This is a genomic window from Serratia inhibens, assembly GCF_003591175.1.
GTDB lineage: Bacteria > Pseudomonadota > Gammaproteobacteria > Enterobacterales > Enterobacteriaceae > Serratia > Serratia inhibens.
The window spans coordinates 1-57,671 of record NZ_QYYG01000007.1; the positions used below are offsets into that span (position 1 = coordinate 1).

Sequence of the window (57,671 nt, forward strand, 5' to 3'; positions counted from 1 at the left end):
CGGTGTACTTAACCCGGTAGGTGCTGCCTTCCTGCTCCGGCTGGCTCAGGGTGCCGAGCGCCGGGTAACACGCCCAGTCATTCGGGTCAAAGTCCAGCGTCGCGTCGGCTGACAGCGTCTGCACCGCACCGGGGGCCAGCTCCGTCACAAAAGGCGGGGTGAGCTTAAACTCGGGCTGGGTCTGAGCACTGATCAGTAAAATGTAGGCCTGGCTGGTCTGGCCCTCCGGGGAAGTGGCGGTCACGGTCACATAGGTGTAGCCGAGCGGGTAAGCCTCAAAAGGTGGCATATAAAGGCCGTCACTCGAGATAATGCCGGTCACCCCCGGTGTGCTGGACGTCAGGCTCCAGCTCAGGGTCGTATTCTCTTCGCCCAGCACCATGGCATTGAGTTGCACCGCGAGAGGATTGTCCTCATGCAGGGCAAAGAAGGCGGGTGAGATCTGCACCGGGGACGATACGACGGTAATATGGGCAGCGGCGGTGGCGGTGGCGGTCTTCGCGGTGATCGTCACGCCCAATACCCCGCCATTGATGGTCTCGGGCGCACGGTACAGGCCCGACGCCGAGATAGTCCCGCCATTGGCCGGCGACAGGCTGTAGGTCACACCGCTGCTGGCATTGGTGGTGAACTGTTGGGACTTTCCGGCGGGCAGAACGGCCTGCAGGGGATCGAGTACCAGGCTGGTCAGGGAAGCGTCAATTTCACCGAAAATGGCCATATCGCCCGGCATATGGGCCGATTTCAGCCGGTTAATGTTGTGCTCCGGGAACAGTACATGGTTGAGCGCAAAGACTTCAATGTCTTTGAATTTTACGTCTTCCATGAGATTGCGAATGACGGGCACAATGGCTGACCGGAGAGCTGAGTGAATCTCCCTGGCTATATCTCTCGATGCCGCGAGATTTTTCCATTCGTCGATAAAATTACTGTCTATCGTCACCTTATTATCAGTGAGGGCGATGCCGATGGTTTCAGCTTTATGATCGAGGACAAATTGATAAACAGTGCCGCCTGCTAACCAAAAATTCAGCCTGGCCCGATGATAAATATGGGCAATAGTGCCTTCGCTACCTATACTCCAAAAACATGCCCCCATTTTCTGCTGGAACGTATTGCCCCCATCGAAGTTAATCGCCAGCTTTTCATTATCGAGTGACAGGGTGGCCCCCCTGAGGGAATAAATAAAATCTTCCGGCGCGGGTCTGTACGGAGGCACATCGTAATCACCCGACCAGGCGTAATTGACCTCGTCCAACAGAGGAACGGACTGGACAAACCCACCGTTAAGGGTCGCGTTAGCGGAGGCGCGCAGCGAGAAGGCATCGTCGTCATTGGTGCCGCGGATCAGTTCCCACTGACCGCTGGTCAGCATTTTATCCAGTTCCGGCTTGAGGTAGCATTCGAGCACCAGACGGTTGTTCACCAGTACCGTCGAGGAAGACTCCTGGGGGATCAGCCACGGATATGCATCCGTCGGCAGCGAGCCGCCCGCCGGGTTAACGTTGGTGGCGACAAATAACAGCACCGCGCCATACCCGTCGTCTTCCGCCACCCGGCGGGCGGTTAGCGGGGCCTGCTGCGTGCGGATGATGAATTTTTTCGGGGTGAGGCCGCTCCCGAGGTCTTGTAACGACAGCTGGCCCAACTCGTAGGTCACCGCGTTATTGGCCAGCCACTGCTGGAAGAAGGCGAGCACCTCAGCCGGCGGGTTGTTGATAACATTGATGATGGCGACAGTGCCCTTGCTGAAGTCGATCTGCACCTTGCCCTGTTCATCCACCGAGCCCTGTCCGGCGATTAAATCGACGTTCAACGTGAGGCCATACCCCATGCCGGGGCGAATGCGGATATAGCTGTTGACCTGGCCGTCGGGATTGCGTTCTATCACGTTACCGTCAAGGAATTCGAGGATCGCGACGGCGCGGGAACTTTCCGTGGAGGCATTCACAAATGAAATACGGGGTGCGGACAGGGTGATGTTTTCAAACTGAATGGTGTTGCGTTCATTGCTCCAGCTGATGGGAGAAAAATGGACACCTGCGGCGAGTTTACTGATGTATTGCTGTTGAAACAGATGGTTGATTTTGTCGCGGTCATAGGCGACAACCGCATCCCAGCCGAGCGTTTTGGTTTTTCCGCTCAGGGAAGCAATGATATCAGCGGTTGTGGGCATAGAGTCGTCCTTATTTTAAAGTGGGTAGCTGTTTTTTAATTAGCGGGCTGAGTACTGAAATTGGCAGATATGATCGTCCTCAATAAGTACGCAAGTGAAGGGATGCTGAATGGCATGTTCAGCACCCGTCATATCACTGTGAAGTAACCGCGTTATTTAAGCTTGTTCGCCACATCGATAACGGCATATCCGGCACGGTGCGCTTTACCCTGCTGGATAGCGCGGACAATCACCAGTTCATCCCCTTTGACCGTTGCCGGTGCGGTGTACTTAACCCGGTAGGTGCTGCCTTCCTGCTCCGGCTGGCTCAGGGTGCCGAGCGCCGGGTAACACGCCCAGTCATTCGGGTCAAAGTCCAGCGTCGCGTCGGCTGACAGCGTCTGCACCGCGCCGGGGGCCAGGCCCGCCACAAAAGGCGGGGCGATGTTGAACTCGGGCTGGGTCTGAGCACTGATCAGTAAAATGTAGGCCTGGCTGGTCTGGCCCTCCGGGGAGGTGGCAGTCACGGTCACATAGGTGTAGCCGAGCGGGTAAGCCTCAAAAGGTGGCATATAAAGGCCGTCACTCGAGATAATGCCGGTCACCCCCGGCGTGCTGGACGTCAGGCTCCAGTTTAGGGTCGTATTCTCGTCGCCCAGCACCATGGTATTGAGCTGCACCGCGTGGGGATCGCCCTCATGCAGGGCAAAGAAGGCGGGTGAAAGCTGCACCGGGGACGATACGACGGTAATATGGGCAGTGGCGGTGGCGTTTGCGGTCCTCGCGTTGATCGTCACGCTCAGTACTCCGCCGTTGATGGTCTCGGGCGCACGGTACAGGCCCGACGCCGAGATAGTCCCGCCATTGGCCGGCGACAGGCTGTAGGTCACACGGCTGCTGACATTGGTGGTGAACTGCTGGGACTTTCCGACGGGCAGGACGGTTTGCTGGGGAGCAAGCACCAGACTGATCAGGGAGGGGTCAATTTCACCGAAAATGACCATATCGCCCGGCATATGGGCCGATTTCAGCCGGTTAATGTTGTGTTCCGGGAACAGCACATGGTTGAGCGCAAAGACTTCAATGTCTTTGAACTTCACGTTTTCCATCAGATTGCGAACGATGAGGACAATGGCTGACCGGAGCTCTGAGTGAACCTCATTGGCCACTGCTTTCGTTTCTATGAAGTTCTTCCATACCTCGATAAAATTACTGCCTATCGTCACCTTATTATCAGTGAGGGCGATGCCGACGGTTTCAGCTTTATGATCGAGGACAAGTTGATAAACAGTGCTGCCTGTTGACCAAAACGTCAGCTTGGCCCGATGCCAGGTACGGACCGAGGTGCCTGTTTGGCCACCTATTGTCCAAAAACATGAAGCCATGTTCTGCTGGAACGTCTTGCCTCCATCGAAGTTAATCGCCAGCCTTTCATTATCGAGTGACAGGGTGGCCCCCCTGAGGGAATAAATAAAATCCTCCGGCACGGGTCTGTTCGGGCGTGTAGCATAATTACCCGACCAGGCGTAATTTGCGCCACTATCCAGAGGGACGGACTGGATAAACCCACCGTTGAGGGTTGCGTTAGCGGAGGCGCGCAGCGAGAAGGCGTCGTCGTCATTGGTGCCGCGGATCAGTTCCCACTGACCGCTGGTCAGCATTTTATCCAGTTCCAGCTTGAGGTAGCGTTCGAGCACCAGACGGTTGTTCACCAGTATCGTCGAGGAAGACTCCAGGGGGATCAGCCACGGATATGCATCCGTCGGCAGCGAGCCGCCCGCCGGGTTAACGTTGGTGGCGACAAATAACAGCACCGCGCCGTACCCGTCGTCTTCCGCCACCCGGCGGGCAGTTAGCGGGGCCTGCTGCGTGCGGATGACGAATTTTTTCGGGGTGAGGCCGCTCCCGAGTTCTTGCAATGACAGTTGGCCCAGCTCGTAGGTTACCGCGTTATTGGCCAGCCACTGCTGGAAGAAGGCGAGCACCTCAGCCGGCGGGTTGTTGATAACATTGATGATGGCGACAGTGCCCTCGCTGAAGTCGATCTGTACCCTGCCCTGCTCATTCACCGAACCCTGTCCGGCGATTAAATCGACGTTCAACGTGAGGCCGTACCCCATGCCGGGACGAATGCGGATATAGCTGTTGACCTGGCCGTCGGGATTGCGTTCTATCACGTTACCGTCAAGGAATTCGAGGGTCGCGACGGCGCGGGAACTTTCCGTGGAGGCATTCACAAATGAAATACGGGGTGCGGACAGGGTGATGTTTTCAAACTGAATGGTGTTGCGTTCATTGCTCCAACTGATGGGAGCAAAATGGACACCTGCAGCGAGTTTACTGATGTATTGCTGTTGAAACAGATGGTTGATTTTGTCGCGGTCATAGGCGACAACCGCATCCCAGCCGAGCGTTTTGGTTTTCCCGCTCAGGGAAGTAATGATATCAGCGGCTGTGAGCATGGGGAGTCGTCCTTACTTTAAAGTGGGTAGCTGTTTTTTACAAACGCGGATTGTGAATTCCCTGCCAGGTAAATCTTAAAAATCACAATTAAAATCATTTCACATGCATATAATTGAAATGGGTTGACCGCTTTTAAATCAGTGAATTGTCACCGTAGATTTTCATAAGAATAATCATATTTATATTCCACTGACCATGGCGATGCAAGGTATTATCTCTCACGCTCATATCAAAAATTAAATCTTAATGCACAAAATATGATTAAAGCCTTGAATATCACCAATAGCTTGCTTCCCATACTCGACCGACAGCAGCTCCGCTGGTTGGAAATTTATAGCCAATATGTTACTGCGGATGGAAATATAATTAAGTTTTATTGCAAACAAATTCAGGAGTTTGCAGAGATTTTATTAGGTAAAGATCCCCAGGCAATTGATTTAGTGATATATATAAGTTACGGCTAACATCTAATATATTAGCCCACAAATCTTCGGTAGTTGTATCGCTATGGCCTTTTACTATCTTCGTGTATTTTAATGTATGCAAGCCATCATTATCTAAATCAGTATAAGAGAACCTTACCTCTCTATTTATAAGGTAGCGCTGCCCTGAAAAATCAGCCACTCCTGAAAATAAGGCAAACCCCTTATTGTTATCATAAAAAAACAGGTTAACATTCATATTGTAATTTAGTTTATTTTTTAACTCATTAACACCAATATTTTTCATCATTGTAAATTCAGCGGTGCAGCCAATTATAATGGATGGATTTTTTTTATTAAACCCCAACAAAATGACAAATACCAAGGACACCATGAAAAACAAAATTTTTTTCATCATTAATTCCTGTTGATTTTTTTTATATTTTGACAATGACTGTGTGTACCGCTAAAAGAAACATTACACACAGCAATAAATGTTGAAGGATATAATTTATCTTGACTTATCGTCTTCATGTAAAATATATCTTTTTTTGTTATGGAACAATCAATATTCGCATTAGCTAAATCATGCTTTGCCAGGGAAATTAAATCGTTATTAGAATATATGCGCCTGTCATCCAACGAGAGAACATTACAATTCTCGAATGTATACAAATGAAGTGGCATTACACTTTGTAGTGATGATGCTTTCGAATTCATTCCTGACAGGTAAGCCGTAACGCCAAGCAATAACACTATTACTAAAATGATAAATGCATAGTGTTTTTTTTTGTCATTTTTTTTCGATTTTAACTCCGCATTTACTTCATTCCCCTCGGTCTCGGTCTCGGTCTCGGTCTCGGTCTCGGTCTCGGTCTCGGCCTCTAACTTTTGTGACGTATCACCAGAAATAGTCGGCATGATTTCAGCAGTCATTACAAAACCTACTTTAGGTATTGTCTTTATTATGCCGGGATCGAGTGACAGAGCTTCCAAACACTTTCTAAGCTCACTGACAGCACCATTTAAATTGTGGTTAGAGCCCTTAAACCCATAGTCCTCCCATACATTCTTCAGCAAGTCTTGTCTGGCTATCACGGTCGTATTGTTTTTAATTAACTCCATCAATAATCGGCTTGCAGGCTTGGATATCACTATTGACTTTCGATCATCATTAAGAAGAGATAGCGTTCGTATCGCAAGCGTGAAAATAATAACATTGTTAATAATATACTTCATATTGAATCTCTTGGATCTGCACTGCTTCTGGCAGAAAGAAGGGGTTATGCTAACCACGGCTCTAAGCTACATATTGTAACCATGTACCCTAAATCTTTGGTTGGTATTTTTTAGTGACTGTGAATCAATTATTATTCGCTAAGTATAACAATCTGTAAATATCTTTGTATTTATCCAATGTCAGAATATAAACCTGTTTTTATCGATAAATTAAGTTTATAAAACTATCTTAGTGTTACAAATAAACACAATTTAATCATGTGGTTCAATGGCTGTATCATTTGTCTCGTGGCTAGCGTAATACCTTTTGTGTGTTTATTGCTTACTGATGAGATTATTGAATCTGACTCATACTGATTCATAAGTAGAAGCTACTTAATGTCTGATCTAAGTTATTTTTTCACCAAAGGGAACTCCCGGCCACACCATTTTCAACACAGACAGCAATTCAACCACAGCGAATAAATTTTTATTTTTTTGCATTTATATTTAAGAGGCTATTTTGAATAAATTTAAGACATACTCATTGTTGTTACTTCCAGTGCTTGCAGTTAGTGCTTTTTCATCTGTTGCAGCAGTGCCAGAGACAATCACCGTCGACGGTGGGAATATTAACTTTACAGGGTCTGTCGTAAATGCACCTTGTGCGGTGGACGTCGATCATAACGGGAAAAGCGTAATGCTCGGTCAGGTAGCGACTAATAAATTGGTAAGCAAAGGCGATACCAGTTCAGTTGTTCCCTTTACCATCAAGCTGACTGGTTGTGACCTGACAGCAGAAGTTGCTGAAGGAGAGGAAGTAGTAAATTACACGAAAGCTTCCATTACTTTTAATGGTTCAACTATCGGGGATGATTCAACCTTAGCGTTGAACACTTCAGGTTCAGGTGAAAATTTGGCCAAAAATGTCGGCATTCAAATTTTACAGAATAGCAAACCTATTAAAATAGATGGTTCAACTGCAACTGGAGCGGCAAGCCTTATTTCAGGAAATAATGAAATTCCATTTGGTGCTACCTATGTAGCAACTGCAGATGGTGCGGTAGCCGGTACGGCAAATTCAACAGTTAGCTTCCGTGTAACCTACGAATAATACTTTTATTAAAAATGGTATGTGCAGTGCAGGATTGGTTTTGCTGTACGTACCATTTATTACTAAAATAACCTTCTAAGGATTTCCCTTGCGACATTACGCGATTTTAAAATATATATTTTTCATTTTCTTATCGACTACATACCTGGCCTCATCTACAGCAATGGCTGGCGGGATAACACTTGGCGGCACCCGCATTATTTATCCTGCTGACGCTAAGCAGATTAACATGGCCGTAAGAAACACATCTGACCAGTCAAGCTTCTTGGTTCAGTCTTGGGTTGAGAGTGTTGATGGAAAAAAAACGGAAGACTTTATAGTTACTCCTCCTCTATATGTCAGCGGGCCTGGTCATGACAACACTCTGCGCTTGATGTATGTCGGACAACCGGTCATGAAAGATCGAGAGTCACTCTATTATTTTAACAGTAAGGCTATTCCCTCTTTAGATAAAAAAGAAACGGAAGGAAAGAATGTACTGATGCTTGCTGCGGTAACTCGAGTCAAGCTGTTTGTCCGTCCTGATGGACTTACTCCATCTGTGGAGAAAGCACCGGCTGAACTTTCTTTCCATTACGGTAGTGGCCAGGTGAAAATTGTCAATCCAACTCCATACTATATTACCCTTGCCCAGATCAAAGTTGGTGGTCATAAGTTGCCTGATACGATGGTTTCACCTAAGGGCAGTGTTTCATTATCTCAATTGGCGGCAGTAGGCGATGTGATTACTTTTAGAACCATTAATGATTTTGGCGCCGTAACACCAGAACAAATGAAAAAACTGAAATAACCTGCTCTCCGAATTGAGAATTTATTTAATAAATAAGCAAAATTATGTGGACATTAAAAAAACAAGGAAATCATCAATTTAGAATAATAAAGATCTCTCCAGGGTCGTTTTTTTCTGTTACAGCAGCATTGACATGTTTGGTTTTTACGCAGGCACATGCTGAATTGTATTTCGCACCAGCCTTGATTTCCGCTGATCCACAAATGGTTGCCGATCTCTCCCGTTTCGAGAAGTCAGGGACCCAGTTACCTGGAAACTATCAGGTAGATATTTATGTAAACGAAGAATATATAACCAGCCGCAGCCTAAATTTCTCTATTGCGGAGAATAAGGTGTCAAAAAATGTTGATGATATTAGGGATGACACCGGCCTTATCGCCTGTTTGATGCCCAGTGATTTAGAAAGTTTGGGGGTCAATATCAACAAATTTCTGTTGCCAACTACCGAAAATAATGAAAAGTGCATTTCCCCTGGAGAGTATATTCCTGATGCATTTACGTTTTTTGATTTCGAGCGAATGCGCCTTAATATCAGTATACCTCAGGCAGCCATGTTGAGCAGCGCCCGTGGCTCAATTTCATCCGAGCGTTGGGATAGTGGCATTAATGCAGCAATATTGAACTATAGCTTTAGTGGTAATTCAAGTAATGGGATCTATGGCAACAGCCGTAGTAATTACATTAATTTAAATAGCGGATTGAACATTGGGGCGTGGCGTATACGCGACTTTCGAAATTTCAATGAATATGACAGTAAATACTATAGCTATCGCAAATGGCAACATACTCAATCTTACGCCGAACGCATTATCACTCCATTGCGTAGTGAGCTTATGGTTGGAGATGGCAGCACTAATAGCGATGTATTTGATTCTCTGGGATTCAGAGGCGTACAGATCGCAACTGATGAGAATATGTATCCTGACAGCATGAGAGGATTTGCTCCCGTAGTCCGTGGAACAGCCCGCACGAATGCCCGTGTAACCATCAAACAAAATGGCTATACGGTCTATCAAACTTTCGTGTCTCCAGGTGCATTCATTATCAATGATCTTTATCCAGTCGGCAGTAGTGGCGATCTGGAAGTCTTGGTTGTTGAGGCTGATGGCAGTACACAGGCGTACACAGTACCTTTTTCGTCCCTGCCCGTTCTTCAACGCGAAGGGCAGCTTAAATATTCCCTCACGGCTGGGCGCTATCAGGCTGGAAGTGATCGGTACAATCATCCTAAATTTATGCAAGGGACACTGGTGCTGGGCCTTCCTAATAACATTACAGTTTATGGAGGCATGCAGCTCGCGGAGAACTATCTCTCTGGTCTGCTTGGGGGAGGTTTTAATCTCGGGGTTCTTGGAGCACTTTCAGCAGATGTGACCAAGGCAAGCAGTACTCTTGCTGACGGAAGCCAGCATCAAGGGCTATCCTTGCGTTTTTTATATGCGCGTACATTGAACTCGTTAGGTACAACATTTCAAGTTTCTGGATACCGATATTCCACACAAGGCTTTCACTCCCTGGACGAAACCGCACTTAAGAAAATGAACGGTTGGCGCTATGATGCGGATACCGTTGACGCGGAAGGTATGCCGATTAAATTACCCAATTCTGATTACTACAATTTGAATAATAGTCGACGTGCAAAGCTGCAAGCCAGCATTTCACAGCAAATAGGGAATATGGGATCAGTTTACTTTTCTGGTGTTCGTCAAACATACTGGAATACTACTGGCATCAATAATTCATTACAGGCTGGGGTAACTGGCTCAGTAGGTCGTGTAAATTATAGTCTTTCCTACAGTTATAATAAAACAAGTGAACAACCCGTAGCTGACCGTTCAGTTTTTCTTTCCATGTCGGTTCCACTTGATTCATTGTTCTCAGATAAGAACCGCCGCACCATATATGCCACTTATAATGCAAGTAAAGACAGTGATGGGACGATATCGCATCAGACAGGATTTAATGGCACAGCACTAGAAGCCAACAACATGGATTGGAATATTTCCCAGGGATATACAAAGAAAGGTGGCAATAACGGTGCCCTGGGACTGAATTATAAGGGGGGCAATGGCAACGCCAGTTTGGGATACAGTTACAGCAGCACTTATCGGCAGACAAACTACGGTTTTGCCGGTGGCGCCATTCTTCACAGTGATGGACTGACACTGGGTCAACCACTCGGGGACACCAGTGTGCTCGTTGCTGCCCCCGGTCTTGCCGCCGTGTCGGTAGAGAATGAAGCAGGCGTCAGTACGGATTCACGAGGCTATGCTATCAAACCTTATGCGTCAGCCTATCATGAAAATCGGGTAGCACTGGATCCTACCTCTTTGGACGACTTTACCGACATAGAAACGTCAGTAAGCCGAGTGGTTCCAACGCGCGGTGCCATTGTTCGCGCATCTTTCAAAGGACACTCCGGTTATCGCGTAATTTTTTCTCTGAATTATAAAGGTAGCCCACTACCTTTTGGCACATTAGTTACTGCCGGAGAGCGCGGTGGAATTGTGGGGGATAATGGGCAAGTATACTTATCCGGTATGCAAGATGAGGGAATAATTCGGGCCGAATGGGGGGGCGGGAAAAGCAGACAGTGTTCGCTTAATTATCGTTTCACAGCGCAGATGAAGAATCAAACAGTTGTAAAAATCAATGGCGACTGCCAGTAAAGTTTCGCATGTGTATTTTTAATAAATATTAAGAGGTTACTATGTCAAATAGAAAAATTTTTCGTGCTAAATATACATTTTTTTTGGCGACGTTAGGCTTGTTACCTGGTGTCGGGGTTGCCGCCACGGATTCCGCATCCATTACTGTAACGGGGAAAGTATTGGCTAATACTTGCACTCTCGATAAGGCCGCCTCGACACTAAGCCCAATATTACCTGATATATCCGACAGAGATATTAAAGGGGTAGGTACAGTCGGTGGCGAGAAAGATATTGATATCGTTTTAAAAGATTGTGGCGCTGCTGTAAAAGAAGTTCTCATCACGGTGACGGGAACAAAGGATGGCGGTAGCGATGACTTTGCTTTTAAAAACACCAGCCAGAATGATCCCTCATCAGGGGTTGGTCTTTATTTTTATCAGACTCAAACAGGAACAGATAAATTTAAACCCGATGGTTCAACACCTAAAACCTACGCCATTAACCCCAGCGAAGATAATACGCTAAAAATGCGAGCTTCGTATGTAGGTCTCGGCGACACAGTAACTGCGGGTAATTTTCAATCCACGGTGACTATGACGATCGATTATAAATAATTTTTCAGTAAAAGGGTAAAATGAAAATATTGATGCTTTTGGCTCTGCTACCATTCTCTGTACTTGCAGATGTAACCTGGATACAGAGCAGTGTATCTTTAACTGCTATCACGCCGGGTGGAGTCCCCTTCGAATCTAGCGAGTCTATGACTTTAGAAGCCCAGGGAACGATTAATGCATATCAGACTTTTTGTTCCAAGAACCGAGCGGAAGCTGAGTCAGATGCATCGACGGGAACTATTAATACGACAATAGGGGACTATGCGTGGTTTGCCTACAAAACTCTTGTTCCTGGAACGATACAGGTGGCCACTACCCGGTCGTTAGGGGTCTTGAGAGGAGAAGGCATAAATTTAGCAAAGCATACTATTTATTGTGTGATTCACCCCTCTGGAGTTGCGGTTTCAGATAAAAATATTAAGGCCACAGGATTAATTATTAATGCAGACCTGGCTACCGTGCCTATGCCCATGATTGAGTTTCCGCAAAACAAAATTGATCTTGGCCAGTGCATGCCGACACAAACCTTAAAAAAGGATGTAGTCTCCTCGATCTCGTATCGAGGTTATGGTGTGAATCAAACAAGTTCGGTAGCCTGGGCGATTACGTCAGCAACGACTAATCCTGATGACTCTTTACCGACGGTAAGCATTAATGGCTCCAGCGTATCTCCTGTCAATGTTCCCTTACTGGAAGGCCCTGTTGATCCGGGGATCAGCCTTTCATATTCTTGTAATACACCAGGAGAATACACATGGAATATGATATTCACCTATACTATTCTATAAATTAAAAATAATATTATCACTTATCACTTATCACTTATCACTTATCACTTATCACTTATCACTTATCACTTATCACTTATCACTTATCACTTATCACTTTGGGGCCTCGAAATTCGCGGCCCTTTAAAATCAATTTATTTACCACACTTTTTCTTCGTCAACATTGCTGACACAAGGCATCTCTAATAGACGAGATTACCGTTTCTTTAACATCACAGAGTTTTGCATTATTAATGTAAACAAAAATTTTCAGATTGTATGAAAAAGGAAGTATTTGCTCGTTACTTTCTAAAGAGTTTGGAAATTTAAAACACAGTCCCTCCCCTTTTCTATAGGCACTATTCAAAAGTGCGACATTATCTATTTTCCTGATTGTTCCGGTAAAGCCTTGCTCACGCAGTTTTATCATGGATTCTTTAAAACTGGTATTCTCTGCCAATGGCTGTTCGGTTAACAACATACTTTCATGCCAATCTTTTACCAGAGATGAGGTGAAGCTTAAAGGTAAAGTCAAGTTATATTCTTCACTTGAGAAATTTGGAGGGGCTGCGATCGATTGAAAATCAATGAATACATCATCATCATCACGGATATATTCAGCCTGCCTGGTCGAATAAGTCACCGGCGCGTGTTCAAAACATCTTTGTAAGATATCAGTTACGAGAATCGTATTCATTTGGGGGGAAGAGAAGCGAAACAATGTGTCATTCGTTTTCTTCGTTATGGTTGTTAATGCATTGTAAATTGGATGTAAGTTATTATAAAGGTTCTCTCCTGCCTCAGTTGGAGTAATACGATTTCTTTCAATAGTAAATAGTTGCTCACCAATAGTGTCCTCGGCAATCTTTAACATTCTTGAGACTGGGGGGACCGTAAGGCAAAGTTTATTAGCAGCCGCTTTTAGACTTCGTTCCTGATACAGCGTAATAAATACCTTCATTGCTTTTGATGTGAACATAATCACTCCATGTTGAAGAAAATCACTGTCATTTAATATTGTTTATTATAAACCATTAATGACAATGTTTTTATTTTTTCTGTTTATTTTAATAATTAAAATTAAATTACCCCCCCTATTCCCGATATGCTAGACATGTCAAAACACCTTATACCATCTCGATACTGCCTTATATTTTCATGGTCGTCCACCCTCTATTGTTACTATATGTTCATAATTAAATTATTGTTTATATTCAATATCTTATGAAATTAATCATGGTACGGAAGGATACGCCAACTTATTTTAAGTCTATACCGCCCAGTATTTACTTTTAAATAAAATAAAAATAAAGCTTATAATTAACATTTTAATTATATCAATTTCACTTTATTTTACTGGCAGGGAGTATTACTTACGCCAGTTGCGTGGGGCATGACTTAATCCTTCCTCACATTGAATTGCATATTATTCCGCTGAGTTATTGATGCGTATGGATATTATTTCATAAGAAACAATATGAATGCTACCTATATATCTTGATTTTATTACCCACCTTGCCTATATACACTTAAATAAAACCCAATAGCTTACCTCCTCACGTTATTAACCTGCACTTTATGGCTCGCATCGCCAAATTTCATATCCATTTAATAAAAAACCCTTAAAAAACATGATGCACCACGAAAGAAACATCCATTATCAACTTGAATAACACAGAAAAATCTGACTCAGAAATATATCAATCAAGCATCAGAAAGAACTAACATTAAAATAAAAACCCGTGGCATTGATAGTTACTTCTTATTATTAAACACACGAACAGCCTGACTTAAATTGAGGTTAACCGCAGAAGATACGATGTATCATCAATACCAAAACCTTCCATTCATTACTTTTATCGCCAATTAAAAAACAATAAACCACGGCATACAAACAATATTTTAAATAGGAGATGGCCCACCACTTTTATTTATTTTTAATAAAAAACACAAGCTCCCATTGTTAATAAATTAACATTCAATCATTATTTTTTGCAGTATTGATTTTTTCTCTGCTGATGACGATCAGACGAATAAACATATTTTGTGCGCTAAGATTTAATTTTTGATATGAGCGAGAGAGATAATACCTTGCATCACTATAACCAGTGGCATATAAATATAATTATTCTTATGAAAAACTACGCCCCCCATACTGATTGCCAAGCGTTCAACATTTTTCAATTCTATGCATATGAAATAATTTTAATCTTTAAGATTTTCCATGACGGAAAATTCCCAATCCGCGTTTTTTTTAAAAAAAACGTCTACCTACTTTAAAATAAGGACGACTCCCCATGCCCACAACCGCTGATATCATTACCTCCCTGAGCGGAAAAACCAAAACGCTCGGCTGGGATGCGGTTGTCGCCTATGACCGCGACAAAATCAACCATCTGTTTCAACAGCAATACATCAGTAAACTCACCGCAGGTGTCCATTTTTCTCCCATCAGCTGGAGCAATGAACGCGATACCATTCAGTTTGAAAATATCACCCTGTCCGCACCCCGCATTTCATTTGTGAATGCCTCCACAGAGAATTCCCGCGCCGTCGCGACCCTCGAATTCCTTGACGGTAACGTGATAGAACGCAACACCAATGGCCAGGTCAACAGCTATATCCGCATTCGCCCCGGCATGGGGTATGGCCTCACGTTGAACGTCGATTTAATCGCCGGACAGGGTTCGGTGGATGAACAGGGCAAGGTGCAGATCGACTTCAGCAAGGGCACTGTCGCCATCATCAATGTTATCAACAACCCGCCGGCTGAGGTGCTCGCCTTCTTCCAGCAGTGGCTGGCCAATAACGCGGTGACCTACGAGTTGGGCCAGCTGTCGTTACAAGACCTCGGGAGCGGCCTCACCCCGAAAAAATTCATCATCCGCACGCAGCAGGCCCCGCTAACCGCCCGCCGGGTGGCGGAAGACGACGGGTATGGCGCGGTGCTGTTATTTGTCGCCACCAACGTTAACCCGGCGGGCGGCTCGCTGCCGACGGATGCATATCCGTGGCTGATCCCCCAGGAGTCTTCCTCGACGGTACTGGTGAACAACCGTCTGGTGCTCGAATGCTACTTCAAGCCGGAACTGGATAAAATGCTGACCAGCGGTCAGTGGGAACTGATCCGCGGCACCAATGACGACGATGCCTTCTCGCTGCGCGCCTCCGATAACGCAACCCTCAACGGCGGGCATGTACGCAGCCGTCCTCTTGACGATGATGCAGATTACGCCTGGTCGGGTGATTATGCTACACGCCCGGACAGACCGGTGCCGGAAGATTTTATTTATTCCCTCAGGGGGGCCACCCTGTCACTCGATAATGAAAAGCTGGCGATTAACTTTGATGGGGGCAATACGTTCCAGCAGAAAATGGGTTCATGTTTTTGGAATATAGGTGGCCAAACAGGCACCATTATCCGTGCTTGGCATAGCGCCAGGCTGAATTTTTGGTTAGCAGGCGGCACTGTTTATCAATTTGTCCTCGATCATAAAGCTGAAACCGTCGGCATCGCCCTCACTGATAATAAGGTGACGATAGACAGTAATTTTATCGACGAATGGAAAAACCTCACAGCATCGAAAGCAGTGGCCAATGAGATTCACTCAGATCTCCGGTCAGCCATTGTGCCCGTCATTCGCAATCTCATGGAAGACGTGAAATTCAAAGACATTCAAGTCTTTGCGCTCAACCATGTGCTGTTCCTGGAGCACAACATTAACCGGCTGAAATCGGCCCATATGCCGGGCGATATGGCCATTTTCGGTGAAATTGACGCTTCCCTGACCAGCCTGGTACTCGATCCCCTGCAGGCCGTTCTGCCCGCCGGAAAGTCCCAACAGTTCACCACCAACGCCAGCAGCGGTGTGACCTACAGCCTGTCGCCGGCCAATGGCGGGACTATCTCGGCGTCGGGCCTGTACCGTGCGCCCGAGACCATCAATGGCGGGGTATTGGGCGTCACGGTCACCGCGAAGACCGCCACCGCCACCGTCGCTGCCCATATTACCGTCGTATCGTCCCCGGTGCAGCTTTCACCTGCCTTCTTTGCCCTGCATGAGGACAATCCTCTCGCGGTGCAACTCAATGCCATGGTGCTGGGCGAAGAGAATACGACCCTGAGCTGGAGCCTGACGTCCAGCACGCCGGGGGTGACCGGCAGTATCTCGAGTGACGGCCTTTATATGCCACCTTTTGAGGCTTACCCGCTCGGCTACACCTATGTGACCGTGACTGCCACTTCCCCGGAGGGCCAGACCAGCCAGGCCTACATTTTACTGATCAGTGCTCAGACCCTGCCCGAGTTTAAGCTCACCCCGCCTTTTGTGACGGAGCTGGCCCCCGGTGCGGTGCAGACGCTGTCAGCCGACGCGACGCTGGACTTTGACCCGAATGACTGGGCGTGTTACCCGGCGCTCGGCACCCTGAGCCAGCCGGAGCAGGAAGGCAGCACTTACCGGGTTAAGTACACCGCACCGGCAACGGTAAACGGGGATGAACTGGTGATTGTCCGCGCTATCCAGCAGGGTAAAGCGCACCGTGCCGGATATGCCGTTATTGATGTGGCGCATAAGAAACAGGCCCCATGGTCGCTAATTGAAGGCGTCAGCATTCTTAAAGTGGTTACCGAATCCGGGGGCGGTAATACGCAGGTTTATAAAAATGGTGCCCAGCAGGCGGTGATTGTTGTCCAGTTTTCCGGTTTCCGGATGATTAATGGTGCCCCAGAGAGAGTCAGCATTACCCTGGATGATATTCTTCCTCATCTTCAACTTGTCGATCATACCACCGGCAAGGCCCTGGGCCGCGACGCAGGCGATGACTGGTATTACTCGATTAAAGAAAATGAGTTTGAACGACTGCCTACCGGCGATAGCGTGGGCCTCAATGGCAGGGATAGTGAAAATTCAGATAACCTGACCTTTTATATCAGCTGTAATACTGCCTCAAAATCAACGGGTACGCGGGTTGCGGTTCAGGTTACCCTGGCTGACGGGCGTATCATCAGTACGGCATCAAATGGTTCATCCGGGTTTAACAGCTATGTCTACAGTGCCGTGTTGCCTGCCATTGACTATTCTTTAGTGACCAATATACAAACGTTGCAAGATTCACCAACGGTTATACTCAGTGAATTAACCTGGGAATCTCGCCGAGTTAATTATAGATCTCCTGAAAAACGAGACGATTTCTGTAAGCTTTCAGTTCTCAATATTATCATTCTGCCTGCCGACCCAGCTATCAATAGATTCCATTCGTTTGAATATGACAAGCACAGCGTCACTAACAGTGATGTCTCCACTAATTATATAAACTGGACTGGAGAGGTCGAACAAGTATTTTCCTGTTTAGATAATATACATGGTCAGCAGTGTACGGTGCTGGGTCACTCTGAAGAAAACTTCCTGGATGGAACGGCAAACATTTGGTTTGCGGGCCCTCTGGTTAGACTAAAAAAAGGGGGGATTTACTTCTCATCAAAAACAGAGGAGACCAGAGATGAAAATAGCGAAGATTATATCTACCGCATTGATATCCCTGAATTCAATCATGGGGATGAAAAAAAAACCAACCCTCATTTTACATTAATTAAAATATCAACGCCGGAATCAGAATTACCTACACGCGCGACGATAAAGCCTTATCAATGGAAATCGGCTCCTGAAAAGGTTGTTCTGACACTGACGGATATTTACGGGAACACCGGAAGATTAAATATCATGTGGGATGAGAATGAGAATTACGACAAACCCTCAATCTCTTAAATAACACGGCGACTTCTCAGTGCCATGACGGGGCTGAACATGCCATTCAGCCCCCGTTCACTCACCTGTTTCATGAGGACAACCATGTCTGCCAATTTCAGTACCCAGGCCGGTAATTTCAGCGGCGGCCTCAGCGCGGCCGTCGACCCGCGTACCGGCCTCTTTACCCTCAACCTCAGCCTCCTGTCCCTGGCCGCCAACCGCCAGTTAGGGCCGGCCGTTGATATTGCCCTGGTCTATAGCCCGCTGAGCACCGACAACTTCGGATTTGGCAACGGCGTTTCCCTTGGCCTGACCCACTACAATACCCTGACCGGTACCCTGACGCTCTCCTCCGGTGAGCGCTACCAGGTGACCGAAACCGCCGGACAGCCGTTCATCCTGCAAAAAAAACTCAACAACTTCATCTTCCGTAAAACGGCGACGGCGTATGAAGTCGTCTGGAAAAACGGCACCGTCGAGGTCTTGCCGGGGCCTGATGCGTCTGTCGCACATAAGTTCCCCGTCCGCATCGTCTCCCCGTCCGGGCGGACGGTCAGCTACACCTGGAACTATACCGGCCCCGTCCCCCGGCTCACCCAGGTGCAAGACGAGTTCCATACCTTGCTGACCCTTCAGTATTACGACACGATTTCCACCGTCATCACCACCTTCCCCGACAGTGATGAGGGGGGGCGCCTGTCCCTGCAGTTCGCCAACCTCCATCTCGCCGGCCTGACCCATTACGCCCATGACGACAGCCCCCTGACCTGGGCATTCAGTTATCAGGCGGTGGACGGGCTGAACCTGCTCAGCGGGCTCACCTACCCGACCGGGCTGCGGGAGCAGGTACGTTATCAGAGCCAGGTCATGCGCTTTCCCGACAAGGCCGGCCTGCCGGCGCTCCCTGCCGTCGTCAGCTATCAACGGCACCCCGGCGGCGGCCAGCCCGCCCTGCAAATGGCCTATACCTGGTCTGACACCAACTACCTCGGCTTTGGTGCCGTCGCCGACTGGGACCCGGACAATGACTTCAACTACGGCCTGGCCGGCGATTACCATTATTCCTCCACCGAGACCCTGGCCGGGGCGGATATCGCACTGGCCACCGTCCGCACGTACAATAAATTTCATCTCCTGACCGGGGAAACAACCCGCCGTGACGGGGCCGTGACCACCCGGACCACCCGCTATCACGCCGATGAGTTTCAGCCGTTTGACCGGCAACCGCCCCAGTTCCTGCTGCCCCGGGAAATCACTGAAACGCTGATCGACACCGCCGGGAAATCCCGCGCCCGCGTGACGCTGACCACCTTCGATGAACAGGGGAACCTGTTGCAGCAGACCGACGCGGACGGCACGGTCACCACGATGAGCTGGTATTCCCCCGAAGGTGACGACGGTTGCCCGGCCGAGCCGAACGGCTTTGCCCGTTTTCTGAAACAAAAGACGGCCAGCTACCCGGAAAACGCAGGCCTGGCGGTGCCGGACACGGTGGAAACCTACACCTATGCCCCGCTCGGGCACACCGACTGTGCGGTGCAGACCTCCCTGTCCACGTTCAGCGGCGACACGCTGCTGCACAAGCAGGTCACCGACTATGATGACGAGGCGGGCAGCCCGGAGCGGGGGCGCATCCGCGCCATTGAAGACACCTATTACCCGCAAGAGGGGGGCGACGGCTTCACGTCCCGCCAGGCATTCATCACCCGGGTCAGCGGAACGCGCCTGCAACAAAGCGTCACCTTCACCGGTCATGACGGGCTGACCGCCGTCACGCAACGCACGTCTTCCGCGTTATCCGGTCTCCTGTTTGACGAAACCGATGCCCTGGGCGTGAGCACGGCCTATGCGTACGACGGCCTGGGCCGCCTGCGCCGCCGGACCCAGGCCGTGGGAACACCGTATGAACAGGCGACCCTCTGGTCCTACAGTGAAGGTGACGTCCCGGTCACCACCGAGACCGGCCCGACCGGAGCGCAGCAGGAGACCCATTTTGACAGTACCGGGCGGGTGATCCGACGCCGGCTGCGGGATATCGACGCCACGCAGGCGATGCATGAGGTGTATGCCGCCCGTTACAACGCCATCGGCGACACCGTCTCGGAAACGACCCGCGACTGGCTGACCACCGGCACCGGCACCCCCACCGCCATCACGCTCGATTGCGACACCGGGTACGATGTGTGGGGGGCTGCCAGCTCACAGACCCTGTCCGACGGGCTGACCAGGGTGATGACGCTGGATCCGGTGGGGCTGACGCAGACACAACAGCGCCGGGGAAATACCCGCGCTCAGGGGGCCGCCGACAGCGGCCTGACCCAGAGCCACTTTGACCCGGTCAGCCTGCAACTGACCCGCACCGAACGACGGGACGCGGCCGGCCAGGTCCAGGGGACGGTGCGCTATGCCCACGACGGCCGGGGATTGTTGCGCCGCATGGAAGATGAACGGGGGCACATCACCACCTTTACCTATGACGCGCTGGGCCGGGAACTGTCCCGCACCCTGCCGGACGGCAGCACCGTCAACCGCCGTTACGCGCCGCATCTGGCACAGGCGCAGGTTACGGCCATCAGCGTCACCGGCCCGGACGCGGACGGCAACGTGCAGACCTGGCTGCTGGGGACCCAGACCTTTGACTCGCTCGGCCGGCTGACGACCTCGGTCAGTGGCGGGCGCACCACGCACTATGCGTATGACGGCGCGTCGCCATCCCCGGCTACCGTCAGGTTAGCGTCCGGCAACGTCCTGCAATACACCTATATTCCGGCGCTGGGCAATGCCATCAGCAGCCTGACGGCGGAGGGGGTGACACAGACCTTTACCTACGACAGCACCACCGGCGACCTGCTGCAGGCGGATGAAGGCGATAGCCGCAACGGCAACACCTGGACGCCGGCCGGCCATCTGCAGGCCGAGCGCTTTACCCGGGGGGACGGAACCCGGCAGACCGGATACGGCAGTACCTTGTCCGGTGCGCCGACGGCGTATACCGATATCACGGGCAAAACCACCGTCTATGAACGGGATGAACACGGGCGGCTGGTCACCCTGACCGATGACGCGCTGACCGTCAGCCTGACCTACGATGCGCTGGGGCGTCTCCATACCCGGACGGTAACGGACGCGGCAACGGCCGCCACCCTGGTGATGACCCTGGGCTACGACGACTTCGGCCGGGAAGTGGCCCGGACACTGGACGACGGTCAGGGCGACAGAGTGACGCTGGCGCAGACCTGGCTGGAAAACAGCCTGCTGGACCGCCGTATCACCCGCCAGAATGACGAAGTGGTGAAAAACGAGCAGTACGCGTACGACGCCCGCAATCGGCTGGTCGACTACCGGGTGAGCGGCAATACCCCCCCGATGGACGCTTACGGCCATCCCCTGGCCGGGCAGACGTACCGCCATGACGCACTGAATAACCTGACCACGATCATCACCCTGCTGGCTGACGGCAGTGAAGACCGGGCAACCTGCCATTACGAGAACCCGGCGGACCCGACCCAGTTAACCCGGGTGACGCACACCCACAACGGCTACCCGCCGGTGATTGTGCTGGAATACGATGCGGAAGGCCGCATGACGCGGGACGAGGCGGGCAGAACCCTGGGTTACGACCCCCTGGGAAGGCTGATCAGCGTCAGCGGCACCGGGCTGCCGGGCGGGGAATACGGTTACGATGCACTGAACCGGCTGGCCAGCCAGTCGGTCAATGACGGGGAGCGTCTGGCGCTGTACTACCGGGGGGATGAACTGGTCAATGAGGCGCTGGACGTCCCGCAACAGGATACCCGCCTGATAAAGCTCGGGCATGCCTGCCTGGGCGTCAGCGCGGGGACGCGCCTGACGGTAACCGCCGGCGACGGCCATGACAGCCTGCTGTGGTCGCGGGAAAGCGGGCAGGAGACGGGCACGCTGCATGGATGGTCGCCGTACGGCAGCGGCGAGGTGGCGCGCGGATTACCGGGGTTCAACGGCGAGCGGTGCGATCCGGTGAGCGGCACGTATCACCTGGGCAACGGATACCGGGCGTTCAACCCGGCGCTGATGCGGTTCAATTGCCCGGACAGCCTGAGCCCGTTCGGTGCCGGCGGCATCAACCCCTACGTGTATTGCGGCGGCGACCCGATCAACTTCACTGACCCCACCGGCCACATGAGCGGGCAAGGGATTGGGGGGATTGTGCTGGGGATCATCGGTCTGGGATTGAGTCTTTTCACCGCGGGTGCGTCCATCGCGGCAGCCGGCGGTGTGGCGGCGGCGCTGGGGTCGGCGTCTGCGCTGTCGCTGACGGTAGGAGCGCTGGGTGTGGTGGCAGACCTAACCGCGATAATCGGTGGTGCGGTGGCGACTGCGAACCCGGAGGCCTCGGCGGTACTGGGTTGGGTGTCGCTGGCAACCGGGGTAGTGGGTATGGGCATTGGGGGAGTTCAGGCGTTTTTCCGGAGCACTCAGGGCATGAGGCAGCGCCTGGGGAATATCCAGACGACAGGACTGTCCGGGAGGGGGGCAGCTAAAGCAGACCTTAGCTATTCCCCTATTGAACAATTACCTAATGAAATGCTCTATAAAATTGCTGAATATTTACCCGCTGGTAGTTTGAACTCTTTAGCACAAACAAGTAAGAGAATTAATCCGATTGCAGTAGACATGCTAAATAAACGGGTTGGAAAAATTATAAATCATCCATTAAGTAAGAATGATCAGGAGGTCTTGACGATGTTTTCTGGAGAGAGGCAGAAACTAGCTAAAGCAAGATTTAAAATAAGTAACTATATCGACAATAACGGTGCAGATGCGAATAGCGATTATGTTTTAACTGATATTGGTGGCGGATATATCGAACTATTTAACAAGGGTGGTGTAGATGAGGCAAATGTTGGCTCCATGATGCTATTCGAAGACACAAGAAGAAATGCTGTTATTCCTGGAACTCTGCGCCCAACGTTTGAAGATCGTTTTTCCGATAAAAATAATCCTTTTGGTAAATATATGTTTAACAGACTTAGCCCAGCTTTGTTAGCTTCCCTTAAACGTAAAAAGGGTTTCTAATGAAAAGAAAATTGATGGCACTTTTTATAGCATCATCACTGTGCCCGCTGAAATTATTGGCAACAGAACTCAATGTCGATAATCCGGTGAATGATGAAGTTATTGCTCAGGCTGATGCAGATAACGGAATAACCGCTGGGAGGGGTGAGTTGCCTGTGCGCCCGGTTATCGGGACCAAAAGGGTCTTGCTGGTGATTGGGAAGTGGGCCGATGGCTCGACGACAGACCCGGATGTGCAGTGGCAACAGGTATTTTCGGATTCACCGAGTTCATTGCGGTCGTTCGTCAAAGACAGCTCTCGGGGGCAGTTGTTGCTGGAGCCGGTAAAAACGCCAAATGGACGGGGGATGCTGGTACCTGATTTTGGTGAAAAACCGTCGTCCTGCACCATGGGCGACATGCTGAATAGAGCCAAGAGCGCCGCAAGCGCCGAAGGTATCACCCCCTCAGAGTATGACTACCTGTTTGTGGCGGTCAAATGTCAGGGCGGCGCGATAGCGCATATGCCGGGACAAAATATCGTCCTGTTTGGCCAAGGGAGCAGTTCGCATGTCTGGCTGCATGAATTTGGTCACAACCTTGGTATCGACCATCCCAATATGTATATCAATTGCCCGACGACAGGGGACAGGGTTGAAACACCCGAAAAATGTGACGTCAGGGCAACCAAAGATCCTGGCGATCCTGTCGGGGGAGGACGTTTACCCTACCCTGCGGTCACGCGCGCGTTTGCAGGATGGCTGACAGATTCGACCCAGGGTGAAATCACAACATCAGGACGTTATGGATTGAGTTCTCTTGGGAAAGATGGCCCGCAACTCTATTTCATTAAACTCCCGCAGCAAAACCAATATATGACTTTGGAATACCGGGAACAGGAGGACGATAATACAATTGGTGGCATCTGGGTGCGTTACTCAAATATTGGTGGGAGTGTTAAATCCACGCTGGTCAATGCGACACCAGAGGATACCTCATTAAACCATCCCCAATTGCGCCCCGGGAAAACACTGCAGGATAGCAGCGGTATCAGGCTATACGTTTGCAGTGCCAATTCTCAGGGTGCCGTCATCTCCGTGGCGATGAAGGGTGACGCATTGGCTGACTGTGCATCAGGCCTGGAAGCACCGAAGATTGTCAGCCCTGAAAAAAATGCCCCGGTAGCCTATAAGCCGCTATTTTCTGGAACAGCAGCCCCCGGCGCTGATATCACCATTGTCAAAAGTCATTCTTCAAGCACCGTGCTGGCAACAACAAAGGCAGGCAGCAATGGGGCGTGGGCCGTGTTATCCGATATCTCGCTGCCGGAGGGGAATTACTCCGTGTCGGCAAGGCAAACCCTGGGAGCCGGTCATTCAGGGTGGTCAACGAATCAGCCTTTCATTGTCGTACCTTTGGAATTACATGCGCCGACGATAGATATTCCGGAAAAAAATACCAAAACGACGCCGCTTCCCATTTTTGCAGGAAAGGAGGCCATCCCGGGTGCGGAAGTGGTGATTGCCAATAGCCTCAGCCCAGACGATATCGTTGGCAGAACGGTGGCGGATGCGAAAGGTTTTTGGCAGGTGAAGTCATCACGGTTGCCCCTGGGGAGTTTCTCGGTTGCGGTGCGGCAAACCTTTGATGGTAAAACGTCATCATGGTCAGAAAACACCCCATTCTCTGTTGCGTCACTACCTGTTGACCCGGTTCAGATCGTTTCGCCCGAGGCAAATGCAACCACAGGAAGAACACCGGAAATCCGTGGCACGGCGTTGCCGGGGGCCTCGATCGTTATTGTGAAGAGCGGGAACCCGGGAACGATATTGGGGAATACGACTGCTGATGCCAGAGGCCTGTGGTCGTCAACGCTGATTACATTGCCTGTGGGGGCATATTCAATCTCGTCAAGACAGACCTTCGATGGTAAGACATCCTCCTGGTCGGCGAACCGACGGTTCACGGTGGGTGAAGACAAGGAGGATACTGATACGTCAACACCTGCGCATTAATACGTGACCTCATCTCCCCTGGCTGACCGGTCAGGGGAGACTCGATGTCACACAAGGTTCAGCGCCGCTATCTGTAATCTATATGAGTGAAATTTAGGATTTTGTTATGGCGGTAAACCGGAACTGAGTTCGTATTGAAGTGAAACGGACTGCCTGAAACTATTTGAGGCAGTCTGCCAGCGTGCAAACAGCCTGACGAATGGCAGCATCGCGCAATGGGCGCCTTCGTGTTGCACGGACACCCGATGGCGGCTATGTTGATAGACATTCCAAGCGAAAGATCGTACCGACCGAGAATGGAGCCCGCGCGCGATGTATACCCCTAAAAAGATGATCATGGCTGATAGCGAAAACATCGCGACATTTATCGCCGGCAACAGCTTTGGCCTGATGGTCTCCCCTTCGCTGACGGCAACCCACCTGCCCTTTGTGTTTCATCCTGATGAGGGCACGAAGGGCATGCTGTATGGCCACGTTGCCCGTGCCAACCCTCACTGGAAAGAACTCGAAGGTCAGCAGGTCCTGGTGGCCTTTACTGGCCCGCACGCCTATATATCCCCGACGTGGTATCAGGCGCAGGAAGCCGTTCCCACCTGGAATTACGCTGCTGTGCATTGTTATGGTACGGTGGAAATGTTGGATGCCGAAGAGACTGAACGCGCCATGCAGGTATTGGTAAATACCTTCGAGCCGGGTCTGATGGAGAAACGGCAGTTGATGCCTGCAGAATTTGTCAGCAAAAAGCGCCAGGCGATTGTCGCCTTTAAAATTCGACTTGATGACATTCAGGCCAAGGAGAAGCTCGGCCAGCACCGAAGCGAGGATGACCAGCGTGGCGTATTGGCCGCCCTGGAAAGCAGCCCGCGTGCCGACAACCAGCAACTGGCCGATTATATGAAAACTCGCCGTGTCGGCACCGGCGAGTAAGCGCCGCGATTTGTTGCCGGCTAAACCACCTTCGCCATAGGGCTCAACAGGCATAACGCCCCCATCGCGATTTGAATGACGGCGCAAGCGATGAATAATGCGCCGATGCCTGCTCCGGAGACAATATATCCTGATGCAGCGAGGCCAAACGGCAGGCCAATTTTGAACAGCGTCCCCGTGATCCCCATGACTTTACCCAGGTTCTCCGTTTTGACACTTTCCTGCCGATAGGTATAAACGAGAATTGCCGTAATCACCTCGAAAAAACTGACCCAGAAAAAGGCAAAAACCAATGCCAATGCCTGATGAGAAAACAAGATAAACAGATAGCCTAATGCCTGGATAATCATCGTGACGATCATCACTTTCCCTAAACCAAACCGATTACGCAAACGCACCGTCAGCAATGATCCCAGTATCCCGCCAATTCCGCCCGCAGAAGCCATGTAACCAATATCAACGGCGCTCATCGTCAACACGTTTTTGGCGTAATAGATCGACTGCAATGAGAAAACGGCCGAGCTTGTATTCAATATCGCAATAGCAAGTGCCATGTGATAAAGGGGGGTATTAGCTCGCAGGATCCGGTATCCTTCAACTATCGCTTGTCCTATTGAACCGTTAACGCGGAAGACCTCTTTTTCATACGGCATCCTTATCAGGTAACACCAGGCGATAAAAAGGAATAAGGCAATCCACAGGAAAATAATATGCACGGAAGAAAACAGAATGATCACGCCTGACAGTAACGGCCCTAAAGCCTGGAACAAACTGTTTAAGGACCCCATGCTTGACGTAGCGGCGCTTTGCAATGGCGTGGGGAGGATATGCTTCAACATGCCCATTCTGGCATTCAGGTAACCGAAATTGAACGCCATCATGAAAAAGGCGCAGGGAAACAGCACCCACAGCGGGTTAGGCAACCACTGGATGGCCAGCCAGCCTGATAACAGACACGCCACCTGCCCAATAATCATCCATTGCGACCACACTCTTCGATCAACCCGATCGATCCAGGCACCGATAACTGCCGCCAGCACGATATAAGGCAAAAACTCGACGGCTCTCACCCAACCCATCATTTCGGATGAACGCGTAATATCGTAGATTAATAGCGGCAAAGCCAACTCATATACCTTGCCGCCCAGATTGCAAAACAGTGCCCCGGAAAACAGCATTCGAAATTGGCTGTTTTTCCATATTGAATACTCCGCCGCTTTTTCCAAATGAACCTCCTTTGCGCATCTGTATTTATGGCTTCGTCAAGATACGACCGCCATTGTCCCCGAATAGCTTGCTTTCGCGGATCAATTCGCCGTCTTTTTCACTGACTTTGGCATGAAAATCGGAAGAAGGAGGGTGACCAAAGTAGGTCATTGGAAAATCCAACCCGCGGGCTCGCGTTTCATCATAGCGGCTATCAATGTCGACAAAACGCATGACGAAGGCAGTACGCGTTGCAATCTCACCTTCTAATAACGGCTCACTCACATGGATGACATTTTTATTGAAAAGTAAAACATCCCCCAGGTTAAATGAGTCGGTATGCTTGTAATACTCGAGCAACGCGCTCAGCGCCGGTGAATTAAGGATGCTGTGGCGCAATTCGATGTAGTCCTCTAAATCCAGCGAATCCCTGTCCATTTCTGCAAGTTCACGCATCATTTGGTCGATAGCCGGATCAATATCCGTATACATAAACTTGCCTGAAATAATATGTTCCGGCACATAGCTCATACCGCCGCCCTGACGCTCGGTGTCGATTTTCGCCAGCGGCACCCACATTGAACAACCAAAATCTTCACCACGCTGATAGCCGAAGCTTTGCGTGCCAATGTGCCAAGGGAATCCGGTGTGCTTTTCTTTTTCGATCTGAAAACCCAGCCCCTGAGTGTAGAACAAACTGCGGTTGGCCAACGTGGTTAAGGTTCCCGAAAAACGATCGTCAGCGAGCAGCGATTTGATAGCCTGATCTTGCTCAAAAATATCGTAACCAACGCGCTTGAAGCCTGTCTGGTTTTCATCCAACAACCGCAGATGCTCGGTAATCGAGTCCTTGATATGAGAAATCAGTGCGGTAGACAGAAATGACCGCAAAACAACGAAGCCATTCTTATTGAACTGCGCCACGTCATAATCGGTTAATTTGAAATTATTATTGATTGTTTCGTTCATATTCACGCTCACGCTAGTCATTGAATCGAATGAGGGTCAAGCACGGCAGGCGACTATTGCCGGACGCCGTATTTAGGTAACGCGTAACCGTTAAGGGGCACGCACAGGGTTTGCGTTTGAGTATATTGCTCCAGACTCCATCGCCCCCCGACGGCTCCGATCCCGCTTTGTTTAAAACCGCCAAACGGGCAGCGAATATCCCGAATGAAAGGCGTATTGATACCGACATTTCCCGCCTGTATTTTTTTGGCAAACGACAATGCGCGAGAGTGATCCCGGCTCCACACCGATCCTGCCAAACCAAACGGCGTGTCATTCGCCAATGCCAGTGCAGAAGCTTCATCGTCAGCCGTAAAAATTCCGATGACGGGACCGAATATTTCATTTCTCGCCAGATCGCTCTGGGGATGAACCTCCGTGAAAACGGCAGGCTCAAGGTAAAATCCCCGTGAAGGTTGCGCAGGGATCGCGCCGCCGGCGCGCAAATTGGCACCTTGTCGCTGCGCTTGTTCAATTGCGGCCAACATTTGTGCACGGTGAGCGGCAGTGATCATCGGGCCGATTTCACTTGCGTCATCGAAAGGGTTACCGATGCGGATATTTCGGGTTCTTTCAATAAACTTACGGCTAAACGCCTCTGCGATGGGACGCTCGACGATAATGCGCGAACCGGCGGTACACACTTGCCCGTTGCTGCTGAATGCAGAAACCAAGGCACCGTCCAGTGCCGCGTCGATATCGGCATCGGCCAATACTATCGTCGGCGATTTTCCTCCCAGCTCCAGTATCGATCGCCGTACCGTATTGGCCGAATGCCTTAAAACCTCTTTGCCAACCTGCGTTCCACCGATAAAACAAACCAGATCAATATCAGAATGCTGTATCAATGCCTGCCCTGTCGGCAATCCGGCGCCCTGGATGATATTGACAACGCCTGCCGGCAGGTCAATTTCCTCAAAGATTTGCCCCAACAGAGAAACCGTAATCGGCGCCAGTTCCGAAGGCTTCAAAACGACGGTATTCCCCGAGATCAAGGCCGCCGCCAAATTGATCGATGAAACGGCGAGCGGGCCGTTCCACGGTGTCATAATTGCGACAACACCAAGCGGTACCGGGTGAGTAATGTTGAAATAGGCATCTCCGACGGGAATGGCATTGCCAAAAAAGCGCTTTCCTTCTTCAGCAAAAAAACGGAAATGTTCAACGGCGCGTGGAAGATGGCCATACAGGCACATTTTCGAGAGGAAGCCGGTATCTTCACACTCATATTGGGCAAACAAGGCCAGGTTTTCTTCCAGCGCATCGGCAATCATATGCAGATAAGAAGCGCGTTCCTCTACCGACATATGCGGCCATGGGCCTTGTTCGTAGGCAGTCCGAGCCGCCAGCACGGCAGCATCCACATCCATTGGTGAGGAAATATTGATGTGGGCAATACGTTTTTCCGTGGCCGGATTGACTGAAAACAGGCTGCCGTCCTCCGTTGATCTGACATGTTTGCCGTCGATAAAGTTAACGATCTCGATCATGACGTCTCCCCCCGCTCAACTCGCCAGGCCTGTCGCTCGGTTTTGGTTGAGTAACTGATTGAACGCACATTGGAATTTTTCCGCTGCGGCTTCCAGCACCGCATGCGTGTGGCTGGTGCTCAACCAACCATGGGACTTGTGCATATCAATGCCTTGTTGAGCCAGGAATACCTTTAGCTCGCTATATATGGCACCGTTTTTTTGCGCTATCCAGACGGCGTCCTCAGAGGGGGCGATATCAATACCTGCCTTTTTCGCACCAATCAAAATATGAAAGATCGAAGACTGATGAAATAAATGCACGTCGATACCCACCTGATTGGCTTTGTCGTTAACAGCATCAACAAAGAGCGCAGTATTGCGATCCAGCGTTTTTTGAATTGTCCCATCAGAGACCAATGCTAACGTGGCCAGTCCGGCAGCTGCGGACAGCGGATTACCGTTAAACGTCCCGGTGTGCAGCACCTTGTCGGTATGGCCGGCCTCAAAACAGGCCATAATCGCCTGGCCGCCGGCAACCGCAGCCCCCGATAAACCGCCGCATAATACTTTGGACAAGGTCGTGATATCCGGGATGACGCCGGATAATTGCTGCACGCCGCCCGGCGCATAGCGGAATCCGCTCATCACCTCGTCAAAGATCAGCAAGGTGCCGTATTGCCGAGTAATATCGCGTAACCTTCGCAGATAACCGGGATCGTAGGGCAACGTGCCGCTGCTCCCACCCCCGGGTTCCACGATCACCGCCGCCGTCTCCCTCGAGGCCAATGCCGTTTCCATCGCCTCAAGATCGTACGGCGGCACCACATGTAAATGGCTGGCCGCTTCGGGATGAGCGCCTGTGGGCCATCCTTCAAAAACGCCGGAAAGCGCCTCGTCATGCCAACCATGAAAATGCCCGTCTACACGCACGATATTGGCGCGATGGGTGTAAGCGCGCGCCAACCTCATCGCTAACAGCGTCGCTTCGGTGCCCGAGGCGCAGAATCGAACCTGCTCAGCGCTGAGTATCAATTGGGTGATCTTTTCAGCCCACTGAACCAACAGGGTATGATTGCCCGACAGGTGCGTACCTTTATGAAGCTGCGCCGTCACCGCCCGGGTCACGGCGGGATGGTTATGGCCAACAATTAGTGCACCGTGCCCCATCCAAAAGTCGGTATATTTCCGGCCTTCGGCGTCCCACTTATAGGCGCCATCCGCACGTTCAAATACCAGCGGATTCGCCGTAGCCCAACTGTCATGAGTAGCGCCCCCCGCAATAAATCTTTTCGCACGTTGTTCCCAGGCTTCCATGATTGGCATTACCTCTGGTTCGCAGATGATATAAAGTCGGTGATCCGTGGTGCACGTCTTGGCAGTTGCGAACTTTCATCGCCGTAATATTCGAAAATATATTCATAGTAGAGAATAAAATAGTTCACCAATTGGCGAATGGTCGCAAATGTGCGTTTCACCTCATGCGATGAAACCATTTCGTCATTAGAATAAAGATTTTCGAAAATTGACGACTGGTGACCCAATTGTGCATCAATAGAGGCATGTTTCAGGAAAGCGCCAAACATTCCTTTGGCAAAGGGATACAGTGAAATAAGCCGAGAATAATACTCAGTTAATCCCGCCTTATTGAAACCATCACCATCTGACTGCATCAATGAAAATATCGCGGTATAGACTAGCGAGCTTTCCATTGCCACTTCATTGAGATAATTAATTAAGGCTCGCGTACTGGGTAATGGGTTGGCATTTTCAACCAGCTTTGCCGGTAGCCCATCCGCCATCAACCCCTGGAGAAATATCTCTCCGTGATCGGCCTCCTCTGCATAATGCGCGGCAATTTTCTGCCGGATATCTATTGATTCGCGGCAATATGCAACCCCGTTGGCCATATATTCATTGGCAGCATCTACATAGTGATAGAATTCAATACCCCATCCATGAATTTGCCGCTCGCTGCACTTTCCGTCATGAACGCTTTGCCAAAAAGGTTGATGATTAATATGCTTACGCCAGAAAACCACTTCACTTTTCACTAGCTCGACCAGTTGAACGCCACTGAGTGGGCCCGTATTGTCCCTGTTCATATCAATCAGTATGGACTCATCGCGCAGATAGCAAAGCAAGTTGATGACGTCTTCAAGTTCGAAACCGCTTTTACGCGACAGGCTTTCAACCGTATTCATTCCATTAATATCATTGAAAATAGCCAGAATCAGCTCGGCACTTGCACCGCTGAAGGCATAGTCGTTGCCCGGCACATGAAGCGTGGCATCTTGCCGATTTATCGTCAGCGTGGCATGAGGGAGGCATTTCGGTAATGAATCGGCGGTCAATTCACAAGATACATGACATTTCATAGCAATTCCTGCCTCAGCGATAACGTGAAGGGTTAAGGATCTCTTCGAAAGGGATATGGCTATAATGGTTTTTCATATCGTGCGTCCAAAGCGTTAGCGTCTCGACCAATGTTGCCGCAGAGTTAATCGCCTCATCGGCGCGTTCTTTCTCTAACGTTGATACGCAGGCGCAAACTTTTTCCAACCAATCATTGTGACCATACTCTTCATCCAGATAGGCATGCTCAATGAGCGGTTGAACGATGCCGATATTTTCAGGATCGTAATATTGGATAAGCGCGTTATAAAACACCATGCCGTCTTTGCGATCGCCACCGGTAGACTCAAGAAATGCAGAGCACGCGGCATAAGAAATCGCATCTCTACGACCACATTCGCGCATGTGATTGATAATCGCCATGGTACTCGGCAAGGGTTGATGATTTAAAACCTGTTTCTTGGTAAAGCCCAACCGCTTCAAGGCTTTCATGAAAAACAGGTGATGATTGTACTCTTCGATAAAATGCTGAGAGAAAAGCGCGCGAATCTTTTTATTTTCGTTAGCGGCTGCAGTGACTAAAGAGAGCCGCTTAGTCGCCCCTTCAATAAAGTAGAAGTTTTCCAGCAACCAGCCGGCAAAGGCAGACTTCGATAATTTCCCTGAGGTTAAGTCATGCCAGAAATCAAGCGTGAACACATCCTTTTTCCATTTCGGGAATACTTCCCGGCATACTTTAGCGAAATCCTGCGGATCAAGCGTATTGTCTAAAGGTGCTTTTCCTATTTTTGCAACGCCGGCGTCGGATAATTGCAGTGACAAATCACAAATATCGTTCTCATCATAGCAATGTTTTTCCGATAACAGACTTATGGCATTTTCACCATCCATATCCAGTAATAAATTTTTCAGTGCCCGTGGATTTTCGGTTTCAATGGTAATATCAGCGCCAGTCGCTACAATTTTAACTGCCGCAGGTTGTTCATGAAGTGCAGAGAAATAATTAAGATAGGGATAGCTCATAGACACAGCCCCAAAAATCTACTAAGAAAATAAAAAAGGCTGCGATATCAAACAGCCTTTACCTTATTAAAGGTTACTTAACCAGAGCACCCAGAGCGCGGCGCTCTTCTTGGTTAGCTTTCTTTTTAACATTAAGTGAGAACGTAGACTTTTGTTTCTTGGAAGAAACCACTTCGGCTTTCTGGTCGTTCTGAATGTTTTGCATAGTATTTTCCTTTAATGTTAATCAACGAAATTACATTAGCGTTACTTTAGTGTAACGGAATAAAATCTAGGCTACCCCTCCAACCATGTCAATAATCCTACCAGGAAGCATAAATGATATTATCTTTGCAACTTTACACCGATAAATAAATAACCATATAAAAACAAAAGGTTAAAAAATCCTTTTTTTCTTGAGCAAGCCACAGTAACGCATCATGGCCACCCAGAAATGATTAATCTGTAACTGATCAGATACATTTTAAAAGATAAAAAACCCTTAAAGTTCAACTGAGATATATCATGCAGCAGCGCAACACCCACAGAAATATTCATTCTGTTACATTTACAGGAAATACCCGATAAATTGAGTGCTTTTAGGTATTATTGCGCCAAACCCCCTTCACCTCATACAGAGGTCATGGGATAACATTTATTTTCACCCTAAATCATTCAAAATTCTTTAATAATGTAGGAAATTCCAATCCGTTATTATTTCATAAAACAGAAATAAATAATTGAGATTAAAAGAATGATAATAATTCAAAAAGCAGCGCATCCCATCTGAATACCGCCACTGCTTTACATGGAGTGTTTCCCACACTGCCGATCATCATATTCTCTCACCAAGAGAAAGATGCGGCCTATGCCCGGTGGACATAATCAGTGTGTCGAAGATATCTAAAAGTGGATGACGCATTTTGTCGGGCGACTTGCACCACGGTGACTTAACAAGAAACCTTCCTGGCCTGGCCTCTTGGGGTAAAGCATATTGTCACCTGGAGCCACCGTAGCGCCAAGCGCAGGCTGGGCTGGAGAGGTGCTCATCCGTTCGGAGGCGATTCTCGTCGCGACGATCGCTCCAGCGCCCTCATCTTGCACGTTCCCCACCGGTTAAAGGTACCGGGAAAACCGGGTTGCCCACTCGCCATCGTAATAAAGCCGTATAACACCCCGACTCTATTTCCAAGGGATACCTGCATAGCACGCAGGCCTTACTGTCTTCGACCAATAAAAAAGGCAAGGTACCGCCGCTTTCATATTGCGCATAGTTAAGGGTGTTTAATTTCGTCACCGTCACTTCGCTTTCCAAAAAAGCGAGGTTATACCGGCTTGTCACTTCCTCAACACCCCATCTGAATCCCTTTTTATAAGCCCAAAAACTGCCTGACCGATAAAGATTACGCAATACTCCCTGTCGCTGGAATGCCGGCAAAACCGCAACCATCCAGCAATGCAGCAACGGGTTATATTCATTGTCTTCGCCATGAGGCTGAGCCTGATAAAGCGAATCAAGAAAAGTGAAAATGGTATTTAGTTTTTGGCTTGTGTAATCACCGGGGATAAAGTCGTTATGAAAATCCGTCAATATCCTTACCCCTGCCAAACGGGACGACGCTTTTTCTATTGCGACCCACGACAAGTTGATTTTTATCGCATGATGCACCAAATCAGCGACGAAAGGTGCCAACTCGTCAGGGGATATACCTAGCGCCTTCCCCAGCGGCTCTTGAGCGCTAAATACCCTACACAGACACGCAATAGCTTGTGCTGCATAAGTCTCATCCAACAGGCTATAAACGAAACGCTCCTGATGATCTGTTTTCACACCCTGCCCCTATAAGGTTTTTAACACGTGGTTTCCGCCCGCACCTTGACAGCTTCATGCATTGCAGCCCGAAGATGCGTCTGAATCTGCGGCAACCAGGTTTTATGGGCCGGCTTCATCAAACAAACGCGCAAACACAACACCGTGTCGGCGTCCCAAAACGCGCTGTTCGGCGCAATTTTATCCCGCAGCAATTTTTTAGGGACTCGCGCCAATGCCAGATGGAGGTTCATTTCAGCAGCCTTTTCAAACACCCTTTGCGATAAGGCTGAACTGGCCTGGGCAGTGGCGCCGGGTACAAACCACAGGACAATATCCAGTGCAGGTTCCATAACCGTCACGCAGTCGGTCTCTTCCTCTAACCACTGGAACAGTGACATGGCGGCATCCCTGGAACACTGAAGCCCAGCGGCAAATGCCCCACCCGCCACTAAAGGCAGCAGTTTTTGGGTGGCCCAAAGCGCACCGGCCGATGCGCCGGCCCGGGAGCATTCCAGACTGATCTCCCCTAAATGCAGTTCATCCGAACTGAAATAGGTGTACGGCGAATCATGTTTGTAATGTATTCCTACCCCTGGGTCATTAAACAAGACACAGCCACACCCGTACGGTTGCATGCCATGTTTATGCGGATCGACAACAATAGAGTCCGCTTGCGCCATCGCCTCAAACGCGCCCCGGCTTGCAGCAGACAGCCCCTCGCACAGGGAAAAATAGCCGCCATAGGCAGCATCGACGTGAACTCTGAAGCGGTACTTTCTTTTCAGCGCGAGAATAGCGTCCAATGGATCAAGCGTTCCTGCGGCGGTAGTGCCTAACGTCACAACCACAGTCCCTATATTGCCTTGCCGTAATCTCGCTTCCAGCTCAAGAATATCCATCCGCCCGGAGGCGTCGCAGGGGATCTTTTCAAACTCCATGTCCAGCACCCGGCTAATTCGCTCATGGGTGTAATGCGCCAGTTCCGAGGCGACAACCGATGTCCCCGGACGTATCATTTTGGCTATCCACAGCGCTTCCAGATTGGCAAAAGTCCCGCCGCTGGTCAGATGGCCAAGATGCTCGCGCCAGCCAAACATGTTGGCAATTTCGGCAACCGCCTCCTTTTCCATCGCCGAGGTGGCCCTGCCACCGTCCAGCGCATGATTATTCGGGTTGATATACAGGCATAAGGAATAGGCAAGACGCGCCATGGGATGAGGGGGTTTCAGCATTTGCCCCAAATAAAAGGGATGAAAATAAGGATAATTATCAGCCATCCTTGAAGACAGCTCACTCAATACCGACTCCATCGGTGCCAGCGCTTCACTCTCCTCATACTCAGGCAACAGGGAGAAACTCGCATCCAGGGCAGAAAGCTGCCTGGCCAATATGGCCAATTCCTCTTGATTAAACATGGTTCCCGTCCATTACTCTTTAGGTTGAATGAAAGATAAACGTTTAATTTTGAATTCCGTGAGCACTTCAGAGGCCGGGTGTAGCTGTGTACTTCTCAGGCTGTTTTGATTTTCCACAAAACGTTCGCAAACAAAAATATGGGCATCATAGGCTTGCTGTACCGACACGACAAAATCATCATATGCTTCGCCAAAAAATTCCCGCATTTGTTCTTTATTCTTTTTTATCCGCGCCATGACTTTAATCAAATAGGCATGATCCATACTTCCCAATCCGCTGAATCTATCAGGCATCGATGGTCTGATAATACTTTCATACTTTCCTTTCTGAAAGTCAGCACTATATTTCATTGCCAGAGCCGACATTCTCATCATGCTGGCCGCATTTTTCAATGAGATCACACCGTCAAATCTATTATTCTGTAGAAAATACTCTTCAACGCTGTGCAATGCGCATAATGCCGCCTGAATAAACAGGGTAAAAAGCTTATGCCCGACTTTCCAACGGGTTAACTCTGGAGTGTTCATGCATTCACCCTGTCGTTCCGTGCAGGAATACAGAGGTAATCAATACCAATCAATACCGCTTCGCGTATCCCTCGCAATAGACTTTCCTGTTCCTCAATGCACAATGCTGTCGCAGAGGAACTTATTTCTTCATTAAATATCAATGCACAGTGGATGCCGGAATAAATATATACGTCCAATGGTTTTTCCGACGAACGTATGATACCGAAGTAATCATCAAAAATCCTGAACACCTCGTTACTGACCGTCTCCGAACGCGCCATGTCATGTTCTAAATAGGTCAATGCCTGCCGGCAAGCCGGTACCATATTATCCAAAAAGTCATGTTCGACGTTTTTAATCACTGCCAGTGCCGCTTCGGTCTCATCCTTTAAAGAAATACTGTGTCTATTAGATATTAATACACCTGGAATTGATAGCATGCTCACAACCCTATAAGTTAAACACCCGGATAGTTATAGGTGATGAATTATGAACTTGCCAGCCAACAAAAATAATCAACGCCAATTCGATCGTTGCTTACGTATAAAAATATCCATAAAATAATTTTCGTATTAATTATAATTTTCACAATCAAACATTCAGTCTGAAAATAATTACCCCCCTCATCTTCATATGAATACGCAACAACATTCGGAAATTCTTTTCTGCCTCAAATGCCCATTTTCTTCATCCGAGAAAGCAGGGTCGTACGTTTCAATCCCAGCCGCTGCGCAGCGCCACGCGGCCCACCGACCACGCCGTTGGTTTCTTTGAGTATCCGCACAATCCTTTGATATTCATCTTCGCCCGCTATCACCTGCGCTGGCGCTGCGACTGGTGCCATTGAAGGCTGCGCATATTGCAGCTCCGGCAGTTGCAGATTAAGCACCGTGCCGCGCGTCAGCAGTATTGCCCGTTCAATGACGTTTTCCAGTTCGCGCACATTGCCCGGCCAGGGCATTTGGCTCAGCAGGCGCAGCGTTTCGGCCGGAATGCTGTCGATGGTGCGTTTCATGCGCCGTGCAATCTTGTAAGTGAGAAATTTCACCAGGTGCGGAATGTCCTCCGGCCGTTCGCGCAACGGCGGAATGAGTATCGGGAAGACATTGAGCCGGTAATAGAGGTCGCTGCGGAATTCGCGGTCGGCGACCATCTGCTGAAGGTCGCGGTTGGTGGCGGCGATCAAGCGCACATCGACGGAAAGCAGCTTGTTGCCGCCAACCCGCTCAAACTCGCGCTCCTGAAGCACGCGCAGCAATTTAGGCTGCGACTCGATCGGGATTTCGCCCACCTCGTCCAAAAACAGCGTGCCTTTGTCCGCCAGCTCGAAACGCCCCATACGCTGGGAGCTGGCACCGGTAAATGCCCCTTTTTCATGGCCGAACAGATCGCTTTCCAGCAGCCCGGCCGGCATCACCGCACAGTTCATCTTCACCATCCGTTGATCGCGGCGCTCGCTCAAATTGTGAATGGCGCGGGCAATCAACTCTTTGCCGGTGCCGGTTTCACCGAGGATCAATACCGAACAGTCACTTTTCGCCACCATTTCTACCTGTTGCAGCACCCTGGACATCACTGCGCTACGGCCGACGATCTCGCTGAAATCCGGGTTGTTGTCATTAATCTGTTCGGTGAGATACAGGTTTTCATGCACCAAACTCTCTTTCAACCGACTGATTTCCTGGTAGGCCAAGGCGTTATCGACCGCAATGGCGATACGCTCGGCAATCTGCTGCAACACCCGCAGGTTGGCGGCATTGAAATTATCCGGCTGGCATTGCGCCAGCTTCAGCACGCCGAGGGTTTTCTGGCCGAAAATCAGCGGCAGCACGCACAACGTCTGAATTTGCTCATGCCATAAATCAAACAGTTGCCGTTCATACTCGGCCAACGGATCCGAGTGTTTCAGGTTCAGCAGCAGCATTTCGCCGCTCTGCATCACTTTTTCCGACAGCGTGCCGGCCAGCGGTACGCTGTATTGCTGACGTTTGGCCAGATTATCTTGCAGATAATGGGTGGCGTAGATCGTCACGCGATCGTCGCGATCGCCCGGCAGCACAATGCTGATGGCATCGGTTTTGAAGAAGCGGTGGATCTCGCTGGAGATCTCGCCAATCAGATCGTCCAGATCCAGCTTGGAGAGCACGGCGTTGGTGACATCCACCAGCACGCGAAAATCATCGCGCTCATGGCGTAACTGGCGCTGCTGCCGCTCGGCGGTTTCACGCAACTGTACCTGCTCCACCGCCAGCGCCGTCAACTCCATCAGGGTGGCCAGCGAGCCAAGCGCCGCATCGCTGAACGCTTTGCCGTCGTTACGCGACAGTTCGCAACCGCCAAGCAGTTGCCCGCCGGCACGCAGCGGCATCAGGCAGTAATGGCTGAGCGGCGGGTACAATGCCAGCATGGCCAACTGCGGGTAGCGCCGGTGCAGATCGGTGCCACACAAGCGCAACGGCTGCATATTTTCGCGTAATAACGCGATCGGCCCATTGGCCAGCAACGTTTCATCCTGATAGTTCAGCGGCTGGCCATTCCCGTCCTGGCCGTGGAAACTGACTCGCGCGCCGTTCGGGTGCAGCAGCACCAGCGCCACATCGTCCGCCAGCTGCCGGCGCCGAACGATCTGTTGCAGTTGGGCCAGCAATTCGCCGTAATCGCGCTGGCTGAACAACAAGCGGGTAATTTCCAGCAGTTCCTGTTTTTCTATGCTTGCATTCGACATTGACCATCACTCTGCCCATCACGGCATCCGGTTGCGGTAATTGAATTTTTTTATTTTTATGTGAGCTACGGCGCAAAGTTTACTGCCGACCGGCGGCCGCTTCCCCCGATCGGATCAACAAATGCGAGGTAAAGGCTCGGCATGCGGCAAATCGAGCAACCGGCTGATGCCATAGGCTCCGCGCAGCCGCACCTGTTTGGCCCCTTCGGTTACCCGGCCGATCACCGCCGCATCCGCGCCCAGCGGGTGCCCCTGCAACGCCGCCAACACCGCCGGAACCGCCGCCTGCGCCACCGCCAGTACCAGCTTGCCTTCATTGGCGAAGTTAATCGCGTCCAGCCCCAAGAGCTCGCAAACGCCGCGTACCGCCGGTTTCACCGGCAGGCGTTGTTCGTCGATTTCGATGCCGAAACCGCAGGCAGCGGCGTATTCGTGCAGTATGGCGTTCACGCCGCCACGGGTGGCGTCGCGCAGTGCGTGTACGCCGTCAATCGCCCGCAACGGCGCAATCAACGGCGTTAGCACCGCACAATCGCTGGTAATGGCCAGCGCCATGCCGAGCTGTTCGCGCAGGTTGAGAATGGTGGCGCCGTGGTCACCCAGGGTACCGCTGACGATGATCGCGTCATCGGCTTGAATGTGCTGTGCCGACCACTCGATGTTCTGCGGGATCACGCCAATGCCGGCGGTGTTGATAAACAGCTTGTCCGCCGCACCGCGCTGCACCACTTTGGTATCGCCGGTCACGATCTGAATGCCGGCCTGGCGGGCAGTCACCGCCATCGACTCAACCACCCGCGCCAATTCCGCCAGCGGCAACCCTTCCTCCAGAATAAATCCGCAGGACAGATAACGCGGCGTCGCGCCGCTGACCGCCAGATCGTTGGCGGTGCCGCATACCGCCAGCTTGCCGATATCGCCGCCGGGGAAAAACAACGGATCTATGACGTAGCTGTCGGTGGTGAACGCCAGACGATCGCCCTGCCGCATTAACGACGCCAGCGCGATGCGCGCCTGATCTTCACGCTGTTCCAACTGCGGATTGGCGAAGGCGGGCAGAAAAAGCGACTCCAGCAGTTGCTGCATAGCTTTGCCGCCGCTGCCGTGCGCCAGGGTAATAACCGAATTCATGCGGCAGTTTCCTCTGTTTCTCGACGATATTGATACCAGGCGGCACAGGCTCCCTCGGAAGACACCATCAGTGCGCCAAAAGCGTTTTGCGGCGTGCAGACACCGCCGAACAGCGGGCAATCGCGCGGTTTGCAGCGGCCGGTCAGCACCGCACCGCAGCAGGCTCGCGGGTCATCTGCCGCCTGCTGCGGCTGGGGCCGGAAACGGCGTTCGGCGTCAAAATCGGCATAAGCGGCGCTCAGGCCGATGCCGGAATCGGCAATGGTGCCCAATCCGCGCCATTCGCTGCTGCCGCCGATCACAAACACCTCCGCCATCGCCTGCTGCGCCAATAAGTTGCCGCTTTGCGGCACCACCCGGCGGTATTGATTTTCGGTGCGGCTGCGGCCGTCGCAGAACTGTTCGATCAGCATCATCACGCCTTGCAAAATATCCAGCGGCTCAAAGCCGGTCACCACCAGGGGTTTATGATGCTCGCCGCTGATAAAGCGGTAGGGTTGGGTACCGATGATCATGCTGACGTGGCCCGGTGCCAGAAAGCCGTCAATACGTACCTCCGGCTGTTGCAGCAGGCTGCGCAACGTCGGGATCAGGCTGATGTGTTGGCAGAAGACGCTGAAATTCCCAATGCCCTCCTGGCGCGCCTGTTGCAGCGTGACGGCAGTCACCGGCATGGTGGTTTCAAAACCGAGCGCGAAGAACACCACTTGCCGCTGCGGGTTGGCGCGTGCCAGTTGCAATGCGTCCAGCGGCGAATACACCACCCGTACATCGGCACCGCGCTCCCGCGCCTGCATCAGCGAACCCTGTTTGCCCGGCACCCGCAGCGCGTCGCCAAAGGTACAAAAAATCACCGAGGGGTTGGCGGCAATTTCATGGCAGGCGTCGATGCGCCCCATCGGCAGCACGCACACCGGGCAACCCGGCCCATGAATAAACTCCACCTGCGGCGGCAGCAGTTTATCCAGGCCAAAACGGAAAATGGCGTGCGTATGGCCGCCGCATACCTCCATCAACTGCAATGGACGTTCGGCGCTGAACGGCAGTTTCGCCGCGCGTTGCGCAATGCGCTGCAACAGGGATTTCACCAACTGCGGATCGCGGAATTCATCAACGTATTTCATCGTTGCCTTCCCCCGTCATAAACAGCGCCACGTCGTTTTCCACTTCACCCATCGCCTGTAACGCCGCCAGCATCTCCGCCGCCTCCGGTTCATCCAGCCGGCTCAGGGCGAAACCGACGTGGATCAGTACCCAACAGCCCAGCAGCGCCTCACGCGGCTCGCCGGCCTGGCACACCAACGCAATGTTGATTTCACGCTGCGCACCGCACACTTCGGCCCACACATGCTGCGAATGCCGTGGGTCCAACGCTACAATTCGTCCCGGAATGCCTATGCACATCGTTGCGCCGCCAGCCAGTTCAGCCACTGATCCATGCCGTCGCCGCGGGTGGCGGACAGCGTGATGATTTCAATCTGCGGATTGACCCGCCGGGCATTGGCGATGCAGGCGTCGAGATCAAACTCCAGATACGGCATCAAATCTATCTTGTTCAGCAGCATCAGCCGCGCCGCCGCGAACATATGCGGGTATTTCAACGGCTTGTCCTCGCCTTCGGTGACCGACAGCACCGCCACCTTGTGCCGTTCGCCGAGATCAAACCCGGCCGGGCACACCAGGTTGCCGACGTTTTCGATAAACAGCAGGCTGTGGGGTTGCAACGCCAGGCGGTGGGCAGCGTCATGCACCATTTGCGCGTCCAGATGGCACCCCTTGCCGGTATTGACCTGGATCGCCGCCACGCCGGTGGCGCGAATACGTTCGGCGTCATTGGTGGTTTGCTGATCGCCTTCTATCACCGCGCACGGCACGCTGTCGCGCAGCCGCAGCAGGGTTTGCGTCAGCAAGGTGGTTTTACCGGAACCGGGGCTGGACACCAGATTCAGCGCCAGGATCTGTTGCGCGGCGAAATGTTCGCGATTGTGCGCCGCCAGGCGATCGTTCTTCGCCAGCACGTTGGTTTCTATTTCCAGCATGCGTCGCTGGCTGATACCCGGCGCATGGGTGCCGGCCGCGCCAAAGCCATAATGCAAATCGCCTTTCGGGTTCTGACGTGGGCGGAACGGCACCCTGGTGGGCTGAGCGTCGCCTTCAATGGTCAATTCGCCCTCGGCGCAACCGCATGTGCTACACATAAGCTTTCCCCTCGGTGGTTATTCGATTTCCAGACGTTTTATTTGTATGCCGTCGTCGGCCAGCACGCGCAGGTTATGGCCTTCGCAGTGCGGGCAGATGCGCACCTGCGGCAACGGCAACGTCACTTCGCATTGGCAGTCGTGGCACCAGCTCAACGCCTGCTGTTGCTGCAAATGCAGCGTGCAGCCTTCGGCCAGCGTGCCGCGGCACACCATGTCGAAACAGAAATGCAGCGCCTGCGCCTCGACGCAGGAATATGCGCCCACTTCCAGCCACACGGCGGTAATTCGCCGCGCCTGCTGTTGCTGCGCATGCTGCTGCATAATCTCCAGCGCGTAATGGCAAAGCGTTATTTCGTGCATGCTGTCTCCGGTAACGGCAATAAAACGGCCAACTGAAAATACCTGTGCAAATACGGTGCCAGTCAGGCCCCGACACATTTGTCGAGTGTCGATGTCATCGACAGTAAAAGCCGCCATGCAGCGTTAACCCATGCGCAAAATAATTCGCTGCATCATTGAATTTAAAGTCATTAATTAAAGCCAAACCAAGCTGGCACGATTTATGCCCTATTAGCGTCACCACAGGAAATGTCGACACACCGGGTGACACTGATGAGCACAATAAATGAACTGACCAGCCAGGCCGATTATATCGCCGGCAAAAACAACCGTTTAATGGCGCAATGGCAGCATTACCACAACACGCTGGTCAAAGCGGTAACCACCGCAAAACAGAATATCAATCATGAGTTTATCTGCGGACAGGGTCAGGACATCCGCTTCACGCTGTTCAATCACTTCACCTTGCGTATTCAATTGAGCGACGGTTTTTACAGCCGCGACATCTGCTACAGCATTAATTTGGCCGCCCCCAACGAAGACGAAAACTTCGCCCCTTTCGCCCACGCCACGCTGGATGAAAGCGGCCTGATTGACGGCCAAATCAATAACCGTGACAGGCAGGCCGTGCTGGAACATTACCTGAATAAGATCGCCGTTATTTACCAATGCTTATTTGATTCTTTGCATGGCAACTGCGCCATTCATGAAGAATTGAAAAAAATTATTCTGCCGGCCTGAATAACGCCGCTTTATTGCTGACAGCGACTGTCGAAACGTCATTTTTACTGTCGACTTCGTCAAAAGTGACGAAATCGCAAGGAGTCTGCATGAACCGCTTTCTTATTGCGGATGCCAAATTATGCATGGGTTGCAATACCTGCATGGCCAGTTGCGCGACCGAACATCGCCTGGCCGGTTTGCAAGCCTTGCCGCGTTTACAGGTGATGCGCAATGCGCGCGATTCCGCGCCGGTGATGTGCCGCCAGTGCGAAGACGCGCCCTGTGCGCAGGTTTGCCCGGTGAACGCGATCACGCATCAGGATAACGCCATCGTGTTGAACGAAAGCCTGTGCGTCAGTTGCAAACTGTGCGGCATCGCCTGCCCGTTTGGCGCCATTGGTTTTGGCGGCAGCGTGCCGCTGGCCATTCCCGGCGATTGCCAGACCGCGCTGGCACCGCCGCCCCCCGCTCCCGCTCGCCCGATCGGCGCGTTCCTCGATTGCCAACCTGGGATACGTGCGGTGGCGGTGAAATGCGATTTGTGCGCCTTCAGCCCAGACGGCCCGGCATGCATTCGCACCTGCCCGACCAACGCCATCCGGCTGGTTGCCGACCAGGATGTGCGGCAAGCCAGCGAACGAAAACGCCGTAATGCAATGCAGGCGTTAGCCGCCGAGTTGCCGTTTGTCAGCCCCCCCGTCGCCCGCAAGGAGCCGAACCGATGATCACCGATTTTCTGCCCGATCCGCTGCTGTTGCTGACGCTGTCACTGAGCGGTTCGCTGCTGCTGACCGCACTGTGCTGGCTGCTGGCGATCTGGCCACGTTTTTGCGCCGGCGTCTGCGGCATCGGCACGCTGCTGGTGTCGCTGGCCGCCACTGCGGCAGCCCTGCCCTGGCTGTTCACCACGCCTCATCCAGCCCGCCTGCCGTGGCTGCACTATGCGGTGGAGATCAGCGGCCTGAATGCGCTGTTGCTGTTGGTGATCGCGCTGAGCAACCTGTTCGTGGGGCTGTACCTTTGCCATTGGCTGACGACGCTCAATGACCACGGCCGTACCCGGCAGGGCAGCCTGATGCTGTTGATGCCCGCGGCGCTGAGCGCTGCCGTGATGGCGGACAATGCGCTGGCACTGGTGTTGCTGCTGGAGCTGGCGGCGCTGTGCGGTTACTTCCTGATTGTTCGGCGGCAAGACGCCAAAAGCCAGCAGGCCGGCCACAGCCAATTTCTGCTGATGCGCTTCGGTACCCTGCTGCTGGTCGCCGCTTTTGCGTTGATCTACAGCCAAACCCACAGCCTGCAATTCAGCGCCATGCGCGAGATAGCCTTGCCTTCGACGCTGCGCAGCGGGGCATTCTTGCTGGCGCTGGCGGGGTTCGGCATTTACGCCGGCGTGATGCCGCTGCACGGCTGGGTGCCGCAAGCGCACGGTAGCGCGCCCGCCCCGGCGGCCTCGCTCTTTTCTTGCGCGCTGATGAAAGTCGGGCTGCTCGGCGTGATCAAAATCGGCATGGATCTGCTGGGGACACCGCCGCTGTGGTGGGGATTGCTGGTGTTGTTGCTGGCGGCCGGCACCGCCTTTTTCGGCGGTCTGTATGCGCTGATGGAGCATGACCTGCGCCGACTGCTGGCTTACCACACGCTGGAAAATATCGGCATCATCCTGCTCGGCATCGGCGGCGCAATGGTCGGCCTGGCGCTGCAATTGCCTGAACTGACCGCGCTGGCGCTGATGGGCGGCCTGTTTCATCTGTGCAATCACAGCCTGTTTAAATCGGCATTGCTGCTTGCCGCCGGCGCTGTCGAACAGCAAACCGGGCTGAAAGACATGGAAAAAATGGGCGGACTGGCGCGGCTGATGCCCTGGACCTGCATCGCGTTGCTGGTCGGGCTGGTATCGATGGCGGCGCTGCCGCCGCTCAACGGTTTTGCCAGCGAGTGGTTGATTTATCAAGGCCTGTTCCAGTTCAGCGCCGCATCGGCCTTTATCGGCCGGCTGCTTGGCCCGTTGCTGGCGGTGGCATTGGCGATCACCGGCGCGTTGGCGGTGATGTGCGTCAGCAAAGTGTTTGGCGTGGCGTGCCTCGGTGCGCCGCGCTGCGAGGCCGCCGCCAACGCCCGGCCGGCGGCGTGGCCAATGATGCTCAGCCATCTGCTGCCGGCCTTGCTGTGCCTGCTGTGCGGCCTTGGCGCACCCTGGCTGATACCGCTGTTTGCCCGGCTGGCCGCCACCCTGACTCAGCAAACGCCGCTTGGCGCCCATCTGCTGGTTTCCCCGCCGCTGATCGCCATCTTGCTGTTGGCGATGCCGCTGCTGCCGTTGCTGATCGCAGCGGTTTATCGGGGGAAACGCCAGGCACGCCGTACGAGCGGCGAAGCCTGGGCCTGCGGCTACGGCCACGAAGCCTCGATGGTGATCACCGCCACCGGTTTCGCTCAGCCGCTGCGGGTGATGTTCGCGCCGTTGTACGCCCTGCGCCAAACCTTGAAACCGGTCGCATTACAGCGCTGGCTGCACCGCGCGCCTCTCAATGCGTTTTGCCGTGGCGTCGCCGCCATCGAGCTGGCGGTGCTGCTGATCGTGGCGCTGGCCTAAGGAGAACCTGATGACTTATCCCACTCTATTGATTGGCGTCATGCAGGCGTTACTGCTGCTGGCCATAGCACCGCTCTTCGCCGGCGTCAGCCGCCAGTTGCGCGCCCGCCTCCACAGCCGCCGCGGGCCGGGCGTGTTGCAGGAATACCGCGACATCGCCAAGTTGCTCAAACGCCAATCCCTCGCCCCTGCGGCAGCGGGAATCGCCTTTCGCGCCATGCCTTATCTGCTGACCGGGGCGTTGCTGGCGATTGCCTGCGCGCTGCCGATGCTGTTGCAGGCTTCTCCGCTGCCGGCGATCGGCGATGTCATCACGCTGATTTATCTGTTCGCCGTGGTGCGCTTCGTGTTTGCCCTCGCCGGGCTGGATACCGGCAGCCCCTTCACCGCCATTGGCGCCAGCCGCGAAGCGGTGCTGGGCATTCTGGTGGAACCGATCCTGCTGCTTGGCCTGTGGGTGGCGGCGCTGGTCGCAGGCTCTACCCAACTCAGCGCCATCAGCCAGTGCGTCGCGGATTGGCCGCCGTACGCCAGCGCGCCGCTGCTGTTGGCGTTGCTGGCCTGCGGTTTCGCCACCTTTATCGAAATGGGCAAATTGCCGTTCGACATGGCGGAAGCCGAACAGGAATTGCAGGAAGGTCCGCTGACCGAATACGCCGGCGCAGCGCTCGGCATCCTCAAATGGGGCATCAGCCTGAAGCAACTGGTGGTGCTGCAACTGTTTATCGGCGTATTCGTGCCCTGGGGCCAGGCCACCGAGTTAACCCCGCCCGCGCTGGCGGTGGCGCTGGCGTTATCGCTGTGCAAGCTGCTGCTGGCGGTAATGGCCGTCGCCGTCGTGGAAAACAGCGTCGCGCGGCTGCGTTTTCTGAAAACCGCTCGCACCACCTGGGCCGGCTTCGGCCTGGCATTTTTGGCGCTGGTTTCCTGGCTGGTCGTCAGCTAATTCACAAGTAGGAACATCATGATTACTGAACATCTGGGCCAAGATTATCTGACGGCGCTGCAACGGCAATTCCCGGCAGCCGTGTTGGCGGCGGAATGGCAAACCGCCGATCAACTCACGGTAACGGTGAAGCTGAATGCGCTGCCGGAGGTGGTGGAATGGCTGTACTACCGGCAGGGTGGCTGGCTTTCGGTGCTGTTCGGCAACGACGAACGCACGCTGTGCGGCAGCTACGCGCTGTATTACGTGCTGTCGATGGAGCAAGGGGTGAAATGCTGGATCACCGTGCGCGCCGAAGTCGACGCCCAAACGCTGGAGTTCCCGTCGGTAACGCCACGGGTGCCGGCGGCGGTGTGGGGCGAGCGCGAAGTGCGGGACATGTACGGCTTGCGCCCGGTGGGGTTGCCGGATGAGCGGCGTCTGGTGCTGCCGGACGACTGGCCGGACGATCTTTATCCGCTGCGCAAAGACGCAATGGATTACCGCCAGCGGCCGGCACCGACCACCGATGTCGAAACCTATCCGTTTGTCAGCGAAGCCGGCGCCAAGGCCAACGTGGTGCCGATTGGCCCGCTGCACATCACTTCCGACGAACCGGGCCATTTTCGCCTGTTCGTCGACGGTGAAGACATTATCGACGCCGATTACCGCCTGTTCTACGTTCATCGCGGCATGGAAAAGCTGGCGGAAACACGCATGGGTTATAACGAAGTGACCTTCCTGTCCGACCGGGTTTGCGGCATCTGCGGCTTTACCCACAGCGTGGCGTATACCAGTTCGGTGGAGAACGCCATGGGCATTCAGGTGCCGGAACGGGCGCAAATGATCCGCTCGATCCTGCTGGAGGTGGAACGGCTGCACAGCCACCTGCTCAATCTCGGCCTGGCTTGCCATTTCGTCGGTTTCGACAGCGGCTTCATGCAGTTTTTCCGCGTGCGCGAAAAGTCGATGAAGATGGCGGAAATCCTTACCGGCGCGCGCAAAACCTACGGCCTGAACCTGATTGGCGGCATTCGGCGCGACATCTTGAAAGACGACATGCTGCAAACCCTGCGGCTGGCGGCAGAGATGCGCAGCGAGCTCAACGACCTGGTGGATATTCTGCTCAGCACGCCGAATACCGAGCAGCGCAGCATCGGCGTCGGCCGGCTGGATCCGCAGATCGCGCGCGATTACAGCAACGTCGGGCCGATGCTGCGCGGTAGCGGCCACCGCCGGGATACCCGTATCGATCATCCGTTCGCCGGTTACGCCAAGCTGCCGGTGGAACTGTGCGTCGAAACCGGCTGCGACGTGTATTCGCGCCTGAAAGTGCGCATTCACGAAGTGTTCAACTCGCTCGGCATCATCGAATTCGGCCTGCAATGCCTGCCCGCCGGGCCGCTGGCGGTGGAAGGCTTTACCTATATGCCGCACAAGTTCGCGCTGGGCTTTGCCGAAGCGCCGCGCGGCGACGACATTCACTGGAGCATGACCGGCGACAATCAGAAACTGTTCCGTTGGCGCTGCCGCGCCGCCACCTACGCCAACTGGCCGACGCTGCGTTTTATGCTGCGCGGCAATACCGTTTCCGACGCCCCGCTAATCATCGGCAGCCTCGATCCCTGCTACTCCTGCACCGACCGCATGACCATCGTCGACGTCCGCAAACGCAAGTCTGTCGTGGTGCCGTACAAGGAAATCGAGCGCTACGGCATCGAGCGGAAAAACGCACCGTTTTAAGGGGACGACACCATGCTGAAACTGATTAAAAAAGTGCTTAAAACCGGCAACGCCACGGTGGCCTATCCGACGCAGCCGCTGGCGGTGGACGCCAACTTTCGCGGCAAACCGGAGTATAGCCCGCAGCAATGCATCGCCTGCGGTGCCTGCGCCAACGCCTGCCCATCCAACGCGCTGACCATGGAAACCGATGTCGAAAACGGCGTGATTCGCTGGCAGTTCTTTCTGGGCCGCTGCATTTTCTGCGCCCGCTGCGAAGAAGTCTGCCCGACGACCGCCCTTCGCCTGTCGAACCAGTTCGAACTGGCGGTGTGGCGCAAAGAAGATCTGCTCGAAAGCGCCGATTTCGCCCTCTGCCACTGCCGCCAATGCGGCAAGGCCTATGCCCCGCAGAAGGAAATTGATTACGCCCTGGCGCTGCTCGAACTCGGCGAACAGCGCCGCGAACAGTTCGAAACCTGCCCGGCCTGCAAACAGCAACAAAGCCTGACCCAGGCCGACCGTATCGACGTTGGCCGCCATTTGACCCGGGAGGTCGCCCAATGAACCAGACGCTGATTGGCCCGCGTGATGCCGACGGGCAACCGGTGCCGATAACTCTCGACGACAGCATCGCCCAGCTAAAAACCACCTTGCTGAAAGATATCCGCCGTTCCGCCTACGTCTATCGCGTTGACTGCGGCGGCTGCAACGGCTGCGAGATCGAGATTTTCGCCGCTATTTCACCGCTGTTCGACGCTGAACGCTTCGGCATTAAAGTGGTGCCCTCGCCGCGTCATGCCGATATTTTGCTGTTCACCGGCGCGGTCACCCGCGCGATGCGCATCCCGGCGATCCGCGCCTGGCAGGCCGCGCCGGATCCGAAAATCTGCATTTCCTATGGCGCCTGCGGCAACAGCGGCGGCATTTTCCACGACTTGTACTGCGTATGGGGCGGCACCGACCGCATCGTGCCGGTTGACGTGTATATCCCCGGCTGCCCGCCGACGCCCGCCGCCACGATTTACGGCTTCGCCATGGCGCTGGGTTTGCTCGAGCAGAAAATCCATCGCCAACAGCACGATGAAACCGAGGGCGAGGCTACTGCGCTGTTGCACCCGCAACTGCCGCAGCCGCTGCGCGTGGCGGTGGATCGCGAAGCGCGGCGCCTGGCCGGGTATCGCTACGGCCGGCAAATCGCCGATCGCTTTCTGCAACTGCTGGCCGCCAGCGACGCGCAAACGGCGGAACAACGCGTGGCGACCTATTTGCAACGGCAAGACGACCCGCGCCTGACGGAGATCGTCGGCCATCTGTTGGCCCTTTATCAGCGCGTGCAGCGTGGGGAGTTGCGGCTATGAGCGCGGTCTGCCACGTGACGTTTTATTCCCTCAGCCGCAAGTTCGTGCAGGAAAAGAAAGCGCCGCCCAAGGCGCAGGAAGTGATCTATTACAGCCTGGCGATCGGCCATCATCTGGGGGTGATCGACTGTCTGGAAGCCAGGCTCGATTGCCCGCTGGCGGCGTTTCGCGACTGGATTGCGCAGTTGCCGGCCGAGGGTGCCGCCAGGCGCAAACTGGCCGGTGTCGAGCGCTTTGGCGAAATCTGCATCGACAGCAGCCACACCCATTTGCTGGCCAGCGCGCTGAGCCGCGCCGCTGAACGAATGACGCAGCAGCAGCAAGACTGGAGCCAACGGTTGATCGCCCTGTTGCAGTCCATCGAAAACGAACCGGCGATTTATCTGATGGTCAGGAGGCACCATGGATAGCGTTTTGTTATGTGTCGGCAATTGCCTGATGGGCGACGACGGTGCCGGTCCGCTGCTGGCGGAACTGTGCCAGGCCGCTCCCCCCGCCGGCTGGACGGTGATCGACGGCGGCGCGGCGCCGGAGAATGACATTTACGCCATTCGCCAACTGCGGCCGCAGCGGCTGGTGATCGTCGACGCCACCGACATGGGGCTGGCGCCGGGCGAAACCCGGGTGATAGATCCGGCGGATATCGCCGAAATGTTCATCATGACCACCCACAATATGCCGCTCAGCTTCCTGATCGACCAACTGCGCGCCGACATACCGGACATTACCTTCATCGGCATTCAACCGGAGGTGGTGGCGTTTTACTACCCCATTGGCCCGGCGGTGCAGCAGGCGGTGAAAACCCTGCATCAGCGCCTTGGTCACTGGCAGGCCCACGGCGGCTATTCGACATTGACCGTGACGACGGCCTGACATCGTCATCGTCATTTTTGTCGGCTCTCTCGTCACAAAAAAACCAACTGATTGTTTTTATTGTTATTAGTGGATTGGCACGCTTTATGAATAGACCTTGTCATACCGCCACCGCCAACCCCGTAAACCAGGAGTTCATGATGAACCGGTTCATCATCGCCGATCCGAAGAAATGCATCGGCTGCCGTACCTGCGAAATCGCCTGCGTCATGGCACACAGCGCCACCCAGGACATTTCGGCGTTGACCGCCGCCACCTTCGCCCCAAGGTTGCACGTGATTAAAGGCGTGAACGTCAGTACCGCCGTGTTATGCCGCCAGTGTGAAGACGCACCCTGCGCCAACGTCTGCCCCAACGGTGCCATCAGCCGCCAAAACGGCATGGTGTTGGTGATGCAGGAACGCTGTATCGGCTGCAAAACCTGCGTGGTGGCCTGCCCCTACGGCGCCATGGAGGTGATCACCCGCCCGGTGATCCGCCAGAACGGCGCTCAACTGAGCGCCATCAGCGACAAAGCCGAAGCCCACAAATGCGATTTGTGCACCGGTCGCGCCGCCGGCCCGGCCTGTATGGAAACCTGCCCCACCAAAGCGCTGCACTGCGTCGACCGCAATTTGTTGCAGGAAATGAACGCCGAGAAACGCCGCCGTGCCGCGCTCGACAACTTGTCGTCTCTGTTTTAGGAGCTGAACCAATGAAAAAAATCACGACCGTCTGCCCTTACTGTGGCGCAGGCTGCAAAATGAAACTGGTGGTGGATAACGGCAAAATCCTTCGCGCAGAAGCCGCCGACGGCGCAACCAATCAGGGCGAGCTGTGCCTGAAGGGTTACTACGGCTGGGACTTTCTCAACGACACCAAACTGCTGACGCCACGCCTGACGCAGCCGCTGATCCGCCGTGAAAAAGGCGGCAAGTTTGAAGCGGTCAGCTGGGACGAAGCCATCCGCTATACCGCGCAGCGGCTGAAAGCCATCAAACAGCAGCACGGCGCACGCGCCATTATGCACACCGGGTCCTCACGCGGCACCGGCAACGAAACCAACTATGTGATGCAGAAGTTCGCCCGCGCGGTGATCGGCAACAATAACGTCGACTGCTGCGCCCGCGTCTGTCACGGCCCGTCGGTTGCCGGTTTGCAAGCCACGCTGGGCAACGGCGCCATGAGCAACTCGATCGGTGATATCGAAAACTCCAAATGTTTACTGATCATCGGCTACAACTGCGCCGATTCGCACCCGATCGTCGCCCGCCGGGTCCTGAAGGCCAAAGAGAAAGGCGCGCAAATCGTGGTTTGCGATCCGCGCCGCATTGAAACCGCCCGCATCGCCGATCAGCATCTGCAAATCAACAACGGCTGCAATATGGCGCTGGTTAACGCCTTCGGCCACGTACTGATCGAAGAAAACCTGTATGACCGCGATTATGTGGCGAAATACACCGAAGGCTTCGACGCCTACCGCCGACAAGTGGCCGATTACGCGCCGGAAACGGTGGAACAACTGACCGGCGTCAGCGCCCGGCAAATCCGTCAGGCGATGCGCACCTACGCCAGCGCGCCTTCCGCCACCATCATGTGGGGCATGGGCGTCACCCAGTTCGGCCAGGCGGTGGATGTGGTCAAAGGGCTGGCCAGCCTGGCGCTGTTGACCGGTAACCTCGGGCGCGCCAACGTCGGCGTCGGCCCGGTGCGCGGCCAAAACAACGTCCAAGGCGCCTGCGATATGGGCGTGTTGCCAAACGAGTTCCCCGGTTATCAATCCGTTACTGACCCCGCCGTCCGCGCCAAATTCGCCGCCGCCTGGGGCATTGACGCCGCCGGTATGGATCCGGACGTGGGTTATCGCATCACAGAAGTGCCGCACCTGGTGCACGAAGGCAAAGTGAAAGCCTATTACATCATGGGGGAAGATCCGTTACAGACCGAAGCCGATCTCAGCCTGGTGCGCAGCGCGTTCGATGCGCTCGAGTTTATCGTGGTGCAAGACATCTTCATGACCAAAACCGCCGAACGGGCGGACGTGATCCTGCCATCCACCTCCTGGGGCGAACACGGTGGCGTGTTCTCGTGCGCCGATCGCGGTTTCCAGCGTTTCGAAAAGGCCATCGAGCCGCAGTACAACGTCAAGCGCGACTGGGAAATCATCAGCCTGCTGGCGACCGAACTGGGCTATCCGATGCATTACGAAGACAACCAGCAAATCTGGGATGAAATGCGCGAGCTGTGCCCGCTGTTTTACGGCGCGACCTACGAAAAAATGGGCGAACTCGGCCACATTCAATGGCCTTGCACCACGCTCGAGAGCCCAGGCACGCCGTATCTGTATCAGGGCAATCAATTCACCACCCCGTCCGGCAAGGGGCAGCTGTTCGCCACCACCTGGCGCGCCCCGGCCGAAGTGCCGGACGCCGCTTATCCGCTGGTGTTGTGTACGGTGCGTGAAGTCGGCCACTACTCCTGCCGTTCGATGACCGGCAACTGCGCCGCCTTGCAAACGCTGGCGGATGAACCGGGCTTCGTGCAAATCAACCCGCAAGACGCCGCCGCCCTGGGCGTTGGCGATCAGCAGCTGGTGTGGGTCGCCTCGCGGCGCGGCAAGGTGATCTCCCGCGCCAACTACAACGAACGCATTAACCTGGGCGCGGTGTACATGACCTATCAGTGGTGGATTGGTGCCTGCAATGAATTGACGCAGGAGAACCTCGATCCGATATCCAAAACGCCGGAAACCAAGTACTGCGCGGTCAAGCTGGAAGCGATTGACGATCAAAACTGGGCGGAAAATTACGCCAGCCAAAGCTACAGCGACATGAAAGCCCGCCTGCGCAGGGCGGTGGAAGACGTGATGTGACCGTTAACCAAACCGGGACGAACCTGTTCGTCCCCTACTTATTGGGTGGGTAAGATGTCCAAGTCACCGTCAGGATTATTGCTTCGCGTCAGCGGCAAAGTGCAGGGCGTCGGATTCCGCCCCTTTGTCTGGCAACTGGCGCAGCGCCTCGGCCTGCGTGGCGAAGTCTGGAACGACAGCGCCGGGGTCGAAATTCGGCTGGTGCAACCGGTGGATATCGATATGTTCCTGCATATGCTGCAGCGCCAGGCACCGGCGTTGGCCCAGATTGATAACATCGGCCTGCGCCCCTTCAACTGGCTGCAGCCGCCGCAGGACTTTGCCATTCGCCATAGCCGACAAAGCCAAATGGCTACGCAGGTCGTTCCCGACGCCGCCACCTGCCCCGATTGTCTGCGTGAAATGAACGATCCGCACGATCGTCGCTACCGTTATCCCTTCATTAACTGCACGCATTGCGGCCCACGCTTCACCCTGATTCGCTATATGCCTTACGACCGCCCGGCGACCAGCATGGCGCCGTTCGCACTGTGCCCGCACTGCGCCTGGGAATACCACACGCCGCAGGATCGGCGCTTTCACGCCCAGCCGGTGGCCTGCCGCGAATGCGGACCGCAGCTCTTCAGTTGCCACGCGGACGGCAAAGCCATCAACCTGGCGGATATGGCGTTGCAACAGGCGGCGGCACTGTTATGCGCCGGCGAAATCGTCGCCATCAAGAGCGTCGGCGGTTTCCATTTGGCCTGTGACGCCACCGATCAGCACGCGGTGATGCGCCTGCGCAACCGTAAACGGCGGCCGGGCAAACCGCTGGCGGTAATGTTGCCGGATATCGGCTGGCTGACGCGCTGCACCGGCAGCCACTCGCTGGCGCAACTGAGCGAAACCCTGCTTTCCCCGGCCGCACCGATCGTCCTGGTGCCACAGCGCCCCCACTCCGCGCTGTGCGACGCCGTTGCGCCGCATCTGGACGAAGTCGGCGTCATGCTGCCGTCCAACCCACTGCATCATCTCCTGATGCAAGCGGTGCGACGCCCGCTGGTGATGACCTCCGGCAACGCCGCCGGGTGTGCGCCGGCGTTAACCAACGAGCAGGCGCTGCGCGATCTGACCGGCATTGCCGATCTGTGGCTGATGCATAACCGCGAGATCCTGCAACGCGCCGATGACTCGTTGCTGCGGCAGCACCCGCAGGGCACCGAGATGCTACGCCGCTCGCGCGGTTATGCGCCGGACGCCCTGCCGCTGCCCCCCGGCTTCCCGGTTCAACCGCCGCTGCTAGCGATCGGGGGCGACAATAAAAATACTTTCTGCCTGGTACGCGGCGACAAAGCGATCCTCAGCCAGCATGTTGGCAATCTGGCGCAGGAAGACGTTCAACAACAGTGGCAACACGCCATCGCCCATTTCCTGACGCTGTATCACTGCCGGCCGCAGCGCATCGCCGCCGATGCGCACCCGGATTACGCCAGCCGCCGCTGGGCGCAGCGTCAAGCGCTCCCCTTGACCGAGGTCCTGCATCATCACGCGCATCTGGCGGCCTGCCTGGCGGAGCACCAGTGGCCGCTTGATGGCGGCGCGGTTATCGGGCTAGCGCTGGATGGCCTGGGATACGGCGACAACGGCCAGCTTTGGGGTGGCGAATGCCTGTGGGTGGATTACCGGCAGTGCCGCTCGCTCGGCGGGTTGCCGGCGGTGGCGCTACCGGGCGGCGATCGCGCGGCGCAAGAGCCGTGGCGCAACCTGCTGGCGCACTGCGCGCGCTTTGTCGAGGGTTGGCAACGGCTGCCGGAAACGCAATTTTTGCTGCAACAGCCGTGGCAGCCGCTGCTGAAAGCGATCGACGCCGGCATCAATGCCCCTTTGGCGTCGTCATGCGGCCGGTTGTTTGACGCCGCCGCCGCCGCGTTAGGCTGCGCGCCTTTGCAACTCAGTTGGGAAGGCGAAGCGGCCTGCCGGCTGGAAGCGCTGGCGCATCAGGCGACCCATTGCCGCCATCCGCTGCATCTGCCGCTCAAAGACAATTTGCTCGATCTCGCCGCCTTCTGGCCGCAGTGGCTTGGCTGGCGTACATCGCCGGCGGAGCGCGCCTGGGCGTTTCACGACGCGTTGGCGCAGGGATTCGCCGCCCTGGTCCAACATTTTGCCGCCCAGTACGGCATCAAACAGGTGGCGCTGAGCGGCGGCGTGCTGCACAACCGGCTGCTGCGCCAACGGCTGGTGCATCATCTGGCGCCGCTGCAGGTCCTGCTGCCACAGCGCATCCCCGCCGGCGACGGCGGGCTGGCATTCGGCCAGGCGATGGTCGCCTGCGCGCAACAATCCCCGCTTTCTTCTTCTCTCTCTGACAGGACGTAACATGAATTACCCTGAGTTCTTCCAAAAAAACACCAGCGCCTTCTGGCTGCTGTTGGCGTTGATCGCCGTTAACCTGCTGGCCTGGGCTGCGGCCTTTGCCGCATTCCATCATCACCCGGCGCTGATGGCCGCCGCGCTGCTGGCTTACAGCTACGGCTTGCGCCACGCGGTGGATGCCGACCACATCGCCGCTATCGACAATGTGACGCGCAAATTGATGCAACAGGGCCAACGCCCGGTTTCCGTCGGCGCATTTTTCTCGCTCGGGCATTCGAGTATCGTGATCCTGGCCTGCGCGGCCATCGCCGCCACCTCGCTGGCGTTCGGCAACCGCATCGGCTGGCTGCATGACTACGGCTCCACCCTCGGCACGCTGGTTTCCTCGCTGTTTCTGCTGGCGATGGCGGCGCTCAACGGGCTGATTCTGCGCGATGTTTACCGCACCTTCCGCCGGGTGAAAAGAGGGGAAAAACTGACGGATGAAGCGCTGGCGCACCGGCACGGCGGCCTGATGACGCGGCTGTTCCGCATGACCTTCAATACCGTGAACAAAAGCCGGCATATGTATCTGGTGGGATTTTTGTTTGGGTTGGGGTTTGATACCGCCACCGAAGTCGGCCTGCTGGGCATTTCCGCCGCCGGTGCCGGTTCGGGCATGTCAGTCTGGTCGATCATGATCTTCCCGCTGCTGTTTGCCGCCGGTATGGCGTTGGTGGATTCGCTGGATAATTTCGTCATGATTGGCGCTTACGGCTGGGCGTTCAACAAACCGGTGCGCAAGCTGTATTACAACATGACCATTACCGCCACCAGCGTGGCGATTGCGGTGCTGATTGGCGGCCTGGAAGGATTGGGGTTGCTGGCCGAAAAATTGAACCTGCACGGCGCCGTTTGGGATGGCATTACGCTGCTCAATGACAATATGGGCAGCGTCGGTTACGCCGCTATTGCGCTTTTTGTCTTGTTCTGGGCGCTGTCGGCGATCAACTACCGGCGTAAAAACTATGACGCGCTGGCGGTTTAATCATCGTTGATATCCTGATCGCCAGACGTCTGTTTTTGCGAGAAAAGTGAGGTTCATTATTCCCACCGCAGTGGAACACCCGCTGCGGCCACCGAATTGCTCATATTTGCCTGTAAGGGTGCCGGCAAAACGAAAAAACCTCCT

Annotated in this window: 45 protein-coding genes (1 of these 45 running past the window's edge); 22 read left to right on the forward strand and 23 right to left on the reverse strand. The window is 53.5% G+C overall.

Annotation, left to right across the window (positions count from 1 at the left end; genetic code table 11):
• From D4100_RS18910 to D4100_RS18925, 4 genes are all read right to left on the reverse strand, one after another.
• Positions 1-2,176: hypothetical protein (locus tag D4100_RS18910; protein ID WP_147417759.1), on the reverse strand; the 2,176-nt coding region annotated here is incomplete at its 3' end.
• A gap of 152 nt (positions 2,177-2,328) precedes the next feature.
• The gene (locus tag D4100_RS18915) at positions 2,329-4,617 is read right to left on the reverse strand and encodes a hypothetical protein (protein ID WP_119805006.1); all 2,289 of its coding nucleotides are present in this window, start codon (positions 4,615-4,617) and stop codon (positions 2,329-2,331) included.
• Positions 4,618-4,984: 367 nt separating this feature from the next.
• Positions 4,985-5,455 carry a hypothetical protein gene (locus tag D4100_RS18920; protein WP_158586346.1) on the reverse strand — a complete coding sequence of 157 codons (471 nt, stop codon included), beginning with the start codon at positions 5,453-5,455 and terminating at the stop codon, positions 4,985-4,987.
• Positions 5,456-5,457: 2 nt separating this feature from the next.
• Positions 5,458-6,279 carry a winged helix-turn-helix domain-containing protein gene (locus D4100_RS18925; RefSeq protein ID WP_119805008.1) on the reverse strand — a complete coding sequence of 274 codons (822 nt, stop codon included), beginning with the start codon at positions 6,277-6,279 and terminating at the stop codon, positions 5,458-5,460.
• Between the two features lie 502 nt (positions 6,280-6,781).
• Here D4100_RS18925 and D4100_RS18930 point away from each other — a divergent pair.
• From D4100_RS18930 to D4100_RS25620, 5 genes are all read left to right on the forward strand, one after another.
• The gene (locus tag D4100_RS18930; RefSeq protein WP_071919928.1) at positions 6,782-7,372 is read left to right on the forward strand and encodes a fimbrial protein; all 591 of its coding nucleotides are present in this window, start codon (positions 6,782-6,784) and stop codon (positions 7,370-7,372) included.
• Positions 7,373-7,460: 88 nt separating this feature from the next.
• Positions 7,461-8,162: a fimbria/pilus periplasmic chaperone gene (locus D4100_RS18935; RefSeq protein ID WP_237141083.1), complete on the forward strand. Its 702-nt coding sequence runs from the start codon at positions 7,461-7,463 to the stop codon at positions 8,160-8,162.
• Positions 8,163-8,206: 44 nt separating this feature from the next.
• Positions 8,207-10,831, forward strand: a complete 2,625-nt coding sequence (locus D4100_RS18940; RefSeq protein WP_119805009.1) for a fimbria/pilus outer membrane usher protein — start codon at positions 8,207-8,209, stop codon at positions 10,829-10,831.
• Between the two features lie 41 nt (positions 10,832-10,872).
• Positions 10,873-11,427, forward strand: a complete 555-nt coding sequence (locus D4100_RS18945; RefSeq protein ID WP_119805010.1) for a fimbrial protein — start codon at positions 10,873-10,875, stop codon at positions 11,425-11,427.
• A gap of 20 nt (positions 11,428-11,447) precedes the next feature.
• A complete protein-coding gene (locus D4100_RS25620; protein ID WP_147417760.1) occupies positions 11,448-12,215 on the forward strand; it encodes a hypothetical protein in 768 nt (255 codons plus the stop codon).
• A gap of 157 nt (positions 12,216-12,372) precedes the next feature.
• Here the strand turns inward: D4100_RS25620 and D4100_RS18950 are convergent, their stop codons facing one another.
• A complete protein-coding gene (locus D4100_RS18950; RefSeq protein ID WP_119805011.1) occupies positions 12,373-13,173 on the reverse strand; it encodes a helix-turn-helix domain-containing protein in 801 nt (266 codons plus the stop codon).
• A gap of 1,318 nt (positions 13,174-14,491) precedes the next feature.
• Between D4100_RS18950 and D4100_RS18960 the strand changes: the two genes are divergently transcribed.
• The 4 genes from D4100_RS18960 (at position 14,492) to D4100_RS18975 (ending at position 25,920) form a co-directional block, all read left to right on the forward strand.
• Positions 14,492-17,962: a hypothetical protein gene (locus D4100_RS18960; RefSeq protein WP_119805013.1), complete on the forward strand. Its 3,471-nt coding sequence runs from the start codon at positions 14,492-14,494 to the stop codon at positions 17,960-17,962.
• 84 nt (positions 17,963-18,046) lie between these two features.
• Complete coding sequence (locus D4100_RS18965) at positions 18,047-22,999, forward strand: RHS repeat-associated core domain-containing protein (RefSeq protein ID WP_158586347.1); 4,953 nt, start codon at positions 18,047-18,049, stop codon at positions 22,997-22,999.
• Positions 22,999-24,993 (forward strand): Ig-like domain-containing protein, encoded by a 1,995-nt coding sequence (locus tag D4100_RS18970; RefSeq protein ID WP_119805015.1) that lies wholly within the window; start codon positions 22,999-23,001, stop codon positions 24,991-24,993. Before D4100_RS18965 ends, D4100_RS18970 begins: the two co-directional genes overlap by 1 nt.
• A 312-nt stretch (positions 24,994-25,305) precedes the next feature.
• Positions 25,306-25,920 (forward strand): FMN-binding negative transcriptional regulator, encoded by a 615-nt coding sequence (locus D4100_RS18975; protein WP_065506588.1) that lies wholly within the window; start codon positions 25,306-25,308, stop codon positions 25,918-25,920.
• Between the two features lie 20 nt (positions 25,921-25,940).
• Here the strand turns inward: D4100_RS18975 and D4100_RS18980 are convergent, their stop codons facing one another.
• The 17 genes from D4100_RS18980 to hypA all read right to left on the reverse strand — a co-directional run bounded on the left by D4100_RS18980 (position 25,941) and on the right by hypA (position 43,115).
• Entirely contained in the window at positions 25,941-27,146 is a 1,206-nt protein-coding gene (locus D4100_RS18980; protein ID WP_119805016.1) for an MFS transporter, read from the reverse strand.
• A 25-nt stretch (positions 27,147-27,171) separates the two neighbouring features.
• A complete protein-coding gene (locus D4100_RS18985; RefSeq protein ID WP_065506589.1) occupies positions 27,172-28,095 on the reverse strand; it encodes a phytanoyl-CoA dioxygenase family protein in 924 nt (307 codons plus the stop codon).
• Positions 28,096-28,148: 53 nt separating this feature from the next.
• Positions 28,149-29,624, reverse strand: coding sequence for an aldehyde dehydrogenase family protein (locus D4100_RS18990; protein ID WP_065506590.1), 1,476 nt, complete (start codon positions 29,622-29,624; stop codon positions 28,149-28,151).
• Positions 29,625-29,639: 15 nt separating this feature from the next.
• Complete coding sequence (locus D4100_RS18995) at positions 29,640-30,920, reverse strand: aspartate aminotransferase family protein (protein ID WP_158586348.1); 1,281 nt, start codon at positions 30,918-30,920, stop codon at positions 29,640-29,642.
• An 8-nt stretch (positions 30,921-30,928) separates the two neighbouring features.
• Positions 30,929-31,981, reverse strand: a complete 1,053-nt coding sequence (locus tag D4100_RS19000; RefSeq protein WP_065506592.1) for a thiaminase II/PqqC family protein — start codon at positions 31,979-31,981, stop codon at positions 30,929-30,931.
• 13 nt (positions 31,982-31,994) lie between these two features.
• Complete coding sequence (locus tag D4100_RS19005; RefSeq protein WP_119805018.1) at positions 31,995-32,981, reverse strand: thiaminase II/PqqC family protein; 987 nt, start codon at positions 32,979-32,981, stop codon at positions 31,995-31,997.
• 73 nt (positions 32,982-33,054) lie between these two features.
• Positions 33,055-33,186 (reverse strand): hypothetical protein, encoded by a 132-nt coding sequence (locus tag D4100_RS25985; RefSeq protein WP_257784488.1) that lies wholly within the window; start codon positions 33,184-33,186, stop codon positions 33,055-33,057.
• Positions 33,187-34,053: 867 nt separating this feature from the next.
• Entirely contained in the window at positions 34,054-34,791 is a 738-nt protein-coding gene (locus D4100_RS19010) for a hypothetical protein (protein WP_244941683.1), read from the reverse strand.
• A 20-nt stretch (positions 34,792-34,811) separates the two neighbouring features.
• On the reverse strand, positions 34,812-36,188 hold the full coding sequence (locus D4100_RS19015; protein WP_119805019.1) for a pyridoxal phosphate-dependent decarboxylase family protein: 1,377 nt from the start codon (positions 36,186-36,188) through the stop codon (positions 34,812-34,814).
• A gap of 12 nt (positions 36,189-36,200) precedes the next feature.
• The gene (locus tag D4100_RS19020) at positions 36,201-36,716 is read right to left on the reverse strand and encodes a hypothetical protein (protein WP_065506596.1); all 516 of its coding nucleotides are present in this window, start codon (positions 36,714-36,716) and stop codon (positions 36,201-36,203) included.
• Positions 36,713-37,138, reverse strand: coding sequence for a hypothetical protein (locus D4100_RS19025; RefSeq protein ID WP_119805020.1), 426 nt, complete (start codon positions 37,136-37,138; stop codon positions 36,713-36,715). The genes D4100_RS19020 and D4100_RS19025 overlap by 4 nt, the downstream gene beginning before the upstream one ends.
• Positions 37,139-37,368: 230 nt before the next feature.
• A complete protein-coding gene (gene flhA, locus D4100_RS19030; RefSeq protein ID WP_119805021.1) occupies positions 37,369-39,423 on the reverse strand; it encodes a formate hydrogenlyase transcriptional activator FlhA in 2,055 nt (684 codons plus the stop codon).
• A gap of 114 nt (positions 39,424-39,537) precedes the next feature.
• Positions 39,538-40,554 (reverse strand): hydrogenase expression/formation protein HypE, encoded by a 1,017-nt coding sequence (gene hypE, locus D4100_RS19035; RefSeq protein WP_065506599.1) that lies wholly within the window; start codon positions 40,552-40,554, stop codon positions 39,538-39,540.
• Positions 40,551-41,678, reverse strand: a complete 1,128-nt coding sequence (hypD, locus tag D4100_RS19040) for a hydrogenase formation protein HypD (protein WP_065506600.1) — start codon at positions 41,676-41,678, stop codon at positions 40,551-40,553. Before hypD ends, hypE begins: the two co-directional genes overlap by 4 nt.
• Positions 41,665-41,958: a HypC/HybG/HupF family hydrogenase formation chaperone gene (gene hypC / locus D4100_RS19045; protein ID WP_065506601.1), complete on the reverse strand. Its 294-nt coding sequence runs from the start codon at positions 41,956-41,958 to the stop codon at positions 41,665-41,667. Before hypC ends, hypD begins: the two co-directional genes overlap by 14 nt.
• Positions 41,949-42,752, reverse strand: coding sequence for a hydrogenase nickel incorporation protein HypB (gene hypB / locus D4100_RS19050; protein ID WP_119805022.1), 804 nt, complete (start codon positions 42,750-42,752; stop codon positions 41,949-41,951). Before hypB ends, hypC begins: the two co-directional genes overlap by 10 nt.
• Positions 42,753-42,770: 18 nt before the next feature.
• A complete protein-coding gene (gene hypA, locus D4100_RS19055) occupies positions 42,771-43,115 on the reverse strand; it encodes a hydrogenase maturation nickel metallochaperone HypA (protein ID WP_065506871.1) in 345 nt (114 codons plus the stop codon).
• 252 nt (positions 43,116-43,367) lie between these two features.
• Between hypA and hycA the strand changes: the two genes are divergently transcribed.
• The 13 genes from hycA (at position 43,368) to D4100_RS19120 (ending at position 57,527) form a co-directional block, all read left to right on the forward strand.
• Entirely contained in the window at positions 43,368-43,835 is a 468-nt protein-coding gene (gene hycA / locus D4100_RS19060; RefSeq protein WP_119805023.1) for a formate hydrogenlyase regulator HycA, read from the forward strand.
• A gap of 89 nt (positions 43,836-43,924) precedes the next feature.
• Positions 43,925-44,542 carry a 4Fe-4S dicluster domain-containing protein gene (locus D4100_RS19065; protein WP_065506604.1) on the forward strand — a complete coding sequence of 206 codons (618 nt, stop codon included), beginning with the start codon at positions 43,925-43,927 and terminating at the stop codon, positions 44,540-44,542.
• On the forward strand, positions 44,539-46,413 hold the full coding sequence (locus tag D4100_RS19070; RefSeq protein WP_119805024.1) for a proton-conducting transporter transmembrane domain-containing protein: 1,875 nt from the start codon (positions 44,539-44,541) through the stop codon (positions 46,411-46,413). The genes D4100_RS19065 and D4100_RS19070 overlap by 4 nt, the downstream gene beginning before the upstream one ends.
• A gap of 10 nt (positions 46,414-46,423) precedes the next feature.
• The gene (locus D4100_RS19075; RefSeq protein WP_065506606.1) at positions 46,424-47,359 is read left to right on the forward strand and encodes a respiratory chain complex I subunit 1 family protein; all 936 of its coding nucleotides are present in this window, start codon (positions 46,424-46,426) and stop codon (positions 47,357-47,359) included.
• 18 nt (positions 47,360-47,377) lie between these two features.
• A complete protein-coding gene (locus D4100_RS19080) occupies positions 47,378-49,081 on the forward strand; it encodes a hydrogenase large subunit (protein ID WP_065506607.1) in 1,704 nt (567 codons plus the stop codon).
• 12 nt (positions 49,082-49,093) lie between these two features.
• Positions 49,094-49,627 (forward strand): formate hydrogenlyase complex iron-sulfur subunit, encoded by a 534-nt coding sequence (locus tag D4100_RS19085; RefSeq protein ID WP_119805025.1) that lies wholly within the window; start codon positions 49,094-49,096, stop codon positions 49,625-49,627.
• A complete protein-coding gene (locus tag D4100_RS19090) occupies positions 49,624-50,421 on the forward strand; it encodes an NADH-quinone oxidoreductase subunit B family protein (RefSeq protein WP_119805026.1) in 798 nt (265 codons plus the stop codon). The genes D4100_RS19085 and D4100_RS19090 overlap by 4 nt, the downstream gene beginning before the upstream one ends.
• Positions 50,418-50,831 (forward strand): formate hydrogenlyase maturation HycH family protein, encoded by a 414-nt coding sequence (locus D4100_RS19095; RefSeq protein ID WP_065506610.1) that lies wholly within the window; start codon positions 50,418-50,420, stop codon positions 50,829-50,831. The genes D4100_RS19090 and D4100_RS19095 overlap by 4 nt, the downstream gene beginning before the upstream one ends.
• Entirely contained in the window at positions 50,824-51,294 is a 471-nt protein-coding gene (gene hycI / locus D4100_RS19100) for a hydrogenase maturation peptidase HycI (RefSeq protein ID WP_119805027.1), read from the forward strand. The genes D4100_RS19095 and hycI overlap by 8 nt, the downstream gene beginning before the upstream one ends.
• A gap of 140 nt (positions 51,295-51,434) precedes the next feature.
• The gene (gene hydN / locus D4100_RS19105; RefSeq protein WP_065506612.1) at positions 51,435-51,977 is read left to right on the forward strand and encodes an electron transport protein HydN; all 543 of its coding nucleotides are present in this window, start codon (positions 51,435-51,437) and stop codon (positions 51,975-51,977) included.
• Positions 51,978-51,988: 11 nt separating this feature from the next.
• Positions 51,989-54,145, forward strand: coding sequence for a formate dehydrogenase subunit alpha (fdhF, locus tag D4100_RS19110; RefSeq protein ID WP_065506613.1), 2,157 nt, complete (start codon positions 51,989-51,991; stop codon positions 54,143-54,145).
• A 54-nt stretch (positions 54,146-54,199) separates the two neighbouring features.
• The gene (hypF, locus tag D4100_RS19115) at positions 54,200-56,503 is read left to right on the forward strand and encodes a carbamoyltransferase HypF (protein ID WP_119805028.1); all 2,304 of its coding nucleotides are present in this window, start codon (positions 54,200-54,202) and stop codon (positions 56,501-56,503) included.
• Between the two features lies 1 nt (position 56,504).
• Positions 56,505-57,527: a HoxN/HupN/NixA family nickel/cobalt transporter gene (locus D4100_RS19120; protein WP_065506615.1), complete on the forward strand. Its 1,023-nt coding sequence runs from the start codon at positions 56,505-56,507 to the stop codon at positions 57,525-57,527.
• Here the strand turns inward: D4100_RS19120 and D4100_RS19125 are convergent, their stop codons facing one another.
• A protein-coding gene (locus D4100_RS19125; protein ID WP_119805029.1) for a hypothetical protein crosses the window boundary here: on the reverse strand, positions 57,528-57,671 show its 3' portion. Its footprint extends 123 nt past the window's final position; 144 of the gene's 267 nt are visible here — the last part of the coding sequence; the start codon falls outside the window, past its right edge — the gene reads right to left on this strand; the stop codon is at positions 57,528-57,530.

Excerpts from the sequence above, each read along its gene's own strand:
- D4100_RS18915 (WP_119805006.1), bottom strand. The coding sequence starts at position 4,617 with ATGCTCACAGCCGCTGATATCATTACTTCCCTGAGCGGGAAAACCAAA.
- D4100_RS18920 (WP_158586346.1), bottom strand. The coding sequence starts at position 5,455 with ATGAAAAAAATTTTGTTTTTCATGGTGTCCTTGGTATTTGTCATTTTG.
- D4100_RS18925 (WP_119805008.1), bottom strand. The coding sequence starts at position 6,279 with ATGAAGTATATTATTAACAATGTTATTATTTTCACGCTTGCGATACGA.
- D4100_RS18940 (WP_119805009.1), top strand. The coding sequence starts at position 8,207 with ATGTGGACATTAAAAAAACAAGGAAATCATCAATTTAGAATAATAAAG.
- D4100_RS18945 (WP_119805010.1), top strand. The coding sequence starts at position 10,873 with ATGTCAAATAGAAAAATTTTTCGTGCTAAATATACATTTTTTTTGGCG.
- D4100_RS25620 (WP_147417760.1), top strand. The coding sequence starts at position 11,448 with ATGAAAATATTGATGCTTTTGGCTCTGCTACCATTCTCTGTACTTGCA.
- D4100_RS18950 (WP_119805011.1), bottom strand. The coding sequence starts at position 13,173 with ATGTTCACATCAAAAGCAATGAAGGTATTTATTACGCTGTATCAGGAA.
- D4100_RS18960 (WP_119805013.1), top strand. The coding sequence starts at position 14,492 with ATGCCCACAACCGCTGATATCATTACCTCCCTGAGCGGAAAAACCAAA.
- D4100_RS18965 (WP_158586347.1), top strand. The coding sequence starts at position 18,047 with ATGTCTGCCAATTTCAGTACCCAGGCCGGTAATTTCAGCGGCGGCCTC.
- D4100_RS18970 (WP_119805015.1), top strand. The coding sequence starts at position 22,999 with ATGAAAAGAAAATTGATGGCACTTTTTATAGCATCATCACTGTGCCCG.
- D4100_RS18975 (WP_065506588.1), top strand. The coding sequence starts at position 25,306 with ATGTATACCCCTAAAAAGATGATCATGGCTGATAGCGAAAACATCGCG.
- D4100_RS18985 (WP_065506589.1), bottom strand. The coding sequence starts at position 28,095 with ATGAACGAAACAATCAATAATAATTTCAAATTAACCGATTATGACGTG.
- D4100_RS18990 (WP_065506590.1), bottom strand. The coding sequence starts at position 29,624 with ATGATCGAGATCGTTAACTTTATCGACGGCAAACATGTCAGATCAACG.
- D4100_RS18995 (WP_158586348.1), bottom strand. The coding sequence starts at position 30,920 with ATGGAAGCCTGGGAACAACGTGCGAAAAGATTTATTGCGGGGGGCGCT.
- D4100_RS19000 (WP_065506592.1), bottom strand. The coding sequence starts at position 31,981 with ATGAAATGTCATGTATCTTGTGAATTGACCGCCGATTCATTACCGAAA.
- D4100_RS19005 (WP_119805018.1), bottom strand. The coding sequence starts at position 32,981 with ATGAGCTATCCCTATCTTAATTATTTCTCTGCACTTCATGAACAACCT.
- D4100_RS25985 (WP_257784488.1), bottom strand. The coding sequence starts at position 33,186 with ATGCAAAACATTCAGAACGACCAGAAAGCCGAAGTGGTTTCTTCCAAG.
- D4100_RS19015 (WP_119805019.1), bottom strand. The coding sequence starts at position 36,188 with ATGTTTAATCAAGAGGAATTGGCCATATTGGCCAGGCAGCTTTCTGCC.
- D4100_RS19020 (WP_065506596.1), bottom strand. The coding sequence starts at position 36,716 with ATGAACACTCCAGAGTTAACCCGTTGGAAAGTCGGGCATAAGCTTTTT.
- D4100_RS19025 (WP_119805020.1), bottom strand. The coding sequence starts at position 37,138 with ATGCTATCAATTCCAGGTGTATTAATATCTAATAGACACAGTATTTCT.
- flhA (WP_119805021.1), bottom strand. The coding sequence starts at position 39,423 with ATGTCGAATGCAAGCATAGAAAAACAGGAACTGCTGGAAATTACCCGC.
- hypE (WP_065506599.1), bottom strand. The coding sequence starts at position 40,554 with ATGAATTCGGTTATTACCCTGGCGCACGGCAGCGGCGGCAAAGCTATG.
- hypD (WP_065506600.1), bottom strand. The coding sequence starts at position 41,678 with ATGAAATACGTTGATGAATTCCGCGATCCGCAGTTGGTGAAATCCCTG.
- hypC (WP_065506601.1), bottom strand. The coding sequence starts at position 41,958 with ATGTGCATAGGCATTCCGGGACGAATTGTAGCGTTGGACCCACGGCAT.
- hypB (WP_119805022.1), bottom strand. The coding sequence starts at position 42,752 with ATGTGTAGCACATGCGGTTGCGCCGAGGGCGAATTGACCATTGAAGGC.
- hypA (WP_065506871.1), bottom strand. The coding sequence starts at position 43,115 with ATGCACGAAATAACGCTTTGCCATTACGCGCTGGAGATTATGCAGCAG.
- hycA (WP_119805023.1), top strand. The coding sequence starts at position 43,368 with ATGAGCACAATAAATGAACTGACCAGCCAGGCCGATTATATCGCCGGC.
- D4100_RS19065 (WP_065506604.1), top strand. The coding sequence starts at position 43,925 with ATGAACCGCTTTCTTATTGCGGATGCCAAATTATGCATGGGTTGCAAT.
- D4100_RS19070 (WP_119805024.1), top strand. The coding sequence starts at position 44,539 with ATGATCACCGATTTTCTGCCCGATCCGCTGCTGTTGCTGACGCTGTCA.
- D4100_RS19075 (WP_065506606.1), top strand. The coding sequence starts at position 46,424 with ATGACTTATCCCACTCTATTGATTGGCGTCATGCAGGCGTTACTGCTG.
- D4100_RS19080 (WP_065506607.1), top strand. The coding sequence starts at position 47,378 with ATGATTACTGAACATCTGGGCCAAGATTATCTGACGGCGCTGCAACGG.
- D4100_RS19085 (WP_119805025.1), top strand. The coding sequence starts at position 49,094 with ATGCTGAAACTGATTAAAAAAGTGCTTAAAACCGGCAACGCCACGGTG.
- D4100_RS19090 (WP_119805026.1), top strand. The coding sequence starts at position 49,624 with ATGAACCAGACGCTGATTGGCCCGCGTGATGCCGACGGGCAACCGGTG.
- D4100_RS19095 (WP_065506610.1), top strand. The coding sequence starts at position 50,418 with ATGAGCGCGGTCTGCCACGTGACGTTTTATTCCCTCAGCCGCAAGTTC.
- hycI (WP_119805027.1), top strand. The coding sequence starts at position 50,824 with ATGGATAGCGTTTTGTTATGTGTCGGCAATTGCCTGATGGGCGACGAC.
- hydN (WP_065506612.1), top strand. The coding sequence starts at position 51,435 with ATGAACCGGTTCATCATCGCCGATCCGAAGAAATGCATCGGCTGCCGT.
- fdhF (WP_065506613.1), top strand. The coding sequence starts at position 51,989 with ATGAAAAAAATCACGACCGTCTGCCCTTACTGTGGCGCAGGCTGCAAA.
- hypF (WP_119805028.1), top strand. The coding sequence starts at position 54,200 with ATGTCCAAGTCACCGTCAGGATTATTGCTTCGCGTCAGCGGCAAAGTG.
- D4100_RS19120 (WP_065506615.1), top strand. The coding sequence starts at position 56,505 with ATGAATTACCCTGAGTTCTTCCAAAAAAACACCAGCGCCTTCTGGCTG.